Genomic DNA, 57144 nt, shown 5'->3' with positions numbered 1-57144 from the left:
CAAAACTCGACCCGACCGCGGGCCGCTGGTACTTCGGGAGCCGGTCCGTTTCCAACGCCCGATCCACCGTTCCCCGGGACACCCCGACGAGCCGGCCGATCTCCCGCTTCGAGTACTGGCCCGTGGAAAACAGTTGGCGTATCTTCGCCCAATCATCCATATTGATCACCTTCCATAATGGTCGGTGGCCCTGTTTTCAATCGGCGATACTGGCCCTATTTTCGGTCGGCGTTAACAACAATTTGCTTCTGGTCGGCACGAGCATCGCGACCTCCTTCTTGCCCGCCACCTCGAGGAGCTCCCGCTTGGCCTCCTCGCGGGCGTCCTGCGCCTGGGCGCGCAGCACCTCGGCGAGCGGGGTGCCGCGGTCGAGTGCACCGCCGATCTGGTCGACGAAGCGGGTCAACGCCGTCAGTTGCAGGGACCTGTCCAGTGACCGGAGGGCCTCGACGAGGGGGATCCCGGAGTGCACCTCCGCGACGACGCCGGCGAATTCGCGGGACAGCTCCCCCGCGCTCGTGCGGGACACCCTGGCCAACGCATCGAGGATGCCTTCCCCGGCCGACAGGGACAGGGTGAGGAACTCGAGGATGGTCGGCAGCTCGCCGCGCATCCTCGCGAGTCGGCCGAGTGCGGCTCGGCGCAGGAGCCCATCCCAGACCAAGGCACCGCCGAGCCCGACGAGCACGGGGATCGCGGCGGCCGCCAGCACCGGGAGGGCGTGCAGGGCGGGGACGAACACGACCGCGAAGAGGCCGGCGGCCAGGGACAGGAGTGCGCAGACGAGCTGCTGGGACCGGAACTCGTCGAGGCTTCGGCGGGACCCCGATTGCCGAAGCCGCCGTTCGACGGTTTCGGAACCGCCGAGGAGAGCCGCGAGACCGCTTCGCAGCCGCCCGAAGACCGGCACGAACAGGGTGCCGAGCACCGGGATCGGATCGACGGTGGTGCGCCCGACGAACGCGCGGGCCTCATGCGACACGTCCAGGATGTACGGGGCCAACCGATCGGCCAGCCGTGGCCGGCTGAGCCGGGGGAAGACGCTCACCAGCGACCAGAGCCCGATACCGAGCACCGCGCCGAAGAACACACCCCACGCGAGCGGGGCGCTCACCGGAACCACCGGCGTTCCTCGGGCAGGCGGCCGATGAGTACCATCAGGCGGTACGCGATCACCGACACCGCAAGCCCGGAGACGATCACGGCAACCCCACTGCCGGTGTTGTACGCGACCGCTCCCTCCGGCCGGGAGGACAACAGCAGGAGCACGATCCAGGGTGCAGCGACGCCGAGCCTGGCGGCGTTGACGACCCAGGACTGGCGGGCTTCGACCTCCGCCCGAATCGCGGCATCCTGCCGCAGCCAGGCCGCGAGGTCACGGAGCACGAGGGTGAGGTCACTTCCCCCGACCTCCCTGGCCATCCGGAGGGTCTCCAGAATGCGGTCGGCCACCGGATCGGCAAGGCCGGCCTTGAGCCGGTCGACGGAGTAACCGAAACTCCCGGTCGCGCGGTAGTCGCGGGCGAAGTCGGCGAAGGCGGCCCTCGTCGGCACCGGCCCGGATTCGGCGAGCGTACTGATGCTGTCGGGCAAGGCGAGGCCGGAGCGCACGCCCGAAACCAGGTGGTCGACGACGTCCGGCCAGACTGTACGGTGGGAGCGCCGTCGCTCGCGGGCCCGCCAGAGCACGATCGCTGTCGGCACCAGGGTGCAGACAACGCCGGCGACGAGGGCGAGCGCCCTGACTCCGATCAGCGCCTGGGCGAGGGCAGCGCAGGCCAGGCCCAGCAGGAGCGAAATCGCCGTGAACGCCGGGAGCGGCAGCGAGCCGAGGCCGGCAAGGGCAAGGGACCCGCGCAGGGTCGCAGGGCCGCGCGGGTGGGGCCGTCCGGTTGCGCCGTCCGCCGGGTTCGGGGGTGAATCCTGTGCGCCCGCCGTCACCCGGCGCCGCGGCCAGAGGAATGGCGCGGCCATGAGCAGCAGGCCGGCGCCGAGGAGGCAGCCCAGTAGGAGCCTCATGCGCGGTCCGCCCGCAGCACGATCGCGGGGTCGAGCCCCACCGCCCGGAACTTGGCCAGCTTGCCAGGGTGGCCACCCGTCGGCGTGAGCCCGCCCCGGTCGGCGAGGAAGATCGGGCTCGCCTCGATCACGGTGCCGGCGAGCCGTCCGCTGACCGCGAGGATCTCGGTCACCCGCCGATGCCCGTGCCGGTCGATCTCGCAGTGCACGACGATGTCGATGCACCCGGCGACGGTCGGCAGCACAAACGCGGAGTCGATATTTCGGCCCGCGAGCAACGGCAGCGTGCAGAGCTTGGCGAGGGCGTCCCTCGCGCTGTTCGCGTGGATGGAGCACATCCCCGGCAAGCCGCTGTTGAGGGCGATGAGGAGGTCGAGACTCTCGGCCTCCCGAACCTCGCCGACGACGAGGCGGTCGGGGCGCATCCGCAATGACTCCTTGATCAGTCGCCGCAGGGTGATCTCGCCACGACCCTCGAGGCTCGGCTGCCGGCACTGCATCGACACGACGTCGCGGGCGGACAGGTCGAGTTCGAAGGTCTCCTCGACCGTCACGATGCGTTCGTTGCGCCGGGTCGCCGACAGCAGGGCGTTCAGCATCGTGGTCTTCCCGGTCTGCGTGGCTCCCGACACGAGGATGTTCTGCCCGGCGAGCACGCACATCCGCAGGAACTCCGAGGCCTGCTGGGTGAGCGAGCCGAGGCCGACGAGCTGGTTCAGGTCGCGGATGCGCCGGGTGAACTTCCGGATGTTGACCGACCACTCCCGCGTGATGTCGGGAATCACGACGTGAAGCCGCGAACCGTCCGGCAGGGACGCGTCGACGAACGGTGAACTCAGGTCGACACGACGGCCGGAGGCCTGCAGCATCCGCTCGACGAGGTCGCGCACCTCCCGTGCGGTGAGCACCATGTCGGTGAGTTCGGGTACGCCGTCCCGCGCGACGAACACCAGGGAAGGCCCATTGATCCAGATCTCCTCGATCTCCGGATCGTCGAGGAGCGGCTGAAGCGCCCCGAACCCGGTCAGCGAAGCGACGACTTCCCTGGCCGCCTGATGTTCGTCGGAGATGAGCGGATGCGCCCCGCCGAGCGCCCGCTCGCTGTAGCGCTGGAGCTCGTCGCGCACGTATCGCCCGGCGAGGTTCTCGTCGGAGGCGAGGTCGACGCCGTCACGGCGCACCCGTGAGCGCACCTGCTCAGTGATGATGCGCACGGCTTCGCTCATGCCGACAGTGTGCCCGGACGGCCGGATCCCCGTTGAAGTTATCCACAGGCTGCCGCCGTCCCGGGCCGCACACCGGAATGGGCCAGTCGGATCAGCGGGCCGACCAGCCGCCGTCCATGCCGTAGCTCGAGCCGGTGACCATTGCCGCGTCCGCCGAGGCGAGCCAGGCCACGAGCGAGCCGACCTCCGCCGGCTCGACGAGGCGCTTGACCGCGCTCTCGGTGAGCATGATCCGGCTGAGCACCTCCGCCTCCGGAATACCATGCACGACGGCCTGGTCGGCGATCTGCTTCTCGACCATCGGCGTGCGCACGTAACCGGGGCTCACGCAGTTGCTCGTGACACCGTGGTGACCGCCCTCGAGGGCGGTCACCTTCGAGAGCCCCTCGAGCCCGTGCTTCGCCGAGACGTATGCGGCCTTGAACGGCGACGCACGGATGCCGTGCACCGAGGTGACGTTGACCACCCGTCCGAAACCGCGTTTGTACATCCCCGGGAGCGCCGCACGGATCAGCAGGAACGGGGCCTCGAGCATGAGGGCGAGGATCAGCCGGAAATCGGCGGGGTCGAAGTCGGGGATCGGGTTGATGCGCTGGATCCCCGCGTTGTTCACGAGGATGTCCACGTCGCCCAGAACGTCCGCGAGCCGGGCGTCCGTCAGGGCCGGAGTGTCGGCGAGGTCGACGACCCACGTCAAACCGTTCACCTCCGCGGCGAGCGCCGAAGCACTCGCCGCGTCGATGTCGGCGACCGTGACGTGGGCTCCGCGGGCAGCGAGGGAGCGCACGACGGCCTCGCCGATGCCGCTCGCCCCCCCGGTGACGAGGGCGCGCCTCCCTGCGAGGGACTGTTCCGCGGTCAACGCAGCGCCGGGGCCGGTTCGAGGCCGTGCCTGGCGGCATCCGCTGCGTCGACGTCGCGGAGCGAGATGCCGTTGGTCTCCTTGAGCGTCACAACGGCGACGACCGTGATCGCGCTGGCGATCACGAGGTAGAACGCGACCGGCAGCCAGGACTTGTACTGCTGGAGCAGCGCCGTCGCGATGATGGGCGCGAGCGAGCCGGCGAGGATCGACGTGACCTGGTAGCCGAGGGAGACGCCGGAGTATCGCATCCGGGTCGGGAACATCTCGGCCATGATCGCCGGCTGCCCGGCGTACATGAAGGCGTGGAAACACAGCCCGATCGTGATCGCGGCGACGATGACGACCGGGTTGAGGGTGTCGAACATCGGGAAGGCGAAGAACGCCCAGCTGGCCCCGAGAATTGCACCGGTGAGGTAGATCGGTTTGCGGCCGAAGCGGTCGGAGAGCCGGCCGACCTGCGGGATCACGAGGAAGTGCACAACGTGGGCGATCAGCAGGGCCAGGAGCAGCTGGCTGGTGTTGTATTTGTGCACGGTGACGAGGTACACGATCGAGAAGCTCACGATCGTGTAATAAAGGATGTTCTCGGCGAACCGCAGGCCCATCGCGCCGAGGATGCCGCGCGGATACTTGCGGACGACCTCCATCACGCCGTAACTGATGGCCTTCTCTGCCTCGACCTGGGCGCGGGCCTCGAGGAAGATAGGCGCTTCGCTGACATGGGTGCGGATGTAGTAGCCGATCACCACGATGATCGCGGACAGCCAGAAGGCGACCCGCCAGCCCCAGCCGAGGAATTGCTCCGCAGGCAGGATCCACGACATGGTGAGCAGCACGAGGGTCGCGAGCAGGTTGCCCACCGGGACGGCGGCCTGCGGCCAGCTCGCCCAGAAGCCACGGGACTTGTCCGGGCTGTGCTCGGCGACGAGCAGCACGGCCCCGCCCCATTCCCCGCCGACCGCGAAGCCCTGGATGAAGCGGAGTGCCACGAGCAGCGCGGGCGCCCAGTATCCGATCGTGTCGTAGCCGGGCAGGCAGCCCATCAGGAAGGTCGCGGCCCCGACGAGGATGATCGTGACCTGCAGGGTGTGCTTGCGGCCGAGGCGATCGCCGATCTGGCCGAAGACGATGCCTCCGAGCGGCCGGGCGATGAAGCCGACCGCGTAGGTGAGGAACGCGGCGATGATCCCGTCGAGTTCGCTGCCCGCGTTCGGGAAGAAGAACTTACCGAAGACGAGGCTCGCCGCGGTCGCATAGAGGAAGAATTCGTACCATTCGACGACCGTGCCGACCATCGAGGCGGCCACGATCTTCCTGAGGCCGGAGGTCTCTTCCCGGTTGTCGCGGGATCCCGCGCCTCCGGGGCTGTCGGCAGTGATGCGTTCGTTGACGCTCATGTCTGTCTCCTTCGGTGTCTTCGCTGACACTGTCGCTGGATGCCGGGGGCGGGTCGCCGCCCTGGCTCCACCGAGTATTGCCGCCCATCGGCTCTGCGGCCATGACCACTTCCGAACTCCGCGTGTGCATAATTGCAGATATGACCGGACCCCGCCCCACCCTGCCGCCGAACGCCAACGACCTCCTCGTGCTGCTCGCGGTCGCACGCAGCGGCCGTTTCGTGACCGCGGCGGAAAGCCTCGGCCTCAATCACACCACGGTCTCGCGCCGCATCGCGGCCCTCGAGAAGGCACTCGACGGCCGGGTGCTGTCCCGCACGGTCGGCGGCTGGGAGCTCACGGAACTCGGCGCCCGCGCGGTCAACGCCGCGGAAAACGTCGAGGCCGCCGTCTCCCTGCTCAGCGGCCCTCCCGGGCGGGCCGCTCAGCTCTCCGGCGTCGTGCGGCTCTCGGCGACGGATGGCTTCAGCGCATACATCGCAACGCCGGCGGTCGCCGCGCTGCAGCGCCGGCATCCCGGCCTGCGGGTCGAGATCGTCACGGTGACGCGGCGCGCGCTCCAGCACCGGTCGGGACTCGACATCGAGGTCGTCGTCGGAGAGCCTCAGGTGCACCGGGCGGAAGCGATCCTGCTCGGACACTATGTCCTGGGCATGTACGCGTCGCGGGACTACCTGGCCGAGAACGGCACGCCCGTGAGCGTTGCCGAGCTCACCGAGCATCCGCTCGTCTACTTCGTCGATTCGATGCTGCTCGTCGACGATCTCGATGCCCCCAGGCGGCAGGCGCCGTCGATGCGCCCCTCGCTGAGTTCGACCAACGTGTTCGTGCACGTCGAAGCGACCAGGGCGGGAGCAGGGATCGGCTTCCTGCCGTGTTTCATGGCCGACCAGCACCCGGACCTCGTGCGCCTCCTGCCGGACAGGTTCAAGGAGGAACTGCCGTACTGGATGGTGCTCCGTCCCGAGTCCCTGCACCAGCCCGCCGTCGCCGCCGTCGTCGACGCCCTCCGTGCCCGAACCGCAGCATTCACCCATGCCCTGCAGGGCCGCTGAGGGGCAGGCTGACCAGACGATCTGGCTACACTGGAACGGCACAAGCGGGAGTGGTGAAATTGGCAGACACGCAGGATTTAGGTTCCTGTGCTTTCGAGCGTGGGGGTTCAAGTCCCCTCTCCCGCACCTGATGAGCACATCGGCCCTCGACGGCCAACTGACCGATGTGCTCGCGAACACGGGCGTCATCGGGTTCTACCTGCTCGTCTGGGCCCTCGTCTTCGCAGGGACCGCGGTATTCCTCGGAGTCTTCGTCCCGTTCATCACCGGGGATTCGCTCCTGTTCGGGTCTGGGCTCGTCGCGGCATCGGCGGCGAACGTGGACATCGTCGTGCTGATGATCGGAACCGGCATCGCCGCATTCCTCGGCGACCAGGTCGGATTCCTGCTCGGGAGGCATTTCGGTCGCGGCTACCTCGATCGCCGCGGCGGCCGCCGTAGCCGCGCTGCCATCGTGAAGACCGAGGCCTTCTACCGCACGTACGGCTGGTGGTCGGTCGTGATCGCCCGGTTCATGCTCTGGGCGCGCGTCTTCGTACCCGTCATCGCAGGGGTCGGCCGGATGAACTACTACCGGTTCCTCTCCAGTAACCTCGTCGGCGCACTCGCCTGGGGCGTCGGGCTCACCCTGACGGGATACTTCGCGGCGAGCCTGCCCGGCGTGAAGATCGCCGCGTACGTCATCGCCGGGGTCTTCATCGCGGCATCCATCTTCTTCGGGGGCCGCACCTGGCTCGCCGACCGCGCCGAAGGCCGCCGAGACGCGGCCGGCGGCGGCCGACCAGGCGGCCCGGCCGATACCCCGGCCGACGACCCCGCAGCCGGGTAATTCACGGGTTTCAGCCTCCGATTAGCGCTAGCCTGTAACAGACCATCCCTGCTCATCACCGTGCGGTCGCCATGGCCACCACCGACTGGAGTCATCTTCGTGCTCAACACTGCTCTCAACCACGCCGGACTCATCCCGTGGCTTGACCCGGTAAACCTCATCGACGGGTTCGGTCCCTGGGCCCTGCTGGGAGTGTGCGCGATCATCTTCGCCGAAACCGGCCTTCTCGTCGGCTTCCTGCTGCCCGGCGACACCCTCCTCGTCATCTCCGGCCTCCTCACCTTCGCGGGCGTCATCCACATCAACATCTGGTGGGTGGCACTCGCCATCGGCTTCGCGGCGTTCCTCGGCGGCGAGGCCGGCTATCTGATCGGCCACAAACTCGGCCCGCGCGTCTTCGAACGCAAGGAATCCGGCCTGTTCAGCGTCGAGAACGTGCAGCGCACCAACGGTTTCTTCGAACGATTCGGCGGCTTCGCCGTGATCATCGCACGCTTCGTGCCGATCGTGCGAACGTTCGCACCCGTCGCCGCCGGCGTCGGCCACATGAACTACCGCAAGTATTCCCTGTACAACCTCGTCGGCGCCATGATCTGGGGCGCCGGCCTCACCTTCGCCGGGTACTTCCTGGGGTACATCCCGCCGGTCGCCGACTTCGTCACGCACTACATCGACCTGATCCTGATCGCGGCCGTGCTCGGCACGCTCATCCCCACCGCGTTCCACTACGTGCAGTCCTCACGCAAGGCGAAGAAGGCCAAGGCGCTCGCCGCGGCCGCGCCGGCGACGACCGACACCGGCAGCCTCGTTCTCGACGCGGATGTCTTCACCGGCCACCCCAAGCACGACGACTAGCCGCGGCGCCACCCTCACCTGAGCAGAACCGTTGCCGGTACGGACACGTGTTGCATGTGCAACGGGCACTCTTGTACATACCGGTGACAGTGGCGGATGCGCGGCACCCGGGTCGGGGTCAGCGGTGCGGGAAGTCCTCGTGATCGGCATGCTCGGCCGGCTCGAGCTGGAACGTGGAGTGCTCGACATCGAAGTGGGTGCTGAGGCACTCCGAGAGGGCGTCGAGCAGCGCCCCTGAGCCGCCGGACTGCAGCACGGCGGGTTCGACGACGACGTGCGCACTGAACACGTGCGCGCCGGACGTGATCGCCCAGACGTGCACGTCGTGCACCGCTGCGACCCCCGGCGTTTCGAGGAGGTGCCTGCGGATCTCTGCGACGTCGGTGTCGACGGGCACCGATTCGCTGAGCACCCGTACGACGTCCCTGAGCAGGGTGAAGCAGCGTGGCACGATCATGGCCGCGATCAGCAGGGACGCAATCGAGTCCGCCTGCTCGAAACCGGTGGTGAGGATGACCCCGGCCGCGACGATGACCGCAACGGAGCCGAGAGTGTCGCCGAGCACCTCGAGGTAGGCGCCACGCATGTTGATCGAGGAGCCGGCAGCAGGGCGCAGCAGGAACAGCGCGGCGAGGTTCGCGACGAGGCCGATCACGGCGACCCAGAGCATCGGTCCCGCCTGCACGTGGCCCTCGCCGGGCCCGAGCAGCCGGGAAACCGCGCCGATCACGACGGACACGGCGACGCCGAGAAGAATAAGCCCATTGATGAGCGCGCCGAACACTTCGGCGCGCTGGTAGCCGAACGTCTGCCGGTCGGTCGCCGGTCGGGCGGCCACGACGGTGGAGATGAGGGCGATGATCAGGCCGGCAAGGTCCGAGAACATGTGCCCGGCATCCGCGAGCAGGGCAAGCGACCCGGTCAGCCAGGCGCCTGCGACCTCGACGAGGAGCACGAGGGCGACGATCCCGATCGCGAAGGACAATCGGGTGCGATTGGTGGCGGATGCCTGCCCGTGCGCGTGATCGTGGCCCATGCCTCCACGCTAGGCGGTGCCGGGGCGCGTCGCCAGTTCAGCGCCCAGTTGGGAATGAGAGCCGTTATCAGGGCCGGAGCGGCGCCTCCGCCGGTATCGAGACCGGTGCCGGTGCCGGATCAGCCGAGCAGCTCCCGCAGCACCGGGACGAGCCCGTCGAAGGCGCGCGCCCGGTGGCTGTCGCGATTCTTGACGGATGCCGTCAGCTCCGCCGCCGAGATCGCGTAACCGTCCGGGAGGAAGATCGGGTCGTAGCCGAAGCCGCCGCCTCCCGCGGCCTCGGTCAGGATCCGGCCGGGCCACTCCCCCGTCACGACCCGTTCGGTACCGTCCGGCAGCGCCAGGGCGGCGACGCAGGTGAAGTGCGCGGTGCGATGTTCCTCCGGCACGTCCCCGAGCTGCCAGAGCAGCAGACGCAGGTTTTCGCCGGAATTCCTGGCCGCGCCCGACCAACGTGCGGAGAAGATGCCCGGCGCGCCGCCGAGGATGTCGACGCAGATACCCGAGTCGTCCGCAATAGCGGGCAGGCCGGTGTGTGCCGCGGCTGCGCGAGCTTTGATCAGGGCGTTCTCGGCGAAGGTCGTGCCGTCTTCGACGGGTTCAGGGCCGTCGTACGCGAGCACGTCGACGCCCGGGAGCTGCGGCGCGAGAATGCGACGCAACTCGTCGACCTTGTGCGCGTTGTGGGTGGCCAGTACGAGCCGCATGGTGTCAGCGCCCTTCCGTCAGCGCCCGAGGGCGGCGTTCTGCAGTTCCGTCAGGGTGACGGTCCCTGCGAGGGCGAGGTCGAGCAGCGAGTTCAGCTCCGCACGATCGAAGGGGGCGCCCTCCGCCGTGCCCTGCACCTCGACGAAGGAGCCTCGGCCGGTGACGACGACGTTCATGTCTGTCTCGGCACTCGAGTCCTCGGTATATGCGAGGTCGAGCATGGGAACGCCCTTGATGATGCCGACGGAGATCGCGGCGACGCTGTCGGTGAGGGGCTGCGCCTTCTGGCCGATGAACTTCTGCTGCCGACCCCACTCGAGCGCGTCGAAGAGTGCGACATAGGCTCCGGTAATCGCTGCGGTACGGGTACCGCCGTCGGCCTGGAGCACATCGCAGTCGATCACGATGGTGTTCTCGCCGAGCGCCTTCATGTCGACGACCGCGCGGAGGCTGCGGCCGACAAGACGGCTGATCTCGTGCGTTCGGCCGCCGATCTTGCCCTTGACCGCCTCGCGGGCCATCCGCTCGTTCGTGGAACGCGGGAGCATCGCGTATTCCGCCGTGACCCAGCCCTTGCCCTTGCCGCTCATCCAGCGCGGGACACCGTTGGTGAACGACGCGGTGCAGAGCACCTTCGTGCGCCCGCACGAGATGAGCGCGGACCCTTCGGCCTGGTCGCTCCAGCCGCGTTCGATCGTGACCGGCCGTAGTTCGTCGATGGCCCGGCCGTCTGCGCGCACGATGTCGGTCATGAGGTCTCCTTGGTGTGCCGGGCATCCCTCGGGTGGAGAAGGGACGCTGCGTGGTTGTGCTCGGAATTGGGGTGGGTTGCTGCGAACTCGACGAGCTCGCTGAGGCTGAAGACGCCGGTCTCGACGAGGTCGACGGTCGAGACCTCCGGGCCGGCCAGGCGGTGGGCTAGGTCGAGGAAGTCCTCGGCGCTGTTGCCCGTCGCCTCGTACCGGTAACTCGGCGGCGCCTTCTCGGTGCGGGCGAGGCCCTGCCCGACGAGGATCCGGTAGACATCGTTCGCGGTCTCGGTGTCGCTCGAGACAATCGAGACGGCGTCGCCCATCACGTACGAGATCGCACCGCGCAGGAACGGGTAGTGCGTGCAGCCCAGCACGAGGGTGTCGATGTCCGCAGCGCGCAGGGGGGCGAGGTATTCCTCCGCGACGGCGAGCACCTCGTCGCCGGTCGTGACGCCGGCTTCGACGAATTCCACGAATCGGGGGCAGGCCCTGGTGAAGAGCCTGATGTTCGTCGCTGCCGCGAAGGCGTCCTCGTATGCCCGTGAATTCACGGTGCCGATCGTGCCGATCACACCGACCCTGTTATTGCGGGTCGTGCCGACCGCGCGTCGCACGGCGGGCTGGATGACCTCGACGACCGGGACGCTGTAACGTTCCCGCGCATCGCGGAGCACAGCGGCCGACGCGGTGTTGCAGGCAATTACCAGCATCTTCACGTCCTGGGCCACGAGGTCGTCGAGAACCTTGAGTGCGAAGCCGCGGACGTCGGCGATCTTTTTCGGCCCGTACGGCGAATTGGCCGTGTCTCCGATGTACAGAATCGACTCGTTGGGCAGCTGGTCCTTGATCGCCCGAGCGACGGTCAAACCGCCGACGCCAGAATCGAAAATTCCTATGGGTGCATCCGTCACGACAATCGAGCTTAGTCGGCCCGGCTGACCGAGGCTCCGAGGCCGTGCGGGCGCCCGCGTGTACCACGCCGGGAATATGGCCGTAACTACACTCGAAAGAGGGTTCCCGCCAACCGACGGTCGCCGCGCAGGACGGCGTCAGATTCGCCGTCGAGGAGATGATCGTCATGATTGACCGAGTCGTAATCACCGGGTTGGGCGCTCTCACGCCCCTGGGCAACACCTGGCGGGAGACCTGGTCCGGCCTCACGAACGGTCGCAGCGGCGTCGCACGCATCACCCAGTTCGACCCCTCCGGATTGCCCACCCGCATCGCGGGCGAGGTCAAGAACTTCATCGCCTCAGAGCGGATGCCCTTCAAGCAGGCCAAGCGGGCCACACGTGCATCACAACTGGCCATTGCAGCGGCACGCGAAGCCGTCCAGGACGCCGGATTCGGCGGATCCATGGAAGGCATCGACACCGCCGTCGTCGTCAACAGCGCCGTGTCGGGATATGCAGAGATCCAGGAGGCGACGGAACTCGTCAACTCTGGCGGCTCACGCCGGATCCCGCCGCGCTTCGTACCCTCCTCCCTGCTCAACATGGCCGCATGCGAGGTCGCGATCGACCTCGGCGTGCACGGCCCGGTCAACGCGAGCGCGCTCGCCTGTGCGAGCGGCGCATACGCCCTCCTCGAGGCACGCACGATGCTCATGATGGGCGACGCGGACGTCGTCATCGCCGGTGGCGTCGAAGCGGCGATCACCCCGGTGATGTTCGCCGGCCTCAATGCGATGCACGCGGCATCCACCCACAACGACTCGCCCGCCGAGGCAAGCCGCCCCTTCGACGCCGACCGGAGCGGACTTGTCTTCGGCGAGGGCGCCGTCATCTTCGTGATGGAACTCCTCTCCCACGCCAGGGCACGCGGAGCGAAGGTCTACGCCGAGGTACTCGGCGGGGCCCTCACGAGCGACGGCTTCAGCATCGTCGCCCCTGACCCCACCGGACAGTATGCGAGCGCCGCGATGACGAAGGCACTCACGAAGGCGAAGCTCAACCCGAGCGACATCGACGTGATCTGCGCGCACGGCACCTCGACGCAGGCCAACGACCGCGCCGAGACCTCCGCAATCCGACGGGCGCTCGGGCACGCCGCCGACCGCATCGCCGTCACGGCGCCCAAGTCGATGACCGGCCACATGATCGGTGCGGCCGGGGCGCTGTCCGGACTGCTCTGTGCGCTGAGCATCAAGACGGGCATCATCCCCCCGACGATCAACTACACGACGCCGGACCCCGACTGCACGCTCGACTACGTGCCGCTCGTGGCCCGTGAGCGGCCCGTGCGCTACGCCCTCGCGAACGCCTTCGGCTTCGGCGGCCAGAACTGCATCGTCGCGTTCGGCGCGCTGTAGGGAGAGCACGACCAGGCGCAGGCCGCGGCAGGCTGGGAACGCCGGCCGCCGCCCGTCCGCTGGGGCAACCCCGCCGGAGGAATAGGCTGGCCGGGTGACTGAATCCTCCGCGTTCCGCACCGACCGATACGAGCTCACGATGGTGGACGCCGCCATCCAGAGCGGCACCGCAGACCGGGAGTGCCTCTTCGAGGCGTTCGCCAGGCGGCTGCCGGATGGGCGCCGCTACGGCATCGTCGCGGGCACGGGGCGCCTGCTCGAGCTCATCCGGGACTTCCGATTCACGACGGAAGAGCTCACCTGGCTGCGCGACAACCACGTCGTGCGCACGCCCACCCTCGACTGGCTCGCCGACTACGCCTTCCGCGGCAACATCTGGGGCTACCAGGAGGGCGAGGCGTACTTCCCCGGCTCTCCCTTGTTCTCCGTCGAGGGTAGCTTCGCCGACGCCGTCGTGCTCGAAACCCTGGTGTTGAGCGTGCTCAACTACGACAGCGCCGTCGCGAGCGCGGCCGCGCGCATGGTCTCGGTGAGCCTCGGCCGGCCGATCGCCGAGATGGGCTCTCGCCGCACGAGCGAGTACGCCGCAGTCGCCGCCGCCCGCGCGGCGTACATCGCCGGGTTCGCGTCCACGAGCAATCTCGAGGCCGGGCGCAGCTGGGGCATCCCCACGATGGGTACGGCGGCCCATTCCTTCACGCTCCTGCACGACAGCGAAGCGGATGCCTTCGAAGCCCAGGTCGCGGCGTTCGGCTCCTCGACGACCCTGCTCGTCGACACCTACAACATCCAGGCCGGAATCGACAGGGCCGTCGCGGTCGCCGGGACCGGGCTCGGGTCGATCCGGATCGACTCAGGGGACCTCCCGACCGTCGTCGCCGGCGCGCGCGCCCAGCTCGACTCGCTCGGCGCGGTCAACACCCACATCACGGTAACAAGCGACCTCGACGAGTATTCGATCGCCGCATTGTCGGCGTCTCCCGTCGACGCGTTCGGCGTCGGCACCTCCCTCGTCACGGGCTCTGGTGCCCCCGCCGCCGGGATGGTCTACAAGCTCGTCGCGCACCGCAACGACGCCGGCGAGTGGGTATCCGTCGCAAAGACATCCGCGGCCAAGGTCTCGGTCGGGGGCCTCAAGCGGGCCGTGCGACGTCTCGACGCGAGCGGAACGGCCCGCGCCGAGGTCGTCCTGCTCGGCGGCGACCCCGCAGACTCGGCGGAGCCCGCGGAGGAATCCGGGCGGGACCGGGTACTGCTCGTCCCGCTCGTCACAGACGGTGTGATCGACGAAAGCCACCTCGGGGCGGCCGGCACGGAACGCGCGAGACTGCACCATGCCTCTGTGATGCGTGAGCTGCCGATCGAGGCCTTCCGCCTCGGACGCGGGGAGCCCGTCATCCCGACGATCTACGAGCAAGGATAGACGGGAACGGGTAGACGGGAAGGGGTGGACCGGTCGGGGTGAACGCTACTTCTTCATCGTGTCGTAGATCTCTTTACAGGTCGGGCAGATCGGGAACTTCTCCGGGTCGCGACCCGGAATCCACATCTTCCCGCACAGTGCCTTGACCGGCTTGCCGGAGATGGCGCTCTCGAGGATCTTGTCTTTGGGCACGTAGTGGGAGAACCGCTCGTGGTCGCCCGGTTCGATCTGCTCGGTGTTGAGCAGTTCCTCGAGCTCGCGGTCGAGCGTGGACGTACCGCCGCCCGGCTGGCCGGGGTTGCCCGGTTCGGCGATGCTGGCGCGAATCATTCTGATCATGGGTCCCATTCTAGGCAGCGTCCGGCTTCCCTCACGAGGGCGGCGGTGCGGCGGAGCCACGGGTCCTGATCGCGCGCCCAGCGCTCGATGGCGGCATCCGCCCTGGTGCGAGGGAGTCCGGAGAGCCGTCCGATGAGGGGGCGGGTGACATCACGGGCGAGCGGATCCGCGAGCGCGGCCAGCCGGGCGTCGCGGAGGAAGCCTTCGATCCGGGTGAGGTCGGTGTTGGTCAGCAGTGCGACGTTCGACTGCAGCAGGACGACGGCGGCGAACCGGCGCTCGAAGACGGGAACGTCCCACAGCTCCGTGCTGAGCGCCGTGACCTCGTCATGCGTCAGCCCCGGGTACCGCCGTGCAGCGTCCCGGATTGTGCCCCGGATCGCCCCGACCGTCGCCCCGTAAAAGTCCAGGTCGCTTCCGAGTCTGGTCTTCTCCGCCTGGGCCCGCTGTTCGTCCCCCTCGTTGCGCAGGGTGGTATCGACGAAATCGCAGGCGGCGCTCACCGACGGGTCAGGCGCGCAGCGCCGAGGCGAGCATCTCGGGTCCGCGGGCGTCGAACGTGCGGCCCCCGAGCCAGATGCCGCCCCAGAGGGTGAGCAGGCCGACGACGACACCACTCGCGAGGGACGGCAGCAGCCAGACCGGATTGACGAAGAGGCCGAGGACCGCGAACCCGATCGCCGGGAGCGACAGGATGACCGATCCGACGAGGGTCACGGACTGGATCAGCGCTGCCGCGGTGTCTGAGGCTTGCGGCTGCGTGAACGGGCTGTCGCCTGGCTTGGATGCCGGGTAAGGGAAGCGCGCCGAGCTGTAGCTCGAGAAACCGAGTCCGGTCAGCAGGATGCATGTGCTCACGCCGAGCACGGCGGGGAACGCGCCCCAGTCGCCGTACACGGCGACGCTGATGCACGAGCCGATGCCGATCAGTGGGATTCCGACCAGGATCGCGGGAACGAGCCGGCCCATCCGGTCGGCCATGCCCCGGGTGCCGGAGACGACGTGCAGCCAGATCGCGGTGTGGTCGAATGCGACGTCGTTGTGAAGCGCCCAGCCGAGGAAGATGCACATCAGCGGCACCGGCAGGAGCGCGAGGGCCTGGACCGGAACCCCGGCGAACGCGAGCGGGAGAATGACGAGCACCGGGATCACCGGGATCATCACGAGGGACATGCCGTAGCGGGGGTCCCTGCGCCAGTAGGTCAGGCTTCGTGCGGCGATGGCGCCTGCGGCATTGTTCGGCAGGCGGTCGAACCAGCCGAGGCCGCCGTACTCCTTGGCGACGGCTTCCCTGCCGGGTGAGACGAGCATCCGGCTCACGAGCGCTTGCCAGGCGACCCAGAGGACGAGCAGGAATGCCGCGGCCTCGAGCAGCTTGAGGAGTGCAGCACCCCAGTCCCCACCTGCCGCGTCGCCGGGCGCAGACCAGGCCGCCCCGAGCGGAGTCCAGCCGAGGATACTGCTGAGGCCGCCGATGAAGCCCGTGCCGTAGAGACTCCAGTCGAGGTTGACCACGAGCACGGTGACGGGAGCGAACATGACGAGCAGGAGAACGCCGACGATTCCGGCGATCTCCCGCGCGCGGCGAGTGGCCAGCAGGAACGAAGCGATGGACGTACTGACCCGGGAGCCGAGCATGCAGGTGGCAAGGAGGAGCGCCGCGGACAGGACGGCGGACACGGTCTCACCGGGTCCGCGCGACCAGGTCACGATGGTGCCGAGCAGCACGATCGTGAGCACGATTGCGGGGACGCCGATCAGTGCTGACACGGCAAGCCCCAGAGACAGTTGCCGGTTGGGGATGCCCATGACCGCGAACTTGCGGGGGTCCATACTGTCGTCGATGCCGGTCATGAGCGGAATCAGCAGGAAGCCGAGCACGACGAGCGAGCCGGCGACCACGATGCCGTCACGGATCGAACCGAGGCCGTCGTCGACGAAGCGCAGGCCGACCAGCAGGGCGAAGATCCCGGCCGCGACCGCGAGCCCATAGAGCAGTCCGATCACGATGCCGACGACCTGCCAGGGGCTCCGCCGGAAGAGATTGCCGAAGAGCCGGAGCTTCAGTCCGAGAAACTGTGCAACCATTCCATCCCCTCCGCCACTTTGCGCCCTCCGGCGAGTTCGATGAATCGTTCTTCGAGGGTCTGCCCGCCACGCACCTCGTCGACAGTGCCGGCCGCGAGGACCTTGCCGTTGACGATGATCGCGACGTGGTCGCAGACCCGCTGGATCAGGTCCATGCTGTGGCTCGAGAGGACGACGGTGCCGCCACTTGCAACATACTTCTGCAGGATCTCGGTCACGTTGACCGCTGAGACCGGGTCGACGGATTCGAACGGTTCGTCGAGAACGAGCAGGCGCGGCGAGTGGATCATCGCGCAGGCCAGGGCGATCTTCTTGGTCATGCCCGCCGAGTAATCGGCGACCAGTCGGTTGAGGGCGTCCTCGAGTCCGAACGCAACGGCGAGGTCGGCGGATCGTTTTCGAACGGTCGCCCCGTCGAGCCCGCGGAGCACGCCGGCGTAGTAGAGCAGCTGGCCGCCGGTCAGACGGTCGAAGAGACGCAGTCGGTCTGGCAGCACCCCGATGACGCGCTTCGCGGCGACCGGGTCGCTCCAGACGTCGATGCCGTGGACCTCGATCGAACCGTCGTCCGGCCGGAGGAGGCCGGTGACCATGGAGAGAATCGTGGTCTTGCCCGCACCGTTCGGGCCGACGATGCCGTAGAACGAGCCGGTGCGGACCTCGAGGTCGATTCCGGAGACGGCGAGCGTGCTTCCGAAGGACTTACGCAGGGCCGTGACGGAGAGGACGACAGGGGCAGGTGCCGTGCGGGCACCGGGAGCGATGGCCAGGCTCGCGGCAGCCGACTCGGCAGGCTCGACCCCTGGCTCTGGTTCCGGTTCCGGCTCGGGTTCCGGTTCCGGTTCGGGTTCCAGCGCGGGTTCCGGCTCCGGTTCGAGTTCCGGCTCGGGCAAGGGCAGGGCCTGCGGCTCCGCCGAGTGCACGGTTTCGGGCTCGGTTTCGGTTTCGGTTTCGGTTTCGGTTTCGGGCTCGGGCTCGGGCTCGGGCTCGGTTTCCGGCTCGGTGACTGGCTCGCTGAGGAGTTCGGTGACGGGCTCCGCTTCAGGCTCGGTTGCGCGCTCGGTAGCAGGCTCGGTTGCGGGCTCGGTGACGGTCGCCGGCTCGTCGAGCATCGAGGACCCTGCCGCTTTCGCGACGATCGGCAGGGATGCTGCGGCGACCACGGATCCGGGCTGCGGAGCGTCGATCGGCTCCGGGACAGCCACGAGTCCCGGTTCCGGAACGGGCGGGGCAATCGGCTCAAAAGTACGAACCGGTACCGGCATGACCTTGGTCGCGGGCGGCGGTGTCTGGTCCGGACGGACCGTCGATACCTCGTCGTCCTTCGGCTGCGTGGCTGCCGGCGTGGCGGGCTTGTTCTCGACGGGGGGCAGGTGCAGGCCGAGGACGGCAGTGGCGACCCAGTCCCTGGAGGTACCGACTCCCGAGCGGATGCGTGGGGGCTTGGGAACGGCGCGAGGCGCTGCGACAACGGACGGCACCACGATCGGCGCGACGCCGGGTACGGGAAGCCGGCCGCCGCGTGCTCGCGCGTCCGGCGGCATGGGACCGAGTGAACGCCTGGCGAGGGCCTCGGTGCGGGCATGCGCCTGGGCGCGGGCAAGCGCCTCCGGGTCGGGACGCGCTTTGGTCGCGGCCAGAGCCAGGGCATCGGCCTGGGCCTTCGCGCGTGCGGCGGCATCCGCCTGGGCGCGCGCCTCGGCCGCCGCATACTCGCGAGCCTCCGCCTCCACCTGGGCCTGCGCCTGGGCGACGGCTTCCGCGGCGGCAAGGGCCTCCGCACGGACGACAGCAGCCTTCGCGGCACGCGACTTCGCCGCGCTCGCCCTCGCGGCGCGTTGACGAGCGGCAGTCTCGGCCTTCTCTGCGGTCGTGCGGGTCTTGGCTGCGGCTCCCGCCGCAGGGGCGACGTGCGTCGGGGACGGCTCCGCCGGATCAGCGGGTTTCTGCGGAGCCGCGGCAACCTTGCGAACCGGGCTGGCGCGGGGCTTCTGGGTTCGGGCGACGGGGGTTCGGGCTGCCGGAGTTCGGGCTGAAGCGGTGCGCGCCGAGGTTGCGCGGTCGGGCATCGTCTTGGCCGGACGCGCCGGAGTGGCTGCATCGTTCGACGGGGCCGAATCGGACGCGGGCACAGTTGTGGTCGGCTCGTTGGGCTCGGAGTTTGGAGGCACGTGAGTCACCTCGCCAACCCTACCAACGACCCTCCGACAAGACGGGATAGCGGGCGCGAATCCCACCGAAAACGCGCTCGACCCGGCCCATTCATTGGGGCCGATTCCACGCGGCGGCACCCGAAAGGGGCACTTCGGGTAGACTGACCCTTTCATGTTGGTGTGTCTGAACGGAAAAAACGAGGTGAACCACAGGCAAACTGGCTCGACATTTTTCGAACCGGGCGCACGTAGCCCGACAGTGTTAAGGAGACAAATATGGCCACCCAGGTAGTCATTTTGGCAGCGGGAATGGGCAGCAGACTGGGTCGTTCACTGCCCAAGCCGCTCACGGAACTCAGCGACGGCCGGTCGATCATGCGTCAGCAGTTCGACAACATCGAGCACGCATTCGGAGTCCTGGCCAGCGTCACCATCGTCGTCGGTTACAAGCTCGAGCACATCATCGAGGCGTTCCCCCAGGCATCCTTCGTCTACAACGAGGAATACGACCAGACCAACACGTCCAAGAGCCTGCTGCGCGCCCTGCATGCGTCCGGCGCGGGCGGGGTGCTCTGGATGAACGGCGACGTCGTCTTCGATCCCGCCGTCCTCGACCGGGCGCACGCCATGGTCGAACGCGACCAGTCTTTCGTGACGGTGAACACCTCGCAGGTGTCCGAAGAAGAGGTCAAGTACACGACCGACGACGAGGGATACATCAGGGAACTCTCCAAGACCGTAACCGGCGGACTCGGAGAAGCCGTTGGCATCAACTTCATCTCCAGTGCGCACAAGGCCATCCTGGTGCGCCACCTCGCCAGGGTGAATGACCAGGACTACTTCGAGCGCGGCATCGAACTCGCGATCGAGAAGAACGGCCTGCTGATCGAACCCCTCGACATCTCCGACTTCTACGCCGTCGAGGTCGATTTCGCCGAAGACCTCGAGCGCGCGAACCTGTTCGTCTGATTCGCCTTCACCCTGATTTTGTGAACATCTAAAGTGGAGTCTGTGAGTAGCTACGCAGAAGTGCGCCCTGAACAGCTCACCGCTCTTTCCCGCTACCGCCACTCGCTGTGGCTCCTGACCCAGCGCGACCTGCGAGTCCGCTACTCCACCTCATTCCTCGGCTATTTCTGGTCGATCCTCGACCCGCTCGTGATGGCCGGGATCTACTGGTTCGTATTCACCCAGGTGTTCCACCGGGGCGTCGGTCACCAGCCGTACATCATCTTCCTGCTCAGCGCGCTGCTGCCCTGGATGTGGTTCAACGGAACCGTCTCCGACTGCACGCGCGCGTTCCTGCGCGAGGCGAAGCTGATCCGGTCGACCCGGATCCCCCGCACCATCTGGGTGAACCGGCTCGTGCTCTCGAAGGGCATCGAATTCCTCGCCTCGATCCCGGTGCTCGTGCTGTTCGCCGTGTTCGCCGGCGCCCGGCCGAGCGGCGAGATCGTCTTCTTCCCACTCGCTATCGTGATCCAGGCGATCCTCACGGCGGGGGTCGGTCTCATCGTCGCGCCGCTCGTCGTGTTCTTCCGCGATCTGGAACGCGCCGTCAAACTGATCCTGCGCTTCCTGTTCTACGCATCCCCGATCATCTACAGCACCCAGGACCTGCCGCACCAGCTGCACTTCTGGGCGGCATTCAATCCTCTCAACGGCATCTTCAGCCTCTACCGGGCGGCCTTCTTCCCAGGCAACCTCGACTGGTTCACCGTCGGCGTCAGCGCGGCGATGTCCGTCGCCTTCCTCGGGCTCGGGCTGCTGGTCTTCACGCGCACCGAGCGCGCGGTCCTGAAGGAGCTGTGATGACCGGAACAGTCCGGACACCGGGGTCGGCCGCGACCGGGGCGCCTGTGATTGCCCTGGCCGGGGTCGGCATCCGTTTTCGTCGTAACCGCCGCAGCAGGCGCAGCTTCAAGGACCTGTTCGCGAGCGGGGCCCGGCGCACCAGACCAGGCGAATTCTGGGCCCTGCGCGCCGTGTCGTTCACGGTGCAGCGCGGCGAGGCCATCGGCGTTGTCGGTCGCAACGGCCAGGGAAAGTCGACCCTGCTCAAGCTCGTGACCGGGGTCGTCCTGCCCGATGAGGGCACTGTGCGGGTGACGGAGGGCGTCGCACCGCTGATCGAGATCACCGGCGGTTTCGTCGATGACCTCACCGTGCGCGACAACGTCTATCTCACGGCGGGCCTGCACGGCATGACGAAAAAACAGATTGGCGAGCGTTTCGACGAGATTCTCGAATTCGCCGAGATCGGCGACTTCGTCGACACCCCGTACAAGCACCTCTCGAGCGGCATGAAGGTACGGATCGCCTTCGCGGTCATTTCCCGGCTCGAGGAGCCGATCATCCTCGTCGACGAGGTGCTCGCGGTCGGCGACAAGGCCTTCCGGGAAAAGTGCTATCGCCGGATCGAGGAACTGCTCACCGGCGGCCGCACCCTGTTCTTCGTCTCGCACAATGAACGCGACCTGCGTCGCTTCTGCGCCAGGGGTCTCTACCTCGATAAGGGCGCGCTCGTCCTCGACGGTCCACTCGACGAGGTCCTCGCCCGGTACGACGCCGACTACGGAGTGCGGCCCGCCTGAGCCCGATCAAGGATCGACGACGGCGAGGCTGTCGCGATCGGGCGGCAGCTGCTCCTTGGTCAGGCCCGTGAGGAGTTCCCCGACCTCGAGGCTCAGCACGTCCGCAAGCCGGATCAGGGTGTGGAATGTGGGATTCCCGTTGCCGCGGTCGATCCTTGCGTAATTGGACACGTTGAGTCCGGCCCGGTGCGCGACAGACTCCTGGTTGAGCTCGAGTTCCCTTCGGCGCTGCCGCAGGCGCAGTCCCAGCAGGCGGCTCGCTTCTGACTTCGGCTCCGGCATCCTCCATCTATAGGCTTGTAGTGGGAAAACCGCCAGTGGCCGGGGAAAAGATGTGAATATCTTCCCTTGTCAGACCAACAACGTAAACTCGACGGAAATCGGAAGGACGGCATCGACATGGCACGAAAGGTGAAACCCTTCATCTCGACGACCGGGGGTCCGCCGCAGGGCGGCCAGCTTCCGACCGGCATCGTCCGGGGGTTCGACCGGGTCATGGCCATCCACCGCCCGGCTGTGCTCGCCCACATCCGCGGCATCCGCCGGCGCGCGCCGGACTCGGACCCCGCCCAAATCATCACGATCCTCGAACGCCGCTACCTCGCCATGGTCACGACCGGCGGCGCGGCCGTCGGGGCGACGGCCGTCATTCCCGGCGTCGGCACCGGGGTCACCCTGGCACTGTCCGGCGTCGAGACCGCCGGGTTCCTCGAAGCGACCGCCTTGTTCGCCCAGTCGGTGAGCGAGGTGCACGGCATTGCCGTCGACGACCCGGAGCGCGCCCGCGCCCTCGTCATGACGATGATGCTCGGCAGGGAGGGCTCCGACCTCGTCCGCCAGCTGGCCGGCCAGTTCAGCGGATCAGGTGCGGTCCGAACGAAGTACTGGGGCGAACTCGTCACCGCGAGCATTCCGCGCGCCATCATGGGTCCGCTCACCGATCGCCTGAAGAGCTCGTTCATTCGTCAGTTCGCGACCCGCGGCTCCGCCAGTTTCATCGGCAAGGCGCTCCCCTTCGGCGTCGGCGCCGTCGTCGGCGGCGCCGGCAACCATATTCTGGGCAAGCGTGTGCTGACCTCGTCCCGGCTCGCCTTCGGCCGGCCGCCCGCCGGTTTCCGTCCCGAACTCGACCCGCGTATTCGTGAGGCGATCGTGCGCGAGGGCGCTGGCCTCGAGGGCGTCGGCCGTGCCGGCGCGCTGAGGGTCGCCGCCGGACACCGCATCGCCCAGCTCGGGCAGCTCGGGCACGGCACCCTCACGGTGCTCCCCCGCATGGTCCCGCGGCTGCTGCGCCGCGGCCGATCGCTGGAGTCAGGGGCGCAAGGGACCGCAACGTCGGATCACCAGGGTTCGGATCGCCCGTCCGCCGCGCAGGACCTGCCTCCCCGCGAATCCGCCTCGTCTCAGCGGCCGTAGCAGGCCGCTCAGGGCCGAACGGCGTCGAAGCTCTCCCACTCGTCCATCAGGTGCTGCACGGCCGCGTGGAAGCGAGCGGTGGCCGCACCGGGTGCCGCGTCGCCGAAGTAGCGTTCGACCCACACACCCAACCGAGCTTCGGCCTCCGGGTCGTGCGCAAGCGCATCCACCGTGCCCACGATCAAGGAGGCCGCGGACGCGTCGAGCCATTCGCACGCCGCGAGGTACCCGCCGGTGTCGATCTCGGCCGCGGGATCGGCGGGACGGGTGACGAGGAGGGCCTTGCCGGCGGCGAGCCGGTCGTAGACCATGGCTGAGATGTCGACGATGGCGACGTCCGCCGCCGCGAGCTGCCAGCCGAGCTCCGCACCGGTGTCGTACACGTGGTGAGCGGCGGGATCGCGGGCGTTCGCCGCCTTGATCAGGGCGATGATCCTGCGGTTGGCTGCGCCGTACGTCTCGTCGGTGACCCCGCTGCGCGGGTGCGGCCGATAGATCAGGCGATGCCGCGGCGAGGCGAGGAGCGCAGTGGCGAGTGCGACGCCGTGGCTCGCGATCGAGCCGTATGCCGCGGTGGGCCGGTCTCCCTCCCAGGTCGGCGCGTAGAGCACGACCTGCCGGTCGTCGGGGACGTACGGAAGCACGCTGCTGTAGTGGTCCGCCTGCGGCCGGCCGATCGTGATCGCCCGCTTGTCGAAGTCGTAGTCCCAGAGCACCCGGTCGAGACGGGCGCGGGCGGCGTCACCGGCGACGAAGGCGTAGTCGTACGCCTTGATCTGGTTCGTGACCATGTACATCTTGTCGCTCTCGCCGTGGTTGATGAACACGTGCCAGCACCGCGGGTAGCGCATCATCTGGAAGTTCCGGGCGTTCTGGTTGACGTAGAACACGATGCGGATGTCCTGTTCCGCGACGACCCGCTCGAGGTCGGCGACCTTGCGCACGTAGGTCACCGGCACCGGGCATTCTTCGGACATCGGCAGCGCCCCGGTTCCGGTGCGGCTCAACACGATGACGGGCCAGGTCTCGGCGAGTACGGCGAGCGGCCGGTACCACTGCCGCATCTGATACAAGTTGACGGCGCCGTCGGCGAAGTAGACCGCGATCTTGAAACGGCCGAGCGGAAGCGGACCGTCCCCGAGGATCCGGCCGGCGAGCAGTTTCTGTGCCCGGCGCGACGCGGCGACATCCTTGACCAGCTTGACGGCCAGGCCGATGTCTTTTCGAATGGTCATCCCTCCAGAGTACCGAGCGCCCCCGGCTCAGACGATGGGGGGCCGGCCGGCCAGGGACATCCGCCAGACCGTACGGGCGCTGATCGGCCGACGCTCCCCCGGGTCGCTGCGCCAGCCCTCTCTGAATCCGGCGAGCCAGGCCCGGAGTGCCGGCCGGTCGCTGCGGAATCGCACCAGCTGGATCGCGAGCCAGGAACCGGCGTAGACCGGGACCAGCACGGCAGGCAGGTTGCGCCGGGCGAGCCAGACCCTGTTGCGCGCGTTCAGCCGGTAGTAGTCGGCGTGCCGGGTGGGCTGGATGACGGGGTGGTTCGCCTCGAGGTTTCCCGCATACCAGGTGCGCAGCCCCTGGTCCCAGACCCGCCACGCCAGTTCGATACCCTCGTGCGCGTAGAAGAACGGTTCGGCCCAGCCTCCGGTGGCCAGGAAGACCGCGCGGGGCATCAGCACGGCACCTTCCCAGACCGAGAAGACGGCGCCGGACTCGGTCGCGGCACCCTTGCAGATGCGCGGAATCCAGCGGGTCGGCGCCAACGCGCCCGTAGGATCGGTCACCCGGGGTTGCAGCAGGCCGATCGACGGGTCCGCGCGGAGCAGCGCGACGGCGCGACTGAGGAACCGGGGGTCCGGGATGCTCGCGTCGTCGTCGAGGAAGAACAGGTACTCGCCCGTCACGAGGGGGACACCGCGATTGCGACCGGCGGGGATGCCCAGGTTCTCCGTCAGGGCCAGCGCCTGGACGGCATCCGGCAACCCGGTCGGCACCCAGCCGTTGCCCACGCAGACCACGTCGAGGACGACCTCCTGCTGGGCGAGCACCGAGCGGATGCCGCTGGCGAGGTCATCTGGCCGGGTGCCCTGGGTGAGCACGACGACACCGACCCTCGGCAGCACAGTGTCGGTCACAGCTCAGGACCGGACTCGGCGCGACGCCATGATTGCGACGAAATGGCCGAAGAGAGCGAGGATCGACAGGGGCACGAGGGCGATGAGTACGATCCGGTCCATGAGCGGCTCGCCGACGAAACGGCCGATCACCGCGGAGGCGAAGATCAGGATCGTCAGTTCGACGGAGTGGTACAGGCGGTGGAACGGCAGGAATCGGGCGAGCCTGCGCAACTGAGCGATCCGGCCGGGAGTCGGGGTCTGTTCACCGCGCCTGTCGGCGAGCTTGGTGAGACCCGCGTTCGCCCTGGCGACGTGCACCATGTCGTTGAGCGCCTTGTTGAGCACGATCACGAGGGCGAGCAGCAACGCGAGAGTCGTCCAGAGGAAATCGTCCGGCGAGTCGAACGGATACGCGGCCACGCGGATGCCGAATGCGATCGGAATGAGCGCCTCCGTCGAGTAGTGACCGACCTTGTCGAGGAAGACCCCGGCCGGCGACGATTCGCCTCGCCAGCGCGCGACTTCGCCGTCGCAGCAGTCGACGAGCATCTGCAACTGCCCGAGGATCAGCGCGAGCAGGGCCCCCCAGACACCGGGGATGAGCAGCGCCGCAGCGGTCGACCAGCCGACGAGGATCATCAGCGCCGTGACACCGTTCGCGGTCACGCTCGTCTTCAGCAGCAGCCAGGTGAGATACGGCGACACGTCGCGCAGGTAGAGCGAGGCCGTCCAGTGCTCGGCGTTCGCCCGCAGCCGCACCTCGGGCGGCTGCGCGACGGCCCGCAACTCGGCGATCGACGTCGGCCGGGACTGGCGCACCCGACCGGTGGAATGTGAGTGGGATGTCATGGGTGTCTCCCGGTCCGTGCCGCGATATTGCTGGTTAGTTTCAGGTATCCGAGCAGGAAGCCGAAACCCCAGCAGAAGTGGATACAGGGCAAGACTAGAAGGAACCAGACGCCGGAGCGCCCGCCGTCAGGGCGAGTCACGACGACGGTGGCCCCGAGGACGACGAGCAGGTATCCGACCGGGGCGATCCAGCCCAGCAGCAGCCGCGGTACGACGAGGCCGGCGAGGCCCAGGGCCACGCCGAGGGTGACGAGGAGCACCATCACGGGAGGCACGAAATAGCGGATGCCGTTGTCGGCGGGGAAGCGCCGTGCAAGTTCCCCGCGCCACATTCCGGTGGACAGCATCTGGCGGGCGAGTCTGGACAGGCTCGGCCTGGGCCGGTAGACGACGCGCAGCCTTGGTGTGAACCAGACCGTGCCGCCCTGCTCGCGGAGGCGCCGGTTGAGTTCCCAGTCCTGGCCGCGCTTGATGGTCTCGTCGAAGAGCCCGGCACGCAGGAGACTGTCGCGGCGGAAGCAGCCGAGGTAGACCGTCTCTGCGGCGCCCTCCGGCCCACCGACGTGGAGGGGCGTTCCGCCGAGGCCGATCCGGGTGCCGTAAGCCCGGGCGACGGCGCGCTGGAACGGAGCGGTGCCCCGCGCGTCCATGACACCGCCGACGTTGTCTGCCCCGGTGCGCTCGAGGGTGTCGACGGCGACGCGCGCATAGTCGCTCGGCAGCACGGAGTGGGCGTCGACCCGGATCACGACGGGGTAGGCGGATGCACGGATCGCGGCGTTGAGGCCGGCGGGGGTCGATCCGATCTCGTTGGGCACGACACGGATGCGCGGGTCGAGTTCGGCGAGTTCCGCGACGAGTTCCTCTGTGCCGTCGATGCTCGGTGCGAGGGCCAGCGTGACGTCGAACGGACCGGTGTAATCCTGGCCCAGGAGGCTCGTGACCGCGGCCCGGACGTGCAGCACATCGTTGAGCACGGGCATCACGTAGGAGACGCCGATGAAGGGCGCTTCGCCGGTGTGTGCTGCCTGTTCGATCGGGTGTCCATTCCGTTGCGGACTGTCCAGACTACCAGCGCACCCCTTTGGGGGCCTCCTGACGGCTGGCATGCCGGAGCGGAAACACGACTGCGCCGCCGGTCGATGACCGGCGGCGCAGGGTGTGGAAGGAGGACGAGAGATGCTAGCTGGACAGTTCCCCGACCGTGACGGTCACGGTGTAGGACTTGCCGTCGCGGACGTAGACGAGCTCGGCGGTGGCGCCGGCGGCGAGTACCCGCACCTGGGCGGTGAGGTCCTTAGCGTCGGTGATCGGCACTCCGTTGAACTTTGTGACGACGTCGCCCTTCTTCAGGCCGGCCTTCTCGGCTGCGCCACCCGAGCTGACCTCGCTGACGAGGGCGCCGACCGTGCTGCTCGTGTCGCTCGTCGCGCTCGTGATGCTCGCGCCGAGCAGGCCGTGGGTGGCCTTGCCGTTGGCGATGAGCTCGTCGGAGACGCGCTTGGCGAGGTTCGACGGGATCGAGAAGCCGACGCCGATGCTTCCGGCAGCCGTTCCCGATGAGGAAGATCCGCCCGCGTTGGCGATGGCGACGTTGATGCCGATCAGTTCACCCTTGGAGTTGAGCAGGGCGCCGCCGGAGTTGCCGGGGTTGATCGCGGCATCCGTCTGGATCACAGAGAGCGAGATGCTGCTCGTCGTGCTCGGAGTGGTCGACTGCGCGCTTCCGTCCTTGTTCGGGAGGTCGAAGTTCCAGAAGTAGGGGTTGTCGGTGCTCGGGGCCGTGGTGTCCGGCGTATCCGTGGTGGGCGCCGCCGATGAGGCGATCGAGATACTCCGGTTGAGGGCGCTGACAATGCCGTCCGTGACGGTTCCGGAGAGACCGAGCGGGGCGCCGATGGCGATCGTGGTGTCGCCGATGTTGAGCTTGCTCGAGTCGGCCCAGTTGATCGGGGTGAGGCCGCTCGCGTTGGTCAGTTTGACGACCGCGAGGTCGGAGATCGGGTCGGTGCCGACGATCGTCGCCTTGTAGACCTTGCCGTCGCTGGCCGTGACTTCGAGGGTCGCGTCTGCGCTCGCGCCGTCGAGTGTCACGACGTGGGTGTTGGTCAGGACATAGCCGTCGGAGGTGAGGACGACGCCGGAACCGGTGCCGCCGGAGGTCCCGCTGGTCGCGTTGATGGTGACGACGCTCGGCATGGCCTTCGCGGTGGCTGCCGTGATCTGGTTGACGCTCTCGGTGTTGTTGACGACGACGGTGCTCGAACCCTGGGCCTGGCTGACGGGGGTGCCGTTGCCCTGGCCTCCGGAAAGGAGCGCCATCACGCCGGCGCCGGATGCGCCGCCGATGAGGGCGCCGATCGCGAGCGCCGCAACGAGGCTGAGTCCGGCACGGCGACGGGCCGGGTCCTTCGGATGGGGGGCCGATGACGGGCCGGTCGGTCCGTTCGGACCGCCACCCTGGGGAGCGTAGGAGAAAGGTGCAGCCGATGCTGCGAAGTGCGGCGGGACAGAGCCGTCGGCTCCACCGAGGGGCCGGCCGAAGGCATCCGTCGCGTAGGAAAGCGTCGGCTGGGTGACCTGGTTCGACGCGTTCGCGACGGGCTGCTGCTGGGCCTGGGCGGCCTGGACGTCGGCGGGGGCGGACGCCTGCTGGGCGACCACGCTTTGCGGCTGCTCTGCAACCGGCTGCGCGGCCTGCGGGAAGCCGACGACCTCGGTCGTGTTGTCCGCGTTCGCGGCGGGGGCCGGGTACCCGGTGGTATCGGCGGGGACGGCGGCGTTGGCCGGTTGTCCGGACGCGGCGGCCTGGCCGGCGTCGGAGGGCACGTCGTCAGCGGGACGATCTCGATTAATGTCTGGGTCCTGAGGGTGTTCGGTCATGAGGTGCTCCTTCCAAGCGATGCCAGCTTCGCGCCCGAACCTGAACGAATCCTCCGCCCAAGCTGAGAGCATTCAATGACGAAGCCGTGATGTTGCTTGGGGTGGCCGCCCATGGACCGGGGTCGGCCGGATCAGCGGAGCAATCCTCGCCTGCGAACCGGTTGCATGAGCCACCGACACGGGTGATGTCGTAGTTTGGAGTCATGCACGGCTCCCCCGAGACAGTTCCGACCGCGGCCATGTCGGGCGCCTGGCGCCGGACGGCCCGTGGTGCCGGCCTGCTGGGCGCGGACGGCACGATCGCCGCCACCATCTTCGCCGAGATGAGCGCGCTCGCCGTCCGCACCGGCGCGATCAATCTCGGCCAGGGGTTCCCGGATGAGGACGGACCCATCGAGGTTCTCGACGCCGCCCGACAGGCCATCACGGACGGGCTCAACCAGTACCCGCCGGGCCGCGGCTTCCCCGTTCTTCTCGACGCGATCGCCCGCCACCAGCAGCGTTTCTACGGCCTCAGTGTCGACCAGGAGACCGAGGTCCTCGTGACCGCGGGGGCGACAGAGGCGCTCGCTGCGACGATCCTCGCCCTGATCGAGCCCGGCGACGAGGTCGTGACGTTCGAACCGTTCTATGACGCGTACGGCGGCCTCATCGCACTCGGCGGCGGCATCCATCGCACCGTGCGCCTGCACGCGCCGGACTTCCAGCCGGATCTCGACGAGCTCAGTGCGGTGATCACCGATCGCACCCGCCTCATACTCGTGAACAACCCGCACAATCCGACCGGGACCGTGTTCTCCCGCGAGACGCTCGAGTTCATCGTGCGGCTCGCCGAACAGCACAACGCGATCATCGTCACCGACGAGGTCTACGAACACCTCACCTTCGGTGTGCAGCACCTGCCCGTCGCGACGCTTCCGGGGGCTTTCGAGCGCACCGTGACGATCTCCTCCGGCGGGAAGACCTTCAACACGACCGGATGGAAGATCGGCTGGCTGACAGCACCCGCCGCGCTCGTGACGGCGGTCCTCGCGGTCAAGCAGTTCCTGACCTACGTGAACGGTGCGCCGTTCCAGCCGGCGATCGCCAGGGGGCTCGATCTCCCGGACTCGTATTTCACCGGCATCGCGGCCTCGCTGCAGGGCAAGCGTGACGTCCTCGAGCGCGGCCTGGTCGCCGCGGGCTTTGCCGTGTCGCGCCCGCGCGGTTCGTATTTCATAGTGGCGGATGCCGCCCCGCTCGGATACGAGGACGGCGCGGACTTCTGCCGCGACCTTCCCGCCCTCGCCGGCGTCGTCGCCGTGCCGATCGGTGCGTTCTGCAGTCCGGAACACCGGCCGCAGTATGCCTCGCTCGTGCGCTTCGCCTTCTGCAAAAAGGTGGACCTGCTGGAGCAGGCTGCCGCTCGGCTCGCCGGCCTGCGCCCGGCCGCCCGGTAGCGGGAGGCCGCCCGGTAGCGGGAGGCCGCCCGGTAGCGCGGCCGGCAACGCGGTCGCCGCGGCTCCGAACCAATTCGACGGAGATTTTAGGTTTCCAGCAGGTGGGCGGGCGAAAACCGGCCCAAAAACTCAAAAAGTCCGTCGAATTGGTTCGGGGCGCTCGATGTCAAGCTGTGTGGAGTCACGTGGGCTAGCTTTTGACAGTTTCCTTGGGGATGTTGATTCCAACGGTGCCGGCTGGTGCGGGTGTAGTCGGCCGCGAGTGGAATCGTTCCGGGTGGTTCTGGTGGTAGGTCTGCAGTGCCATGTCGCGGATGCGGTGGGCCTGCTTCCAGGAGCCGTCGTGGACTTGCTGGGGCGTGAATAACGCGATGCCGGAATGCTTGTGGGTCGTGTTGTACCAAGGCACGTACTCGGCCAGGTGGTCGCGGGCGGCCTGAAGACTCTCGAACGTTCCGGGGTAGTTGGGCCGGTACTTCATTGTGCGAAATTCAGACTCGGAGAACGGGTTGTCGTTGGACACATAGGGCCGGTTGTGGGTTTTAGTCACCTTGTGCTCGGCGAGGAGATCGGCCAGAGCGCCCGAACGCATCGCGGGCCCGGAATCGGCGTGCACGAACTTGGGGGTGCCGTATTGGTCGAACGCGCTCTGGAACATCTCCACGGCGAGGTGGTCGCTCTCGCGTTCCTCGACCCGCCAGCCGACGATCGTGCGCGAGTAGATATCGATGATGGAATACGCCTTGAACGTTGTGCCCCGCCACGGGCAGCGGAGGTCGGTGATGTCCCAGGACCACACCTGCCCAGGCCCGGTCGCTACCAGCACCGGCTTCTGGCGGGGTGTTCGAGACCCACGCCCGGTGGGCACGACGGGGCGGGTGCTCTGATCGGTGAGGTCGGCGGCGATCCGCCACCAGGACCGGCGCCCGGCGAGCATCACACCCTGGTCCCAGACGCTCGCAAAGGTGTGATCGACGGAATGCCCCGCCGTCCACCCCGTCGTGATCTGTTCCGCGATCACCTTCCGATCCGTCGTGGGGATCCGGGACAAGTACGCGCGGTCTTTCTGCGCGATGGGTTCGGGCACCCGGGCGCGGGGCTTCTGCCGGTACTGCCACGTTGAGCGGGCCACGCCCGCGAGGACCAAAGCGCGGCGTTGCGACCCCGTTAAACGCGTCAGGTCACCGACGAGCGTGTTCTCGAGCTTCAGGAACCGGACGGATCGGATGTCGTCGGGGTGGGTGCGGGCTCTTCCTCGCTCATCGCGTGCAAGAGCCCGATAGCTTTTCCCAGCGTGTTGTTCGTGTCCTCCAACTCGCGCACCCGCGCGCTCAGTTTCGCAACCTCAGCCGCGTGCGCCGCGCGCTCAGCGGCCCGTGATTTCTCCAGCGCCGTGCGCTTACGAGGGGGAACAGTCATAGCCCTACCCTCTCGCGGAACCAGACCCCGGTCCAGATCACCGCCATACACCGCGGCGCTCCACCGCGTCAGCATCGCATGCGAGACCGGCTGTCCCGCTAACCAGGCACCTTTCTGACCATGCGGTTGCCGGTGATACTCATGAACAAACTCGCGGATCTCCACCACAGTGAACCCTGGACTAATCGACATTCCTCTGACTCCTACTGATCGTGAACTGACTCACAACCAGCTTGACGCAGAGGGGGGGCGGGTTACTCCGCGGCGGCGGTGGCGAGCGCCGGGTAGTCCGTGTAGCCGGCGGCTGTGCTGCCGTAGAGGGTCTGCGGGTCGAGGGCGTTGAGCGGCAGGTCGTCGCGCCAGCGGTGCACGAGGTCGGGGTTGGCGATGACGGCGCGCCCCACGACGACGGCGTCGGCAACGTCATCGGCCAGGATCGCAATGGCCTCGGCCCGGGTCGTGACGGTGCCGAAGCCGGTGTTGATCAGGAGCGGTCCGCCGAAGGGCGCGCGCAGTCCCTGGATCAGGTCGCCGGTCGGGTCCTTGTGCAGCACGCTGAGGTAGGCGAGGCCGAGCGGGGCGAGTCCGTCCACGAGGGCGGTGTAAGTCGCGAGCGTCTCAGCGGCATCCGTCTCGAGCACGTCCTGGATGTTGTGCTCCGGAGAGATGCGGATCCCGACCCGGCCGCCGCCGATCGCGGCGGCAACAGCGGTCGCGACCTCGATCACGAAGCGGGCGCGGTTCGCGGGCGAACCACCGTGGGCATCCGTGCGCTGGTTCGATGCCGGTGACAGGAACTCGTGCAGGAGGTAGCCGTTGGCACTGTGGATCTCGACGCCGTCGAGCCCTGCTGCGATGGCGTTCTGCGACGCCCGCACGAATTCCGCGACGATTCCGGGGAGTTCGGCCTCGGTCAGCGCGTGCGGAACGGGGTATGGCTTCTTGCCCTCCGGGGTGTGCGTCTCGCCCTCGATCGCGATCGCGCTCGGCGCGACGACGTCGAAGCCGCCGTTGACGAGGTCGTGCGAGACCCGGCCGGCGTGCATGACCTGGGCGACGATGAGGCCGCCGGCCTCATGCACGGCCGACGCGACGGAACGCCAGCCGTCGACCTGCTCGGCGGTGACGAGTCCCGGCTGGCCGGTGTAGCCCTGTCCGGCGTGGCTCGGGTAGACCCCCTCCGACACGATCAGGCCGAGGGACGCGCGCTGGCGATAGTGCTCGATGACCATCGGTCCGGGGATGCCGTCGAGGCCCGCCCGGGTTCGGGTCAGCGGCGCCATCACGAGTCGGTTCGGCAGGTGCAGGTCGCCGAGGGTCAGCGGGGAGAACAGGGTCACAGTCGCTCTTTTCGTAGTTCGGAAGTTCCGCCGGGCGCGGCCAAACCGGCCGGCGCAGGGAAACGCAGGGTGCCCTGCAGACAACGGGCCCGGGCACGGTCCTATTCCACACGCGGTCCACACCGTCTTCCGCCGCCGGGACACCGACGCCTGGCCGGGCCGGGCTGCGAGCGGTCTCGACCTGTTCCACGTCGGCAAACCGATCGCCCCGCGGTGACGAACACCAGACATGACCATCCTGGTGACACGAGCTTCCAACCGAAAGGCGGCGCCCGCCTCGCCGACGACTCTCGAGCCGACCGGTAAGAACGTGACCGAAACGCGGCGAGATGGGTATTGCCCGTTCCCGCTCTCGACCGACGCACGGGCCTTCGGCCTCACCACGAGTTCGATGCGCCTCGGCTCCGGTACGCATGCCGTGCGGCACGGCCGCCGCACAGGCAGCGACACGGCGACGGTTCTGCTGCACGGGGCTGCCGGCTCCTGGACGACGTGGACCCCGCTCCTTTCGGCGGCGACGAACGGCGGTTCGACGGGCTCGACGGGACGCGTTCCGTCCGGCGCACTCGCCCTGACCGACCTGATCATTCCCGACCTGCCCGGCTGGGGCGACAGCGAACCAGCGGATTCCTCCGGCCGGCACTCCATCCGGCCTGCCCAGGGCATCACAACCGTCGCGGCCTCGATCGCCGAAACTGTCCGTGCACTCGGCTACGAGCGCTGGCACGTCGTCGGGCACTCGCTCGGCGGATTCCTCGCCCTCGAACTGGCCGCACTCGAACCTGCCGCAACCGTGTCGGTCTCCCTCGTCTCTGCGACGACGTTCTCGGTGGTCGACAGCGTGCGGCATCCGCTCACCAGGTTCACCCTGTTGCCCGGGTACACGGCCCTGCTCGGCGTCATGCGCGCCCTCGCGGTCGCCGAGCCAGCCGGCCGCGGCCTTGTGCGCTGGCTCAACAGGGTGGGTGCGTTGCGCGGGCTCACCGCGCCGCTGTTCAGCCGGGTCGACGCCGTACCCGCGAGCGTGATCTCGGCTCTCGCGACGGACGTCCGCCCGCGGGCGTTCGCCGAGGCATCCGCCCTCGCCGGAGCCCATGACCCGGAACGGTCCTGGGCCCGCATCACTTGCCCGGTGCGCGCGATTCAGGGCGATGCGGACATCTTCGTCGCCGATTCGGACCGCGCCCGGCTCGCCGCCGTCATTCCCGGGTTCGTCTCGCGAACGATCACGGGCACAGGTCACTTCGCCCACATCGAGAAGCCCTTCGCCGCCCTCGAAGCCCTCGAAGCCCTCAAAGCCCTGAGCAGCCTCCGAGAGAGTGCACTTTCGGCCCTTAAACCGATGGCGGTTTAAGGGCCGAAAACGCACTCTCACGGGCACGACGGGGCGGAGCCGGGACGTAAGCGATCAGTTGTGTGGGATGCCGATCGTGAGGCCGCCGTCGATGACGAACTCTGCGCCGGTCGAGTAGCTCGACTCGTCGCTCGCGAGGTACAGCACCAGGCTCGAGACTTCCTCGGGCTTTGCGCCACGGCGCAACGGGATCTCAACCATGTCGACGTCCAGGGACTTCGTCATGGCCGTCTCGATGAAGCCCGGGTGGATCGAGTTCACGCGGATGCCGAGGGGCGCCACGTCGAGGGCGACCGACTTCGTGATGCCACGCACGCCGAACTTCGACGCGACGTAGGCGTGCAGGCCCGCACTGCCGAGGAGGCCCTCGACCGATGAGACGTTGATGATCGAGCCGCCACCGCGGCGTGAGAGCGCAGGAATGGCCGCTCGCATGCCGAGAAAGGTCCCCGTCAGGTTGATCTCGATGGTGCGGGTCCAGACGTCGATCGGGAAGCTCTCGATCGGCGCGGCGCTCGCGATTCCGGCGTTGTTGACGAGAATATCCAGCCCGCTGAAGGTTTCCACGGCGAACAGGACAGCGGCAGACCAGTCGTCTGCGTCGGTGACGTTGAGGTGCACGTAGCGCGCGGACGGGCCGAGCTCGGTCGCCATGGCCTCGCCCTCGGTGTCGAGGAGGTCTCCGATGACCACCTGCGCTCCCTCGGCGATCAGCCGACGCGCGTGGGATGCTCCCATTCCGCGGGCACCGCCACTGATCAGTGCCACTTTGCCTTGAACGCGACCCATGATGGCCACCTTTCTCTTCGGGCTCAATGAATCTGTACTTTACTCAAAAATGAGCGTACTCCGTTATGTTGGAATCAGCTGATTGAATCTACGATTGAGAAAACCCGGGTGCGCTGTGCCCCGAACGAAGCCGACCCAGAGTGAGGACTGCCGTGCGCGCACCAAATGAAGGCCGGATACCCGTCGCTGGTGCCGCCGCTGGTGCCGCCGCCGACACTGCCGCCGATACCGTCGCTCCCGGGCGCCGCGAACGCAACAAGCGTGACAAGCAGAGCCGCATCCTCGCGGCCGCCGAGAGTCTCTTCGCCGAGCGCGGCTACGCGCTCGTCACGACCCAGGACATCGCCGATCGCGCGGATGTCGCGGCGGGGACGCTCTTCCGGTACGCGACCTCGAAGCCCGAACTCCTCCTGATGGTCTTCAACAACGAGTGGCGCAGGGCCCTGACCGGAACCCGGCACGATCCAACGAAAGCGGACGCATCCCTCGCCCCGACGGACGCGATCATGGCCGTCCTCCTCCCCCTGCTGACCTCCGCCGCGCGCCACCCGGAGAACACCGCCTACTACCAGCGCGAGATCCTGTGCGGCGAGCCCACCGGCGCGTATCGCATCGAGGCACTCGAACTCGCCGACGGGCTCGAGGCCATCATCGCGACCGTACTCAGCGGATACGGAAGAAACGCCCCGGACGGATCGGAACGGCTCCGGCCCGGCGTCGACCCTTCGCTTGCGGCCCGGAGCGTCTTCTCGCTTCTGAACCTCGCCCTGATCCGGTGCGGGCTGGGACGGGAGCCGATGGAGAGCCTGCCGAACTCACTCCGGGCCGAGATCGACCTCGTGGTTCACGGCATCGTAGATGCAGGTGCCGGCCGCGACCGCCGCGGCCTGACGATTCCCTTGTATTGACCGGGAATTACGACCACACTTACAGTGCGAGCCCAGCGGATGCCCCATAAGGGCGGTCTGTTGTTCGCGCGAGAGTTCACCGACTGAAAGCGGCGCCCCATGGGTTCGTTGACGTATGACCGGGTCACCGTCGAATTCGACGACCGGATCCTCGCGCACCTGCAAATCGTCATCGTGCAGAAGTTACGCCGCGGCGAGAGTTTCCTGTTGTCCTGGCGGAATGCCGCAGAGGCCGGAGACGGTCGCAGTTCCGCCTGGCTGCACCCGGCCATCCCGCTGTACTTCAAGTTCTCCGGCGGCCAGCCGCCGACCATCAATCCGCTGTGGCTCGCCCAGCTCACCCGCTCGGCGAACAGCTCCCAGGGACTCGTCGCCACGGGAGAGGAGCGGGCGATGTCCGAGCAGGACCACGTGATGCGCAAGGAACCCGGTTTCCGTTCCCGGGCGGCAGCGGTCTCCCAGGACACGATCGCAGCCGAGGGCTGAGGCTCCCCCGTTCCCGGCGGCTAGACCTCGACGACCCCGAAGCGCCGAAGCCGGAGTGCCGGATTGACCGCACGCACCTGCCCGAGGCGAGCCGAGGTGAGCCAGGCGAGGCCGACATCCGTCGTCTCGCCGATTGTGACCAGTTCGACCCCCATCGGGTCGACGATCATGCTCGTGCCGACACCGATGGGCGGGGCGTGGTCGGCGGCGGCGACATAAACAGTGTTCTCGATCGCGCGCGCGGTCAGGAGGGTGCGCCACTGCTGCTCCTTGAGCGGGCCCCGCACCCATTCGGCGGGCACGAGCACGAGCTCGGCACCCGCGTCGACGAGCCGCCGGGTGACCTCGGGAAAGCGGATGTCGTAGCAGGTCTGCAACCCCACCCGCAGCCCTCCGACCGAGAAGGTCTGCGGCGGCTCGATCGCGCCGGGCAGCACCCAGTCGGATTCGCGCTCGCCGAAAGCATCGTAGAGGTGCAACTTGCGGTAGCGGGCGAGGAGGCCAAGCGTCGGCCCGACCGCGACGAGGGTGTTGAAGAATCGTCCGGCACCGGCGGCCTCCTCGAGCATGCCAGCGACGATGACGAGGCCCAGGCCTTCGGCGAGCGCCATGAGCGCCGTCACGAACGGCCCGTCGATCGGCTCGGCGGCCGCGACGAACGCGGGCCCGAGAGTGGGCTCGAAGAACGCGGAATACTCGGGGAACACGACGAGCTGCGCGCCGCGGGCGGCCGCGATGCTTGCCAGGCGGGTGACCTCGGCGAGGTTCGCCTCCCGGTCGGCGCCGGGAACGAACTGGGCGACGGCTACACCGACGGCAGTCGGGTCGACAGGCACCGTCCGGGCGGGCGCTGGCGTGGCAGGCGGGGTTTCGACCATGGCGTCAGCCTAGCCACGAGGGCGGCGCGATTGGAGCGGAACCTTCACACTGGTCACGATCCGCACCGGGAACGTGCCAGCATGAAGAGGTAGCGGCGTACGAGCAAAAGGGGCGGGCATGACGAAGATCCTGGTCGTGGAAGACGATGAACAAATGGGCGCGCTGATCGAACGCGGACTCGAGGCAGAGGGCTACGAGATCGTCAGGGTCGGGAACGGGATGGATGCCCTGATCGCGATCAACAACAACGAATTCGACCTTGCAGCCATCGACGTCATGTTGCCGCAGATGACCGGGTTCGAGATCTGCCGGCGCATCCGCGACTCCGGCAACACCATGCCGGTCCTGCTCCTGACCGCCAGGGACACCGTCGACGACCGGGTCTTCGGGCTCGACAGCGGCGCGGACGACTACCTCACCAAGCCCTTCGCCTTCCTCGAGCTCACCGCCCGGGTGCGCGCCCTGCTCAGACGCCAGTCGATGGCAACGCCCCTGAGCCTCGAGCTCGGCAACCTCGCCATCGATTCCCGGGACCTCAAGGTGACCGTGGCCGGCCGGTCCGTCTCGATGAGCCCCAAGGAAGTCGCGCTGCTCCGTCTCCTCTGCAGCCGGGCAGGGACGACCGTCGACCGCACGACGATCCTCGAAGAGATCTGGAACGGCACCGAACACATCGACCCGAACATCGTCGACCAGTACATCAGCTACCTGCGGCGCAAGATCGACTCTGCGGCGGCCGGGATGCGGATCGTGACCGTGCGCGGCTCAGGGTACGCCGTGGAACTCGTCGAATGAGCGGAGCACGTCCATGAGGTTACCCGGGCTGTCGATCCGGGCCCGCATCACCGTCGGCAGTCTCGTGATCGCCGCTGTCCTTTTCAGCGGTGCCGCGGTGTTCTTCCGCGGCGAGGTCCAGGCGATCCTGATCGAGACGACGACGACACTGCTGCACAGCGACGCGGCCCCGATCGTGACAGACCTGATCCGCAACCCGACCGAACCCATCGACGGCCCGAGCGAGGGCCAGCTCATCGCGATCGTCGGTCCGGACGGCCAGATCTCCAAGTCCTCGCTGCCGATGGCGCTGCGGAAACGAGTGAGTGTACTCGCGACGATCGGCGAGACGCCGCAGACGATCGACGCGGGCAACGCCCGGTACCTTGTCGCCGCGACGACGGCCGTGACCAACCAGGGCAACTGGGTCGTCATCACGGCGCGGAACGAGGAGGCGCTCGGTCTGCTGCTGGACGAACTGGGCCGGGTGCTCATCATGGGCACCGTGCTGCTGACCGTGGGTTTCGGCCTCGCCTCGTGGCTGCTCACCGGCGCGGCCCTCCGCCCTGTGAACCGGCTGCGCAAGGAGGCGGAGAGCCTGAGCACCACCGGGTCCTCCGCGCAACTGCTCGTCCCGGCAGGCCGGGACGAGGTCAGCCGCCTCGCAGTCACGCTCAATGATTTCATCTCCCGGCTGCGCCGCAGTCTCGACAGGGAGAAGCAGGTGGTGTCGGATGCGAGCCACGAGTTGCGCACTCCCCTCGCCGTGCTCAAGGCGCAGCTCGAGCTCGCGCATCTCAATTCCGGCGACGCTCCCGCCCTGGAGGCGGATATCGACGACGCCTCCCGCACCGTGGACCGCCTCTCCCGGCTTGCGACGAACCTGCTGGAACTGTCCAAGCTCGAGAGCCAGCAGGCCCCGCCGGAGTGCGGCTGGGAAAACCTGATCGCCGAGATCTCGGCCTCGGTCGACCGCGCCAGGGTGGTTCGGAACGGGGAGGATCTCGACGTCGACTACGAGATCGAGGGCGAGGACCCGACCGGCCGCTATGCGATCTCGGTGACCAACGTCGGGCAGCTCATCGACAATCTCATCTCGAACGCCATCAACGCCATGGGCGGCCGCGGCGCCGTGACCGTCACGCTCCGCAGCCTTCCTGAGTGTGCCATGCTGAGCGTCGTGGACACGGGGCCCGGCATGCCGGAATCCTTCATCCCGGTGGCCTTCGACCGGTTCTCCCGGCCGGAACAGTCCCGCGCGAGCGGATCGATCGGGTCGGGGCTCGGCCTCGCGATCGTGCACGCCATCGTGACGCGGGCGCAGGGAACCATCAGCCTGCGCAACACGGGGACGGGCCTGGCCATCGACATCCGCCTGCCGCGCAGCGCCCGCACCGGACAGGGCCCGCGGGCCTGACGACAGCGCCAAACTGAGAGCCTTCGCAGGTGCCCGCCACCGGGTCGTCGGGAAACCCCCGACCGGGTGGCATAACGTAATGGGGTGACTTATCTGCCCGTGACCCATGATCCAGAGCTGCGCCCGCAGCGGCGATCCTGGCCCACCCACCGGCAGCTGGCCCCGCTGTACGTCGGTGTTCTCGGCCTGCTGATCTCCGCCGCGGCGTCGTGGAACCCGTCCTATTGGGGCGATGAAGCCGCGAGCGTGATGTCCGCGGAGCGTTCGTTGCCCTCCCTGTTCCGGATGCTCGGCACGATCGATGCCGTTCATGGCACCTACTACCTGATGCTGCACTTCTGGATCGACCTCTTCGGTGCCTCCGAGTTCTCCACCAGGCTCCCGAGCGCGATTGCGATCGGTGTCGCGACGGCGGGAACGTTCGTCCTCGCCCGGATGCTGACCGGGGCCAGGGTCGCCTGGATCGCAGCCCTCGTCTTCGCGGTACTCCCCCGGGTGACGTACATGGGCGCAGAGGCGCGGTCGACTGCGCTCGCGACGGCTATCGCCGTGTGGCTCGTCGTGCTGCTCGTGCACCTGGTGCGCGCAGGGACGGCGAGCCGGTCGACCCAAAGCTGGCTCTGGATCGGCTTCACCGCGCTCTTCGCCCTCGGAATCTATGTCTTCCTCTACGTCGCGCTTCTGGTCCCCGTACTCGGGATCGCGGTGTTCCTGCTCGCGCCCGATCGGGCCCGGCGACGCGGACAGCTGATCGCCTGGTCGGGCGCGACCGTCGTCGGCCTCGCCATCGCTTCCCCGGTCCTGCTCGCGGGCGTCAGCCAGAAGGACCAGCTCTCGTTCATCGGGCGGCGGGCCCAGACGGGCGTCCTCGACGCGGCCGTCAACCAGTGGTTCGGCAACGTGCCCGCGGCGGTCATCGCCTGGGCGCTGATCCTGCTCGCGGTCATTCTCGCCTGGTTCGGCCGCGGAAGGGTGCCCACCCTCGAGCGGAACAGGGCTGCGTTGGGCGTGATGCTCGCCTGGATGCTCGTGCCGAGTGCGGCGCTGCTGATCGGCACGCATATCGTCACGCCGATGTACTCGCTACGGTACCTCTCCATCTGCACGCCGGCCGCCGCGATCGCGCTCGGGATCGCCGTAGCCTGGATCAGGCCCCGCTGGGCCGGGATCGCGGCGCTCGTACTGCTCGTCGCCGCCGTGGTACCGGGTTACGTCGACCAGCGCGGCCCGTACGCCAAGAACGCCGGGAGCGACTGGCGCCAGGCCGCGTCCGTCGTCAAGGCCGGTGCGCACCCCGGCGACGCGATCGTGTTCGACGAGAGCGTGCGGCCCTCACGGAAGCCGCGGCTCGCGCTGCACCTGTACCCGGCATCCTTCACCGGGCTGCGCGACGTGACCCTCGACACGGCCTATGGGGACACCGGATCCCTCTGGGACACCACCCGGCCGCTCACGAGCGTCCTGGATTCACTCGCGGGCACCGATACGGTATGGCTGGTGCAGTATTCGGGCAGCAGTGAAGAAAAAGCGGGCACCGACCTGCACACGCTGCAAGACCTGGGATTTTCCGTCGCCTCAACGGCCACGGTCGTACACACAACAATCACCGAACTGACAAGGTAGTTTTCATGGCACAGACACTGGTCATCATCCCGACCTACAACGAACGCGAGAACATCAATCCGATCGTGGCCAGGGTGCGCGCGAGCGTCCCGAACGCGGACATCCTCGTCGTCGACGACGCCTCCCCCGATGGCACCGGCCAGCTCGCCGATGCCATCGCCACAGCGGACTCCCAGGTGCACGTCCTGCACCGCACGAAGAAGAACGGCCTCGGAGCGGCCTACCTCGAGGCCTTCGGCTGGGGCCTGTCCCGCGGCTACGACGAGCTCGTGCAGCTCGACTCGGACGGTTCGCACCAGCCTGAGCAGCTCCCCGACCTGCTGGCGGCGGCGAAGACCGCCGACGTCGTGATGGGATCGCGCTGGGTTCCGGGCGGAGCCGTGCAGAACTGGCCGTGGCACCGCCGCGCGCTGTCCCGCGGTGGATCGACATACTCCCGCCTCGTGCTCCGGCTCCGCCAGCACGACGTCACAGGCGGCTACCGCGTCTACACGGCGCATGCGCTCGAACGCATGGACCTCGCGAGCGTCGAGAGCCTGGGCTATTGCTTCCAGATCGACATGCTGCTCACGAGCGTGCGGGCCGGCCTGACCGTCGTCGAAGTGCCGATCACCTTCGTCGAGCGTGTGCTCGGCTCATCCAAGATGAGCGGAAGCATCGTCGTCGAAGCGATGGCCCGCGTCACCCTGTGGGGCCTCACGGGCAAGGGCGCCCGTCGTTCCGTCGTGGCCGCTGCCAAAAACTGAGCCGCAGGGGGCGACTTCGGGTCAGAATGACTATATGATGGGTTCACCCAGTTAGAGTCATACTGACCTTTACCCAGTGGATGCCCCCATGAGCGCTCAAGCCACTGTCGCACTCGCCGTGTCGACCGTGATCTTCGCCCTGCGCTCCGACGCGGAATCCGACTTCAAGACGCTGTGGCTCCCCCTGGTCCGCCGCACCAGGGACCCATACCTCGACCAGTGGGCGTTGCCTGGCGGCGGGCTGCCCGGCGACGAGGAACTCGCGGCGGCCGCCGCCCGAACCCTGCGCGAGACGACCGGCCTCGCGCCCAGGTACCTCGAGCAGCTCTATACCTTCGGCGATCCCGGCCGCTCCGCCGGCGGCCGCGTGGTGTCCGTCGTCTACTGGGCCCTCGTCGAGTCCGGTGAGGCCGACCTCGCCGTCGTCGGCGACAACGTGCGCTGGTTCCCCGCAGACCGCCTGCCGCGGCTCGCCTTCGACCACAACCGGATCGTCGAGTACGCCCTCTGGCGGCTGCGGACCAAGGTCGAGTATTCCCGGATCGCCCACGCCTTCCTCGGCGAGACCTTTACGCTCTCCCAGTTGCGCGACGTGCACGAGGCAGTGCTGCAGAAGTCCCTCGACCCGGCCAATTTCCGTCGCACGATCGAGGCATCCGGTTCCATCGTCGACACCGGCGAACGCGTCGCAGGCACCCGGCACCGTCCGCCCCGTCTCTACCGATACAACGATTCCGGACGACAGGGCGAACCGGATCCTTTCGGGCCAGAACCCGCGCCCGCCGCCATCCCCACCACGAACTGAATCACCGTGTACAACGCTTTTTGTGAAAATCGAGGAGTTACAGCATGACCATCGCATCGGTCGACCGCACCATTCGCCTGATCAGCACGGGCACCGCGCCCGGAAGCACCTGCAGCCCGCAGCTGGCCGCAGGCCCCTGGGAATTCGACTCCGGCACCCCCGGCTACGGCCCAGGGTCCTCGATGGGCGATGTCCTCCCGACAGGGTCACCGCGCCAGGGCGCCCTGCCCGAGCGCTACCGGACCGCCTCCGCAGAGGAACTCGACGCGCGCATCCGCTCGGCCAGGGCCACCCTCGGCGACCGGGTCGTGATTCTCGGGCACTTCTACCAGCGCTCGGAGGTCCTCGAGCACGCCGACTTCGTCGGTGACTCCTTCCAGCTCGCGCAGGCGACGAAGAGCCGCCCCGACGCCGAGGCGATCGTCTTCTGCGGCGTGCACTTCATGGCCGAGACCGCAGACCTCCTCTCCGGGCCCGACCAGGCGGTCATCCTGCCCAACCTCGCCGCCGGCTGTTCGATGGCGGACATGGCCGACATCGACTCGGTCACCGACTGCTGGGAACAGCTCGAAGAACTCTACGGAACCGAGGCGGACGCCTCCGGCCGGGTCCCGGTGATCCCTGTCACCTATATGAATTCCTCGGCGGCCCTCAAAGCGTTCTGCGGCGCCAACGGCGGCATCGTCTGCACCTCCTCGAACGCCGAGACCGTGCTGAAGTGGGCATTCGAACGCGGCCAGCGGGTGCTCTTCTTCCCCGACCAGCACCTCGGCCGCAACACAGCGAAGGCGATGGGCATCCCGCTCGAGCGGATGCCGATGTGGAACCCGCGCAAGCTACTCGGCGGCAGCACCGGGACCGAACTCGAGGCGGCCCAGGTCATCCTGTGGCACGGATTCTGCAGTGTGCACAAGCGCTTCACCGTCGACCAGATCACCAGCGCCCGTGCAGAGCACCCCAGGGTGCGTGTCATCGTGCACCCGGAGTGCCCGATGGCGGTCGTCGACGCCGCCGACGAATACGGCTCCACCGACTACATCAAGAAGGCCATCGAGGCCGCCCCTGCCGGGTCGACGTTCGCGATCGGCACCGAGATCAACCTCGTGCAGCGCCTCGCGGCCGAGCACCCCGAGCACACCATCTTCTGCCTCGACCCCGTCGTCTGCCCGTGCTCAACGATGTACCGCATCCACTCCGGCTATCTCGCCTGGGTGCTGGAAGCCCTCGTCGGCGATGCCGGGCAGCCGCCCGGCGTGCTCAACCGCATCGAGGTCCCCGCGACCGACGCGACGAACGCCCGGGTCGCCCTCGAGCGGATGCTTGCCGCGCGTCCTCCCGTCGGGGCGCCGACGACCGGTACGCCGGCCGGCGCACCGGTGAGCGGAGCACGCGCGTGACGCCCGCAGCACCGATCGCACCCGTCGCACCGTCGCTCCGGATCCTCGTGATCGGGAGCGGCCTCGCCGGACTGATCGCCGCGGTGCGCGCGACCGACGCGGGTCATTCCGTCACCCTGGTCACCAAGCAGGGACTCCCGGACAGCAACACCCGCTACGCCCAGGGCGGCATCGCCGCAGCCATGTTCCCCGACGACTCGGTGGACCTGCACATCCTCGACACCCTTCGCGCCGGGGCAGGCCTCTGCGACCCGGCGGCCGTCGAGGTGCTTTGCGGCGAAGGACCGGCCAGGGTCCGCGACCTGATCCGCTTCGGCGTCGACTTCGACAGGGACGACTCCGGCGTCACCCGCGGGCTGGAGGCCGCCCACTCCCGCTCCCGGGTGCTGCACGCCGGCGGGGACGCGACCGGCGCCGCGATCGAAGCCGCACTCGTTTCGACCGTCCGCGAACGGGCCGCCCGCTCGGAGCAGACTCCGGGGATCCCGCGCGTCCAGATCCGCGAGCACACCATGCTCGTCGACCTCCTGGTCGCGGGCGACCGGGTGACCGGCGCCTCCCTCCTCGGGCCGGACGGGCTCGTGCACCGGGTCGACGCCGACGCGGTGATCCTCGCCACCGGCGGGGCGGGCTCGCTCTTCCCGCACACCACCAATCCGGCGCTCGCGACCGGCGACGGCGTCGCAGCGGCCTGGCGCGCCGGCGCGGCGATCGCCGACCTCGAGTTCTACCAGTTCCACCCGACCGCCCTCGCGGTGCCCGGAACCCCGCTCGTCTCCGAGGCGGTTCGCGGCGAGGGCGCCGTGCTCCTGAACGCTCGTGGCGAGCGCTTCATGCTCGCCATCCACCCCGGAGCCGAACTCGCCCCCCGCGACATCGTCGCCCGCAGCATCGCCCGCGAAATGTCCGCCCAGGGCGGAACACCTGTGCTCCTCGACGCGACCGGCCTCGGCAGGGAACTCCTCGAAACCCGCTTCCCCACGATCACGGCCGCGTGCCTCGCCGCCGGGATCGACTGGGCCGTCGAGCCCATCCCCGTCGCACCCGCGGCCCACTACTGGATGGGTGGCGTCAGCACCGACCTGTGGGGCCGCACCTCACTGCCCGGCCTCTACGCCGTCGGCGAGACCGCAAGAACCGGGACACACGGCGCCAACCGCCTCGCCTCGAACTCCCTGTTGGAGGCCGCGGTCTTCGCCGACCGCGCCGTGCGTGCCCTCGGCACCGGCCAGGTCGACGCCGACGGCAGGCGCCTCCCGTCGGTGCCGGCCTCCAGCGGCACGGCCGACGCGACCGTTCCCGCCAGGGCCGTCGACGGACCCGGCGCGCATGTCGACCGCGCCGAGCTCCAGCGCCTGATGTGGGACGCGGCCGGTGTGCTGCGCGACGGTGACGGGCTCGCCGCGGCATCCGCTGCCCTCGCCGGCTGGAAGCACCCGGCACCCGCCGGTCAGGACGCGACCCCGGCAGACCGGGTGCGCGCCGTCGAAGACGCCAACCTGCTCGACCTGGCGAGGGTCGCCGTGGCCTCCGCGTTCGCCCGCGAGGAATCCCGGGGCGCGCACTACCGCGCCGATTTCCCCGAGAGCCAGCCGGAGCTGGCCCACAGCCAGGAGTGGGTGCGACCCGCCGATTCCGACGATCCGTTCCTCGTCCTCGAATCCCCTGAACGCACCAGAGAGGTCGAGGAGGCCATCGCATGCTGAGCACCACCGCCATCGAAACCGTGGTGCGCGCGGCACTCGACGAGGACGCCCCCTGGGGCGACCTGACCTCCGAGGTGCTCATCCCCGCCGACGCCACGGCGACCGCGAGGCTCGTCGCCCGCGAACACGGCGTCTTCAGCGGCGGCGCCGTCTTCGAATCCGCCTTCCGGCTCACCGACCCCGCCATCACGGTCACGCTGCTCACAACCGACGGCGCCCCCTTTGCGACCGGCGACGTGCTCGCAGAAGTCACCGGCCCCGCCAGGGGCATCCTCCAGGCAGAACGCATCGGCCTGAACTTCGTGCAGCGGATGAGCGGCATAGCGACGCTCACTGCCCGGTACGTCGCCGAGACCGCCGGCACCCGCGCCCGCATCGTCGACACCCGCAAGACCACGCCGGGGCTGCGGGCCTTCGAACGCACCGCCGTCCGCGACGGCGGCGGCCACAACCACCGCTTCAGCCTCTCCGACGCGGTGATGGCAAAGGACAACCATCTCGCCGTCCTGCAGTCCGGCGGCCTGGGCCTCACCGAGGCGCTCTTGCTCGTGCGCGACCGGATCTCCCACACCACCCACCTCGAGGTCGAAGTGGACCGTATCGACCAGATCGAAGCCGTGCTCGCGGCCCGCGTCGACACGATCATGCTTGACAACTTCGACCCCGATCGGCTCGCGGAAGGCGTGCGCCTGGTCGCAGGACGCGCCATCGTCGAAGCGAGCGGCGGCGTGAACCTCGACACAGTCCGGGCCATCGCGTTATCCGGAGTCGACGTCATCTCCGTCGGTGCGCTCACCCACAGCGTGCGCTCCCTCGACCTCGGCCTCGACGTCGTCGTGCTCGCCGGCACCGAACTCGACGGCGCCGTCCGGAACTGACCGCCGACCGCTGACCGCTGACCGCTGACCACCAGCATCCACCCAAGGAGCCCGGAGTGATCTACCTCGACAACGCAGCGACGACGCCCGTGCGCCGCGAAGTCCTCGAGGCGATCTGGCCGTTGCTCACCACCGGCTTCGGCAATCCCTCGAGCCACCACCGGGTCGGCGAGGCCGCGGCGGCCACCCTCGCCGACGCGCGCGCGACGGTCGCCGCCGTTCTCGGCTGCCGACCCGCCGAGGTGCTGTTCACGAGCGGCGGCACCGAGTCCGACAACCTCGCGATCAAGGGCATCGCCCTCGCCGCGCCGCGCGGCCGGCATCTGATCATTTCGGCGATCGAGCACGAAGCGGTCCTCGAATCCTGCGACTACCTGCACCGGTTGCACGGCTTCGACGTGACCCTGCTGCCGGTGGATGCCCAGGGTCTCGTCGATCCGGCAGAGCTCGCCCGCGCGCTCACCCCCGCCACCACCCTCGTCTCGGTGCAGTACGCCAGCAACGAAGTCGGCACCGTGCAGCCGATCAAAGATCTGTCAGCGCTCGCCAGCGCCCAGGGCGTCCCGTTCCACACCGACGCCGTCCAGGCCGCCGGCTGGCTGCCACTGTCCGTCGCCGGCCTCGGAGTGGATGCACTCAGCATCTCCGGCCACAAGCTCGGGGCGCCCCAGGGAACGGGGGCACTCTTCCTGCGCCGCCGGGTGCCGCTCGAACCCGTCCAGCATGGCGGCGGCCAGGAGCGCGGCAACCGGAGCGGCACCGAGAACGTCGCCGGAGCCGTCGCCCTCGCGACAGCGTTGCGGCTCGCCGAGATCGAACGCGCATCGAATGTTCCCCGGGTCGCGGCCCTCCGCGACACCTTCATCGCAGAAGTTCTCGGCGCAGCACCGGGCGCACGCCTCACCGGGCATCCGCTGCAGCGCCTGCCGGGAACAGCGTCTTTCGTGTTCCCCGGCACGAGCGGGGAGGCTGTGCTGCTCGAGCTGGAGGGACACGGGATCGTCTGCTCGAGCGGCTCGGCGTGCGCGGCGGGCAGCGACGAACCCTCCCCCACCCTCACTGCCATGGGGCTTCCCGCGGAGGTCGCCCAGACCGCAGTCCGGTTCACCCTTGCCTCGTCGACGACCGGAGCAGAGCTCTCCGAAACGGCCCGCGCCGCCGGTCTCGCTGTCGCGACAATCCGAGGTCTCGGCCGACACTGAATCGGGCGGTGGAATCTGCGGAATTTCTACGAATCGTAGAAATCGACCAGCTGATCACGTCGGATGAGAAACAGACGGCTAATCAGCCAAAATGCTTAATTGAAACGTCCCAATGACAGCACCGTGCCCATCGTTAAAGATGCGTCCCTTGGCGCGGGGTCGTAAGCTTGCCTAAAGAGGCGAAAAGCCCAAGTTGGGCCGCCGAAGAGGGGCACCATGACCATTACGGACAAACCAGTCACTGAGTCACTTGCTAGCCAAATCGACTCACTCGTTCAGGGAGCACAGCAGGCGCTCACCGAATACGCTGACTTCACCCAAGAGCAGATCGACCACATCGTAAAAAAGGCCTCCGTCGCGGCCCTCAGCAAACATGCTGAGCTCGCCGTCCACGCAGTAGCCGAAACCGGTCGTGGCGTATTCGAGGACAAGGCCGTGAAGAACCTGTTCGCGTGCGAGCACGTCACGAACTCGATGCAGAATCTTAAGACCGTCGGCATTATCAGCCGCGACGCCATTACCGGAATTACAGAAATCGCCGAGCCGGTCGGTGTTATCGCAGGTATCACCCCGGTGACCAACCCCACCTCGACTGCAATCTTCAAATCCCTTATCGCCATTAAGACCCGCAACCCGATCATCTTCGGCTTCCACCCGGGAGCCCAGCAGTCTTCTGTCGCAGCTGCCCGCATTGTGCGCGACGCGGCGATCGCCGCCGGCGCCCCCAAGAACTGCGTGCAGTGGATCGAAGTTCCCTCCCTCGAGGCGAGCACGCTCCTGATGAACCACCCCGGTGTTGCGACCATCCTCGCGACCGGTGGCAACGCCATGGTCCGCGCCGCGTATTCCTGCGGCAAGCCGGCCCTCGGCGTCGGTGCGGGAAACGTGCCGGCATTCATCGAGAAGAGCGCCAAGCTCAAGCGTGCCGTCAACGACGTCGTGCTCTCGAAGTCCTTCGACTACGGCATGATCTGCGCTTCCGAGCAGGCCGTCATCATTGAAGAGCCGCTCTATGCAGAGGCCCTCGTCGAATTCAAGAAGCTGCACGCGTACCTCGTGACCCCGGCGGAGAAGACCCTCCTCGAAGAGTTCATCTTCGGTGTGCAGGCCCACTCGGAGAACTGTGGTGGCGCCAAGCTGAACGCTTCCGTCGTCGGCAAGTCGCCGGTGTGGATCGCACAGCAGGCCGGCTTCACCGTTCCCGAAGACACCTCGATCATCATGGTCGAGGTCGGCAGCGTCGGACCGCAGGAACCGATGACGCGCGAAAAGCTCGCCCCGGTGCTCGCCGTCCTGCACGCCAAGGACGCAGAAGAGGGCATCACGCTCTCCGAGCAGATGGTGGAATTCGACGGACTCGGCCACTCCGGCTCGATCCACAGCGAGAACCCGGCGATCATCGAGGAATTCGGTATCCGCGTCAAGGCTGTCCGGATCATCACTAACGCCCCGAGCTCGCTCGGTGGCATCGGTGACATCTACAACGCCTTCATCCCCTCGCTGACGCTCGGCTGTGGCTCGTACGGACACAACTCCGTTTCGAACAACGTGTCGGCCATCAACCTCATCAACATCAAGCGGATCGGTCGAAGGAACAACAACTTGCAGTGGTTCAAGGTCCCCGCAAAGACGTACTTCGAGCCGAACGCCATCCGCTACCTGGCGGACATGCGCCACGTCGAACGTGTCACCATCGTCACCGATGCGACCATGACGAAGCTCGGCTTCGTTGACAAGATCCTCGACGTGCTCAACCGCCGCGAAAACCGCGTGTCCCTCCAGATCATCGACAATGTGCTCCCCGAGCCGACCGTCGCCGCGGTCAAGAAGGGTGCAGAGGAAATGCGGGCCTTCAAGCCCGACACGATCATCGCCCTCGGTGGCGGTTCGCCCATGGACGCCGCGAAGGTCATGTGGCTCCTGTACGAACACCCCGAAATCGAATTCGCCGACATGAAGGAAAAGTTCTTCGACGTGCGCAAGCGCGCGTTCAAGTTCCCCGACCTCGGCGAACTGGCCCAGCTCGTCTGCATCCCGACCACCTCGGGTACCGGTTCGGAAATGACGCCGTTCGCGGTCATCACCGATGAGGTCTCCGGAGTCAAGTACCCGCTCGCGGACTACGCACTCCTGCCAAACGTCGCGATCATCGACCCCGCGCTCACCGCCGCAATGCCGTCATTCCTCGTCGCCGACTCCGGCTTCGACGCTCTGACGCACGCGACAGAGGCCTACGTATCGGTCTACGCGAACGACTTCACCGACGGCATGTGCCTGCACGCGATCAAGCTGATCTTCGAGAACATCGAGACCTCGGTCAACGGCACGCAGAACAGCACCGACGACAAGGTCATCAAGGCGCGCGAGAAGATGCACAACGCATCCTCGATCGCCGGCATGGCGTTCGGTAACGCGTTCCTCGGAATTTGTCACGCGATGGCTCACGTCACCGGCGCGCAGATGCACCTCATCCACGGACGAGTGAACGCAACCTACCTGCCGCACGTGATCCGCTACAACGGCAAGATCCCGACCAAGCTGACCAGCTGGCCCAAGTACGAGACCTACATCGCTCCCGAGCGGTTCCAGCAGATCGCGAAGCACCTGGGGCTGCCGGCCTCGACTCCTGAAGAGGGCATCGAGTCGTACGCGACCGCCGTTGAGAAGCTGCGAGACGCCGTGCACATCAAGCCGTCGTTCCAGGCCCAGGGTGTCGTGGAGGAAGACTTCATCGGTCGCCTCGACTCGCTCGCCATGGGTGCATACGGCGACCAGTGCGCACCGGCCAACCCGCGGATGCCGATGCTCGCCGACATGAAGACCATCATGGAAGCCGCGTACTACGGCACCTCGTTCGAAGAGGTTCGTGCCGGTCGTTCGGCCGCAGCGGCCGCCGCCGAGTCCAACACGGACGCCAAGAAGCCGGCCCGCAAGGCAGGCAAGTAGGTCGTCACCTGCTGAACCAGTACTGATCAGTTGGGCCCCGCACTTCGGTGCGGGGCCCTTCGTGTGTACCGGCGCTATCGGTTCTGGGGGAAGCCCAGGTTGATGCCGCCGTGGCTCGGGTCGAGCCAGCGGCTGGTGATCGCCTTGCCGCGGGTGAAGAAGTGCACGCCCTCTGCGCCGTGGGCCTTGGTGTCGCCGAAGAGCGAGTTCTTCCAGCCGCCGAACGAGAAGTACGCGACCGGGACCGGGATCGGCACGTTGATGCCGATCATGCCGACCTCGATCTCGTTCTGGAACCGGCGCGCGGCCCCGCCGTCGTTGGTGAAGATCGCGGTGCCGTTGCCGAAGGCGCCGGCGTTGATCAGCGCCACACCCTCCTCGTAGGTGCTGACCCGGACGATGCCGAGAACCGGGCCGAAGATCTCCTCGGTGTACACCTTCGAACTGACAGGGAGGTGGTCGATCAGGGTCGGGCCGAGCCAGAAACCGTTCTTGTCTCCGTCGACCTCGACGCCGCGACCGTCCACGACGATCGTCGCGCCGTCATCCGCTGCGATCCCGATATAGCTTGCGACCTTGTCGCGGTGAACTTCCGTGATGAGCGGGCCCATGTCGCAGGAGCGACGCCCGTCACCGACCGTCAGGGCCGTCATCCGGGAAACGATCTTCCCGACCAGCTCGTGGGCGACCGGCTCAACCGCGACGACGACGCTGATGGCCATGCACCGTTCCCCCGCACTGCCGAAGCCGGCATTGACCGCCGAGTCCGCGACGAGGTCGAGGTCGGCGTCCGGGAGCACGAGCATGTGGTTCTTCGCGCCACCGAGTGCCTGCACCCGTTTGCCGTGCCGGGTGCCGGTCTCATAGACGTAGCGGGCGATCGGGGTCGATCCCACGAAGGAGATCGCCTTGACGTCGGGGTGTGTCAGCAGCCCGTCAACGGCCACCTTGTCTCCGTGCAGGACCGTGAAGACCCCGTCGGGAAGACCGGACTCCTTCAGCAGCCTGGCGAGCCAGATGGCGGCGCTCGGGTCCTTCTCGCTCGGCTTGAGGATCACCGTGTTGCCGGCCGCAAGGGCGATCGGGAAGAACCACATCGGCACCATGGCCGGGAAGTTGAACGGGCTGATGACACCTACGACGCCGAGGGCCTGGCGGGTCGAGTACACGTCGACGCCGGTGGCGACGTTCTCGGAGTATTCGCCTTTGAGCAGGTGCGGGATGCCGCAGGCGAATTCGACGACCTCGAGCCCCCGCGTGATCTCGCCGAGGGCGTCGGAGATCACCTTGCCGTGTTCACTCGTGAGGATCTCGGCCAGCTCACCCTTGCGGGCGTTGAGCAGTTCGCGAAACGTGAAGATGATCGATTGCCGCTTGGCGATCGACAGGTCGCGCCAGGCCGGGAACGCGGCCTTGGCGGATGCGACGGCGGCATCGATCTCGCCGGCGTCGGCGAGGGGGACGTCTTTCGTGATGGTGCCGAGGGCCGGGTCGAAAACCGGAGAAGTACGGCCGGACACCCCGGCGCGCTCGGCGCCATCGATCCAGTGCGGGACAACGGGTACTTCGCTCATGGCACTCATCTCTCTCGGACAACGACGTCGGGGAACGCGTCGATTCTGACACAACCCGCCGCAATCCACGGGTTCAGGCAGGCCCTAGGCTGGAGCGGTGCAATTCTCCCTCTGGCTGGCCCTCGTGGGTGCGGGTGCGCTGATCAGCTTCACGCCCGGTGCTGGGGCGATCAACACCATGAGCAATGCCCTCAATTCCGGGTTCCGCCGCTCCATCTGGGGCATCCTCGGCCAACAGGCTGCACTGGTCGTGCACATCACAATCGTTGCCCTCGGCGTGGGGCTGCTCGTCGCCAATTCGCCCGTCGCATTCAACATCATCCGCTATGCGGGTGCCGCGTACCTCGTCTACCTGGGCATTCGGCAGTTCCTCGCGAAGCCGAGCCTGGACGCCGAGAGCGCCCAGGTTCTCCGTGACGAGCCCCGCTGGTCGATGTTCCGTCGCGGCCTGTGGGTGAACCTGCTCAATCCGAAGGCGATCGTCTTCTTTCTGGCCTTCCTCCCCCAGTTCATCCGGCTCGATCGCCCCGCGCTCCCGCAGTACCTGATCGCGGCAGCCACGGTGATCGTGATCGACGTGCTGGTGATGTGGCTCTTCTTCGCGGGAACGGCGCGGTCATTTCAGCGCTTCACCAGGGATGCACGGGGCCAGCGGGTGCTGAACCGCATCTTCGGAGTACTCTTCGTCGGCGTCGGTATTCTGCTCGCTGCGATCCACTGACCGATCACCGGCGGCCTACCCGGGTAGGTCTCACTCTTGAGTGAGCCGGATGGTCAGGAAGACGCTGATGGGGTCCACGGTGTACGCGGCGAACGGCGGACATTCGACGAAGCCACTGCGCAGGTAGAGCCGCCTGGCCGGGGCGAAAAAGTCCTGGGTCCCGGTCTCCAGGCTGACGCGCCCGATGCCCCGGTGGCGCGCGTCGTCGAGGATGTGCGAGAGGAGCCCGGCGGCCACTCCGCGGCCGCGCGCCTCCTGCGTTGTGCGCATGGACTTGAGCTCGGCGTGATCAGCGCTCAGTTCCTTCAGAGCGCCACAGCCGACGAGCGTGCGGCCCTCCCGCGCGGTCCAGAACCGGATCTCCGGCCCTGACAGGGCTTCGAGGTCGAGGGCGTGGACGCTCTCGGCCGGCGAGGAGGCGAACATATCCGCAAGGTGCTCGTCGAGCAACCGATGGACGTCCGGACGCGCAGGATCGTCCCTGTCGATGGTGAGCATTCAGGCATTCCCGGTCTCGGCGTAGGACAGGGGCCGGGTCGTGGGGCAGGTCATCCACCGAGAGTACCGGGTGCGGGCAATAAAAAAGCCCCCGGAACCTTGCGGTTCCGGGGGCATCTGTTGCGGGGGCAGGATTTGAACCTACGACCTCTGGGTTATGAGCCCAGCGAGCTACCGAACTGCTCCACCCCGCGCTACAAGAAGTAGCCTATCACAGCCTTGAGGCCCAGTCGAACCACGCGGCGCCGTGCATGCTGCGCGGGTCCCGTGCCGGCGCTCGTGCGTTGTGCCACACGCACGGACGGCCGGCTCCCGGAAGGGAGTCGGCCGTCGGTACCATGGATGCTGCCCGCGGCGGGTGCTGCCGCCTGCTACTGGCCCAGCAGGGCGAGCATGCTCGCGACGGTGTCGGAGAGCTTCTTGTCCGCCACACCGTAAGCCGCGAAGTCGCCGGCGGTGAGTGCCGCCTGCTTGTCCGCAATCGCCTGCTTGGCGACGGCCAGGAGCGCCTGGAGCTGGGCATCCGTTGCCGGGTTGCCCGTCGTCGTCGAGGGTGTGGTCGTGCCCCCGGTCGTCGGCGTCGTCGCTCCGGTCGTCGGCACCGAAGTATCACCGGCCTGCGCACCCGAACTGCCGCCGAAGAGCACGTCGAGCGCCTTGTTCAGGGTGTCCTCGAAGGCGATCTGGTCACCGAAGGCCACGAGAACCTTCTGCAGAAGCGGGTAGCTGGTCTCACCCGTCGACTGCACATAGACCGGCTGCACGTACAGCAGCCCGCCACCGACGGGCAGCGTCAGCAGGTTGCCGTTGAGCACCTTCGACTGGCCCTGCTTCAACAGATTGAGCTGGGTCGAGACCGTCGGGTCGGCGTTGAACTTCGCCTGTACCTGGCCGGGGCCCGGCACCGTGTTCGCCTTCGGCAGGGTGAGCAGGCGGAGCTTTCCGTATTCCGCCGATCTGACTCCGTCGGTCGCGCCGGCATCCGAGTCGACCGCGAGGTACCCGGTGAGCACGTTCCGGCTCGTGGTACCCGTCGCGTCGGGGATGAAGGTCGAGTACAGGGTGAAGGCCGGTTTCTCCGAACCGGGCACCTGCATCGTGAGGTAGTACGGGGGCTGCAGAGTCGTGTTCGTCGACGGCGACACCGGGTCGTTCGGCGTCGTCCACGCGTCGTCGTGCGAGTAGAACGAGCCGGGGTCGGTCACGTGGTACTGGCTCAGGATGTGGCGCTGCACCTTGAAGAGGTCGGCCGGGTACCGGACGTGACTCATCAGCTGACCGCTCATATCGCTCATGGGCTTGACCGTGGACGGGAAGATCTTCTGCCACGTCTTCAGGATCGGGTCCGTGGTGTCCCACGCGTAGAGGGTGACCGAGCCGTCATAGGCGTCGACCGTTGCCTTGACCGAGTTGCGCATGTAGTTGATCTTGTCGAGCGCGAACGGTTGCGCGGGCGTCTCGGTGTCCGTGATGGCGTCGCTCAGGCCGACCGGTGTCGAGTACGGGTAGTCCGCGCTCGTCGTGTAGCCGTCGACGATCCACTTGACCCGGCCGTCAACGACCGAGGGGTACGCGGAGGAGTCGAGGGTCAGGTACGGAGCGACTTTCTGCACGCGCGTGACGGGGTCGCGGTCGTAGAGAATCTGGGACTGGTCGTTCACCGCGTTGGCGAGGAAGATCTGTTCGGACTGAAACTTGAGCGCGTAGATGAGCTTGTTGAACGCGTTGTCGAGCTTCGGACCGCCGTTGCCGGTGAAGGTCGTATACGTCTGCTGGGCGCCATCGGTGCCAGACGGATAGTCGAGCTCGACGGGCTTGCTGTCCGCCGCGGCTCCGACGATCGAGTATGGCGGCGAGTTCTCACCGAAGTAGATCCGCGGCTCGTAGGTTCCGAGCGATCCGGTCGTCGGGATGCCGGACTCGAGGAACACGGGCTGGCCGTCTGCCGAGCGCTGGTTGCCGTATGCCGCGACGACCCCGTACCCGTGGGTATAGACGATCGTCGAGTTCACCCAGGTGTTGCCGGCGTTGAGCCCGGACAGCTTGAGGTCACGGACGGCGACGACGGTGTCCTGGGACTTGCCGTCGATCGTGTACCGGTCCACGTCGAGGTTCTTCGGGAACTGGTAGTACTGCTTGAACTGTTCCAGCTGCGAGAAGGCATCACTCACGAGGGCCGGGTCGAGGATCCGGATGTTGGCGGTCGTCGTCGCATCCGCCCGGAGTGCCCCGGGCTCTGCCGTCGTGGTCGCGTTGTACGGGACCTCCGTGACACCCGAGAGGTCGTATGCGCTCCGAGTGAGGTCGATGTTCCGTTGGATGTATTCGGCCTCGAGGGACTTCGCGCTCGGGTCGACCTGGAAACGCTGCACGACCCACGGGTAGAGGGAGCCGAGCAGCAGGCTCGTCACGATGAGGAGAGCCGTGCCGATGACGGGGAGGCGCCAGCGACCGAAGATCGCCGTGACAAGGAAGAGGATGGCGATGACGGCGGCAATGCCGGCGAGGATCGCCCGTCCGGGGATGGTGGCGTGGGTGTCGGTGTAGCCGGCGCCGGTGATCAGGTCGTTCGTGCTGGTGAGCGTCGAATACTGGTCGAGCCAGATGCTGAGCGCCTGAAGGACCAGGTAGAGGCTCGCCGTGACGGCGATCTGGACGCGAGCGGCCTTCGACACGAGGATTTCGCGGCCGCTGACCCGGATCGACCCGTACAGGTAGGTGGTCGCGATCGCGACGATGGCCGAGATGAGGACGACGGCGGATGCGAAGCCGAGGAATGCCTGGAAGAAGGGCAGGTCGAACAGGTAGAACGACACGTCGAGGTGGAACTGCGGATCGGTGGTGCCGGTGTCGGTGCGGTTCAGCCACATCAGCACGACCTGCCAGCGGGTGGCGGCGGCGACGCCGGCGAAAAGGCCGAGCAGAGCGGGGATGCCGTACATGGCGAGGCGGCGAAGCGGCTCGATGACCTGCTGGTAGCGGTCGAGCTGCGAGTTAAGCTTCGCGTAGACGGGACGCATCCGGTACGCGATCTCGATGCTGACGAAGACCGGGATCGCCATCGCGAGGAAGCCCACGAAGAAGAGAGCGGCCCCTGCCGCCCACTGGGTGGTCAGTACGCTCAGGAAGCCTAGCTGGTTGAACCAGAGCACATCGGCGTACAGGCCGGCGAACACAAAGAACAGGATCACCAGCCCCGCGATGATGGCGGCCGTAATGGCGAGGGGGGCACGACTCCTGCGAGGAGCGTTTCCGGTGGATTGTGACGTCACGAATGGGCCTCTTGGTCTGTAAATCGGCGGTCAGGCCTCATTCTAGACAG

Annotated in this window: 52 protein-coding genes and 2 tRNA genes (1 of these 54 only partly in view); 25 read left to right on the top strand and 29 right to left on the bottom strand. The window is 67.8% G+C overall.

Going from position 1 to position 57144, the window contains the following annotated elements:
• From RCH22_RS01810 to RCH22_RS01785, 6 genes are all read right to left on the bottom strand, one after another.
• A protein-coding gene (locus tag RCH22_RS01810; protein ID WP_327012612.1) for an IS21 family transposase crosses the window boundary here: on the bottom strand, nucleotides 1–160 show its 5' portion. It extends 1079 nt beyond the left edge of the window; the window shows 160 of its 1239 coding nt (coding positions 1–160); its start codon is at nucleotides 158–160; its stop codon lies off the left edge, out of view.
• A gap of 36 nt (nucleotides 161–196) precedes the next feature.
• A complete protein-coding gene (locus RCH22_RS01805) occupies nucleotides 197–1123 on the bottom strand; it encodes a type II secretion system F family protein (protein ID WP_327012611.1) in 927 nt (308 codons plus the stop codon).
• The gene (locus RCH22_RS01800; protein WP_327012610.1) at nucleotides 1111–2019 is read right to left on the bottom strand and encodes a type II secretion system F family protein; all 909 of its coding nucleotides are present in this window, start codon (nucleotides 2017–2019) and stop codon (nucleotides 1111–1113) included. The genes RCH22_RS01805 and RCH22_RS01800 overlap by 13 nt, the downstream gene beginning before the upstream one ends.
• Nucleotides 2016–3245, bottom strand: coding sequence for an ATPase, T2SS/T4P/T4SS family (locus RCH22_RS01795; RefSeq protein WP_327012609.1), 1230 nt, complete (start codon nucleotides 3243–3245; stop codon nucleotides 2016–2018). The genes RCH22_RS01800 and RCH22_RS01795 overlap by 4 nt, the downstream gene beginning before the upstream one ends.
• A 91-nt stretch (nucleotides 3246–3336) precedes the next feature.
• Nucleotides 3337–4107: a 3-hydroxybutyrate dehydrogenase gene (locus RCH22_RS01790; protein ID WP_327012608.1), complete on the bottom strand. Its 771-nt coding sequence runs from the start codon at nucleotides 4105–4107 to the stop codon at nucleotides 3337–3339.
• Nucleotides 4104–5507 (bottom strand): MFS transporter, encoded by a 1404-nt coding sequence (locus RCH22_RS01785; protein WP_327012607.1) that lies wholly within the window; start codon nucleotides 5505–5507, stop codon nucleotides 4104–4106. Before RCH22_RS01785 ends, RCH22_RS01790 begins: the two co-directional genes overlap by 4 nt.
• 140 nt (nucleotides 5508–5647) lie before the next feature.
• On the opposite strand from RCH22_RS01785, the gene RCH22_RS01780 reads away from it, so the two are divergent.
• The 4 genes from RCH22_RS01780 to RCH22_RS01765 all read left to right on the top strand — a co-directional run bounded on the left by RCH22_RS01780 (nucleotide 5648) and on the right by RCH22_RS01765 (nucleotide 8246).
• Entirely contained in the window at nucleotides 5648–6562 is a 915-nt protein-coding gene (locus RCH22_RS01780; RefSeq protein ID WP_327012606.1) for a LysR family transcriptional regulator, read from the top strand.
• A 44-nt stretch (nucleotides 6563–6606) separates the two neighbouring features.
• Nucleotides 6607–6688, top strand: a tRNA-Leu gene (locus RCH22_RS01775).
• 4 nt (nucleotides 6689–6692) lie between these two features.
• Nucleotides 6693–7391, top strand: a complete 699-nt coding sequence (locus tag RCH22_RS01770; protein ID WP_327012605.1) for a DedA family protein — start codon at nucleotides 6693–6695, stop codon at nucleotides 7389–7391.
• Nucleotides 7392–7490: 99 nt separating this feature from the next.
• Complete coding sequence (locus RCH22_RS01765; RefSeq protein ID WP_327012604.1) at nucleotides 7491–8246, top strand: VTT domain-containing protein; 756 nt, start codon at nucleotides 7491–7493, stop codon at nucleotides 8244–8246.
• 118 nt (nucleotides 8247–8364) lie between these two features.
• Here RCH22_RS01765 and RCH22_RS01760 read toward each other — a convergent pair whose 3' ends face one another.
• The 4 genes from RCH22_RS01760 to murI all read right to left on the bottom strand — a co-directional run bounded on the left by RCH22_RS01760 (nucleotide 8365) and on the right by murI (nucleotide 11653).
• Nucleotides 8365–9282, bottom strand: coding sequence for a cation diffusion facilitator family transporter (locus RCH22_RS01760; RefSeq protein ID WP_327012603.1), 918 nt, complete (start codon nucleotides 9280–9282; stop codon nucleotides 8365–8367).
• A 119-nt stretch (nucleotides 9283–9401) separates the two neighbouring features.
• A complete protein-coding gene (rdgB, locus tag RCH22_RS01755) occupies nucleotides 9402–9989 on the bottom strand; it encodes an RdgB/HAM1 family non-canonical purine NTP pyrophosphatase (protein ID WP_327012602.1) in 588 nt (195 codons plus the stop codon).
• Between the two features lie 18 nt (nucleotides 9990–10007).
• Nucleotides 10008–10742, bottom strand: a complete 735-nt coding sequence (gene rph / locus RCH22_RS01750; RefSeq protein ID WP_134445814.1) for a ribonuclease PH — start codon at nucleotides 10740–10742, stop codon at nucleotides 10008–10010.
• Nucleotides 10739–11653 carry a glutamate racemase gene (gene murI, locus RCH22_RS01745; protein WP_327012601.1) on the bottom strand — a complete coding sequence of 305 codons (915 nt, stop codon included), beginning with the start codon at nucleotides 11651–11653 and terminating at the stop codon, nucleotides 10739–10741. The genes rph and murI overlap by 4 nt, the downstream gene beginning before the upstream one ends.
• Before the next feature lie 167 nt (nucleotides 11654–11820).
• Between murI and RCH22_RS01740 the strand changes: the two genes are divergently transcribed.
• Nucleotides 11821–13053, top strand: a complete 1233-nt coding sequence (locus RCH22_RS01740) for a beta-ketoacyl-ACP synthase II (RefSeq protein ID WP_327012600.1) — start codon at nucleotides 11821–11823, stop codon at nucleotides 13051–13053.
• A 94-nt stretch (nucleotides 13054–13147) separates the two neighbouring features.
• Complete coding sequence (locus RCH22_RS01735; RefSeq protein ID WP_327012599.1) at nucleotides 13148–14476, top strand: nicotinate phosphoribosyltransferase; 1329 nt, start codon at nucleotides 13148–13150, stop codon at nucleotides 14474–14476.
• Nucleotides 14477–14521: 45 nt separating this feature from the next.
• Here RCH22_RS01735 and RCH22_RS01730 read toward each other — a convergent pair whose 3' ends face one another.
• From RCH22_RS01730 to RCH22_RS01715, 4 genes are read right to left on the bottom strand one after another with little or no spacing between them, the layout of a single operon-like run.
• A complete protein-coding gene (locus RCH22_RS01730) occupies nucleotides 14522–14806 on the bottom strand; it encodes a DUF3039 domain-containing protein (RefSeq protein ID WP_327015431.1) in 285 nt (94 codons plus the stop codon).
• Between the two features lie 5 nt (nucleotides 14807–14811).
• Nucleotides 14812–15318: a DNA alkylation repair protein gene (locus tag RCH22_RS01725; RefSeq protein WP_327012598.1), complete on the bottom strand. Its 507-nt coding sequence runs from the start codon at nucleotides 15316–15318 to the stop codon at nucleotides 14812–14814.
• Nucleotides 15319–15325: 7 nt separating this feature from the next.
• A complete protein-coding gene (locus RCH22_RS01720; RefSeq protein ID WP_327012597.1) occupies nucleotides 15326–16903 on the bottom strand; it encodes a hypothetical protein in 1578 nt (525 codons plus the stop codon).
• Nucleotides 16879–19074 carry an ATP-binding cassette domain-containing protein gene (locus tag RCH22_RS01715; protein WP_327012596.1) on the bottom strand — a complete coding sequence of 732 codons (2196 nt, stop codon included), beginning with the start codon at nucleotides 19072–19074 and terminating at the stop codon, nucleotides 16879–16881. Before RCH22_RS01715 ends, RCH22_RS01720 begins: the two co-directional genes overlap by 25 nt.
• Before the next feature lie 258 nt (nucleotides 19075–19332).
• Between RCH22_RS01715 and RCH22_RS01710 the strand changes: the two genes are divergently transcribed.
• From RCH22_RS01710 to RCH22_RS01700, 3 genes are read left to right on the top strand one after another with little or no spacing between them, the layout of a single operon-like run.
• On the top strand, nucleotides 19333–20025 hold the full coding sequence (locus RCH22_RS01710) for a phosphocholine cytidylyltransferase family protein (RefSeq protein ID WP_327012595.1): 693 nt from the start codon (nucleotides 19333–19335) through the stop codon (nucleotides 20023–20025).
• Between the two features lie 42 nt (nucleotides 20026–20067).
• Nucleotides 20068–20868, top strand: coding sequence for an ABC transporter permease (locus RCH22_RS01705; RefSeq protein ID WP_327012594.1), 801 nt, complete (start codon nucleotides 20068–20070; stop codon nucleotides 20866–20868).
• The gene (locus RCH22_RS01700; protein WP_327012593.1) at nucleotides 20868–21650 is read left to right on the top strand and encodes an ABC transporter ATP-binding protein; all 783 of its coding nucleotides are present in this window, start codon (nucleotides 20868–20870) and stop codon (nucleotides 21648–21650) included. Before RCH22_RS01705 ends, RCH22_RS01700 begins: the two co-directional genes overlap by 1 nt.
• 6 nt (nucleotides 21651–21656) lie before the next feature.
• Here RCH22_RS01700 and RCH22_RS01695 read toward each other — a convergent pair whose 3' ends face one another.
• Nucleotides 21657–21932 (bottom strand): helix-turn-helix transcriptional regulator, encoded by a 276-nt coding sequence (locus RCH22_RS01695; RefSeq protein WP_327012592.1) that lies wholly within the window; start codon nucleotides 21930–21932, stop codon nucleotides 21657–21659.
• Nucleotides 21933–22049: 117 nt separating this feature from the next.
• On the opposite strand from RCH22_RS01695, the gene RCH22_RS01690 reads away from it, so the two are divergent.
• Nucleotides 22050–23066, top strand: a complete 1017-nt coding sequence (locus RCH22_RS01690; RefSeq protein WP_327012591.1) for a hypothetical protein — start codon at nucleotides 22050–22052, stop codon at nucleotides 23064–23066.
• Nucleotides 23067–23074: 8 nt separating this feature from the next.
• Here the strand turns inward: RCH22_RS01690 and RCH22_RS01685 are convergent, their stop codons facing one another.
• From RCH22_RS01685 to RCH22_RS01665, 5 genes are all read right to left on the bottom strand, one after another.
• Nucleotides 23075–24301 carry a hypothetical protein gene (locus RCH22_RS01685; RefSeq protein ID WP_327012590.1) on the bottom strand — a complete coding sequence of 409 codons (1227 nt, stop codon included), beginning with the start codon at nucleotides 24299–24301 and terminating at the stop codon, nucleotides 23075–23077.
• Nucleotides 24302–24328: 27 nt separating this feature from the next.
• Nucleotides 24329–25207, bottom strand: a complete 879-nt coding sequence (locus RCH22_RS01680; protein WP_327012589.1) for a glycosyltransferase — start codon at nucleotides 25205–25207, stop codon at nucleotides 24329–24331.
• 3 nt (nucleotides 25208–25210) lie between these two features.
• A complete protein-coding gene (locus tag RCH22_RS01675) occupies nucleotides 25211–26038 on the bottom strand; it encodes a CDP-alcohol phosphatidyltransferase family protein (RefSeq protein WP_327012588.1) in 828 nt (275 codons plus the stop codon).
• The gene (locus RCH22_RS01670) at nucleotides 26035–27021 is read right to left on the bottom strand and encodes a glycosyltransferase family 2 protein (RefSeq protein ID WP_327015430.1); all 987 of its coding nucleotides are present in this window, start codon (nucleotides 27019–27021) and stop codon (nucleotides 26035–26037) included. The genes RCH22_RS01675 and RCH22_RS01670 overlap by 4 nt, the downstream gene beginning before the upstream one ends.
• Before the next feature lie 199 nt (nucleotides 27022–27220).
• Nucleotides 27221–28921 (bottom strand): trypsin-like peptidase domain-containing protein, encoded by a 1701-nt coding sequence (locus tag RCH22_RS01665; protein WP_327012587.1) that lies wholly within the window; start codon nucleotides 28919–28921, stop codon nucleotides 27221–27223.
• A 203-nt stretch (nucleotides 28922–29124) separates the two neighbouring features.
• Between RCH22_RS01665 and RCH22_RS01660 the strand changes: the two genes are divergently transcribed.
• Entirely contained in the window at nucleotides 29125–30360 is a 1236-nt protein-coding gene (locus tag RCH22_RS01660) for an aminotransferase class I/II-fold pyridoxal phosphate-dependent enzyme (protein ID WP_327012586.1), read from the top strand.
• Nucleotides 30361–30550: 190 nt separating this feature from the next.
• On the opposite strand, the gene RCH22_RS01655 is transcribed toward RCH22_RS01660, so the two are convergent.
• The 3 genes from RCH22_RS01655 to RCH22_RS01645 all read right to left on the bottom strand — a co-directional run bounded on the left by RCH22_RS01655 (nucleotide 30551) and on the right by RCH22_RS01645 (nucleotide 33119).
• Complete coding sequence (locus tag RCH22_RS01655) at nucleotides 30551–31492, bottom strand: DDE-type integrase/transposase/recombinase (protein ID WP_327012585.1); 942 nt, start codon at nucleotides 31490–31492, stop codon at nucleotides 30551–30553.
• Between the two features lie 74 nt (nucleotides 31493–31566).
• Entirely contained in the window at nucleotides 31567–31779 is a 213-nt protein-coding gene (locus RCH22_RS01650) for a hypothetical protein (RefSeq protein WP_327012584.1), read from the bottom strand.
• Nucleotides 31780–32033: 254 nt separating this feature from the next.
• A complete protein-coding gene (locus RCH22_RS01645) occupies nucleotides 32034–33119 on the bottom strand; it encodes an alkene reductase (protein WP_327012583.1) in 1086 nt (361 codons plus the stop codon).
• 229 nt (nucleotides 33120–33348) lie between these two features.
• Here RCH22_RS01645 and RCH22_RS01640 point away from each other — a divergent pair, with 229 nt between their 5' ends.
• The gene (locus RCH22_RS01640; protein ID WP_327012582.1) at nucleotides 33349–34473 is read left to right on the top strand and encodes an alpha/beta hydrolase; all 1125 of its coding nucleotides are present in this window, start codon (nucleotides 33349–33351) and stop codon (nucleotides 34471–34473) included.
• 54 nt (nucleotides 34474–34527) lie between these two features.
• Here RCH22_RS01640 and RCH22_RS01635 read toward each other — a convergent pair whose 3' ends face one another.
• Nucleotides 34528–35262 carry a glucose 1-dehydrogenase gene (locus tag RCH22_RS01635; RefSeq protein WP_327012581.1) on the bottom strand — a complete coding sequence of 245 codons (735 nt, stop codon included), beginning with the start codon at nucleotides 35260–35262 and terminating at the stop codon, nucleotides 34528–34530.
• Between the two features lie 152 nt (nucleotides 35263–35414).
• Between RCH22_RS01635 and RCH22_RS01630 the strand changes: the two genes are divergently transcribed.
• Together RCH22_RS01630 and RCH22_RS01625 are read left to right on the top strand one after the other, a co-directional pair.
• Nucleotides 35415–36170: a helix-turn-helix domain-containing protein gene (locus RCH22_RS01630; RefSeq protein ID WP_327012580.1), complete on the top strand. Its 756-nt coding sequence runs from the start codon at nucleotides 35415–35417 to the stop codon at nucleotides 36168–36170.
• A gap of 99 nt (nucleotides 36171–36269) precedes the next feature.
• Nucleotides 36270–36656, top strand: coding sequence for an ATP-dependent DNA ligase (locus RCH22_RS01625; protein ID WP_327012579.1), 387 nt, complete (start codon nucleotides 36270–36272; stop codon nucleotides 36654–36656).
• A gap of 20 nt (nucleotides 36657–36676) precedes the next feature.
• On the opposite strand, the gene RCH22_RS01620 is transcribed toward RCH22_RS01625, so the two are convergent.
• Nucleotides 36677–37534, bottom strand: a complete 858-nt coding sequence (locus RCH22_RS01620; RefSeq protein ID WP_327012578.1) for a carbon-nitrogen hydrolase family protein — start codon at nucleotides 37532–37534, stop codon at nucleotides 36677–36679.
• 118 nt (nucleotides 37535–37652) lie between these two features.
• Between RCH22_RS01620 and RCH22_RS01615 the strand changes: the two genes are divergently transcribed.
• The 10 genes from RCH22_RS01615 (at nucleotide 37653) to adhE (ending at nucleotide 51029) form a co-directional block, all read left to right on the top strand.
• Nucleotides 37653–38330 (top strand): response regulator transcription factor, encoded by a 678-nt coding sequence (locus RCH22_RS01615; protein WP_134445835.1) that lies wholly within the window; start codon nucleotides 37653–37655, stop codon nucleotides 38328–38330.
• 13 nt (nucleotides 38331–38343) lie between these two features.
• Nucleotides 38344–39726, top strand: coding sequence for a HAMP domain-containing sensor histidine kinase (locus RCH22_RS01610; protein WP_327012577.1), 1383 nt, complete (start codon nucleotides 38344–38346; stop codon nucleotides 39724–39726).
• A gap of 84 nt (nucleotides 39727–39810) precedes the next feature.
• Nucleotides 39811–41349: a glycosyltransferase family 39 protein gene (locus tag RCH22_RS01605; protein WP_327012576.1), complete on the top strand. Its 1539-nt coding sequence runs from the start codon at nucleotides 39811–39813 to the stop codon at nucleotides 41347–41349.
• A 5-nt stretch (nucleotides 41350–41354) separates the two neighbouring features.
• Nucleotides 41355–42095 carry a polyprenol monophosphomannose synthase gene (locus RCH22_RS01600; protein WP_327012575.1) on the top strand — a complete coding sequence of 247 codons (741 nt, stop codon included), beginning with the start codon at nucleotides 41355–41357 and terminating at the stop codon, nucleotides 42093–42095.
• Between the two features lie 88 nt (nucleotides 42096–42183).
• The gene (locus tag RCH22_RS01595; protein ID WP_327012574.1) at nucleotides 42184–42900 is read left to right on the top strand and encodes an NUDIX domain-containing protein; all 717 of its coding nucleotides are present in this window, start codon (nucleotides 42184–42186) and stop codon (nucleotides 42898–42900) included.
• Between the two features lie 44 nt (nucleotides 42901–42944).
• A complete protein-coding gene (nadA, locus tag RCH22_RS01590) occupies nucleotides 42945–44297 on the top strand; it encodes a quinolinate synthase NadA (RefSeq protein ID WP_327012573.1) in 1353 nt (450 codons plus the stop codon).
• The gene (gene nadB, locus RCH22_RS01585; RefSeq protein ID WP_327012572.1) at nucleotides 44294–46003 is read left to right on the top strand and encodes an L-aspartate oxidase; all 1710 of its coding nucleotides are present in this window, start codon (nucleotides 44294–44296) and stop codon (nucleotides 46001–46003) included. Before nadA ends, nadB begins: the two co-directional genes overlap by 4 nt.
• Nucleotides 45997–46881 carry a carboxylating nicotinate-nucleotide diphosphorylase gene (gene nadC, locus RCH22_RS01580; RefSeq protein ID WP_327012571.1) on the top strand — a complete coding sequence of 295 codons (885 nt, stop codon included), beginning with the start codon at nucleotides 45997–45999 and terminating at the stop codon, nucleotides 46879–46881. The genes nadB and nadC overlap by 7 nt, the downstream gene beginning before the upstream one ends.
• Before the next feature lie 56 nt (nucleotides 46882–46937).
• Nucleotides 46938–48083, top strand: a complete 1146-nt coding sequence (locus tag RCH22_RS01575; protein WP_327012570.1) for a cysteine desulfurase family protein — start codon at nucleotides 46938–46940, stop codon at nucleotides 48081–48083.
• A gap of 216 nt (nucleotides 48084–48299) precedes the next feature.
• A complete protein-coding gene (adhE, locus tag RCH22_RS01570; RefSeq protein ID WP_134445843.1) occupies nucleotides 48300–51029 on the top strand; it encodes a bifunctional acetaldehyde-CoA/alcohol dehydrogenase in 2730 nt (909 codons plus the stop codon).
• Between the two features lie 74 nt (nucleotides 51030–51103).
• On the opposite strand, the gene RCH22_RS01565 is transcribed toward adhE, so the two are convergent.
• The gene (locus tag RCH22_RS01565; protein ID WP_327012569.1) at nucleotides 51104–52612 is read right to left on the bottom strand and encodes a CoA-acylating methylmalonate-semialdehyde dehydrogenase; all 1509 of its coding nucleotides are present in this window, start codon (nucleotides 52610–52612) and stop codon (nucleotides 51104–51106) included.
• Between the two features lie 88 nt (nucleotides 52613–52700).
• On the opposite strand from RCH22_RS01565, the gene RCH22_RS01560 reads away from it, so the two are divergent.
• On the top strand, nucleotides 52701–53324 hold the full coding sequence (locus RCH22_RS01560; protein ID WP_327012568.1) for a LysE family transporter: 624 nt from the start codon (nucleotides 52701–52703) through the stop codon (nucleotides 53322–53324).
• 30 nt (nucleotides 53325–53354) lie between these two features.
• Here RCH22_RS01560 and RCH22_RS01555 read toward each other — a convergent pair whose 3' ends face one another.
• The 3 genes from RCH22_RS01555 to RCH22_RS01545 all read right to left on the bottom strand — a co-directional run bounded on the left by RCH22_RS01555 (nucleotide 53355) and on the right by RCH22_RS01545 (nucleotide 57094).
• Nucleotides 53355–53822 (bottom strand): GNAT family N-acetyltransferase, encoded by a 468-nt coding sequence (locus tag RCH22_RS01555; RefSeq protein ID WP_327012567.1) that lies wholly within the window; start codon nucleotides 53820–53822, stop codon nucleotides 53355–53357.
• Nucleotides 53823–53942: 120 nt separating this feature from the next.
• Nucleotides 53943–54016: transfer RNA gene (locus tag RCH22_RS01550), tRNA-Met, on the bottom strand.
• Between the two features lie 177 nt (nucleotides 54017–54193).
• Nucleotides 54194–57094 carry a UPF0182 family protein gene (locus RCH22_RS01545; protein WP_327012566.1) on the bottom strand — a complete coding sequence of 967 codons (2901 nt, stop codon included), beginning with the start codon at nucleotides 57092–57094 and terminating at the stop codon, nucleotides 54194–54196.
• Nucleotides 57095–57144: the final 50 nt, after the last annotated feature.

Source organism: Cryobacterium sp. GrIS_2_6 (assembly GCF_035984545.1).
In the GTDB taxonomy this organism is placed as follows: domain Bacteria; phylum Actinomycetota; class Actinomycetes; order Actinomycetales; family Microbacteriaceae; genus Cryobacterium.
Note: the sequence above shows the minus strand (reverse complement) of the source record. Positions and strands in the feature narration are given on the sequence as shown.

Excerpts from the sequence above, each read along its gene's own strand:
- RCH22_RS01660 (WP_327012586.1), top strand. The coding sequence starts at position 29,125 with ATGCACGGCTCCCCCGAGACAGTTCCGACCGCGGCCATGTCGGGCGCC.
- RCH22_RS01640 (WP_327012582.1), top strand. The coding sequence starts at position 33,349 with ATGACCATCCTGGTGACACGAGCTTCCAACCGAAAGGCGGCGCCCGCC.
- RCH22_RS01565 (WP_327012569.1), bottom strand. The coding sequence starts at position 52,612 with ATGAGTGCCATGAGCGAAGTACCCGTTGTCCCGCACTGGATCGATGGC.
- RCH22_RS01620 (WP_327012578.1), bottom strand. The coding sequence starts at position 37,534 with ATGGTCGAAACCCCGCCTGCCACGCCAGCGCCCGCCCGGACGGTGCCT.
- RCH22_RS01625 (WP_327012579.1), top strand. The coding sequence starts at position 36,270 with ATGGGTTCGTTGACGTATGACCGGGTCACCGTCGAATTCGACGACCGG.
- RCH22_RS01795 (WP_327012609.1), bottom strand. The coding sequence starts at position 3,245 with ATGAGCGAAGCCGTGCGCATCATCACTGAGCAGGTGCGCTCACGGGTG.
- adhE (WP_134445843.1), top strand. The coding sequence starts at position 48,300 with ATGACCATTACGGACAAACCAGTCACTGAGTCACTTGCTAGCCAAATC.
- RCH22_RS01555 (WP_327012567.1), bottom strand. The coding sequence starts at position 53,822 with ATGCTCACCATCGACAGGGACGATCCTGCGCGTCCGGACGTCCATCGG.
- RCH22_RS01670 (WP_327015430.1), bottom strand. The coding sequence starts at position 27,021 with ATGCCCGTGCTCAACGATGTGCTGCACGTCCGGGCCGCGGTCACGAGC.
- RCH22_RS01770 (WP_327012605.1), top strand. The coding sequence starts at position 6,693 with ATGAGCACATCGGCCCTCGACGGCCAACTGACCGATGTGCTCGCGAAC.
- RCH22_RS01700 (WP_327012593.1), top strand. The coding sequence starts at position 20,868 with ATGACCGGAACAGTCCGGACACCGGGGTCGGCCGCGACCGGGGCGCCT.
- nadA (WP_327012573.1), top strand. The coding sequence starts at position 42,945 with ATGACCATCGCATCGGTCGACCGCACCATTCGCCTGATCAGCACGGGC.
- RCH22_RS01690 (WP_327012591.1), top strand. The coding sequence starts at position 22,050 with ATGGCACGAAAGGTGAAACCCTTCATCTCGACGACCGGGGGTCCGCCG.
- RCH22_RS01760 (WP_327012603.1), bottom strand. The coding sequence starts at position 9,282 with ATGGGCCACGATCACGCGCACGGGCAGGCATCCGCCACCAATCGCACC.
- RCH22_RS01685 (WP_327012590.1), bottom strand. The coding sequence starts at position 24,301 with ATGACCATTCGAAAAGACATCGGCCTGGCCGTCAAGCTGGTCAAGGAT.
- RCH22_RS01710 (WP_327012595.1), top strand. The coding sequence starts at position 19,333 with ATGGCCACCCAGGTAGTCATTTTGGCAGCGGGAATGGGCAGCAGACTG.
- RCH22_RS01665 (WP_327012587.1), bottom strand. The coding sequence starts at position 28,921 with ATGACCGAACACCCTCAGGACCCAGACATTAATCGAGATCGTCCCGCT.
- RCH22_RS01780 (WP_327012606.1), top strand. The coding sequence starts at position 5,648 with ATGACCGGACCCCGCCCCACCCTGCCGCCGAACGCCAACGACCTCCTC.
- RCH22_RS01615 (WP_134445835.1), top strand. The coding sequence starts at position 37,653 with ATGACGAAGATCCTGGTCGTGGAAGACGATGAACAAATGGGCGCGCTG.
- RCH22_RS01800 (WP_327012610.1), bottom strand. The coding sequence starts at position 2,019 with ATGAGGCTCCTACTGGGCTGCCTCCTCGGCGCCGGCCTGCTGCTCATG.
- RCH22_RS01675 (WP_327012588.1), bottom strand. The coding sequence starts at position 26,038 with ATGACATCCCACTCACATTCCACCGGTCGGGTGCGCCAGTCCCGGCCG.
- RCH22_RS01635 (WP_327012581.1), bottom strand. The coding sequence starts at position 35,262 with ATGGGTCGCGTTCAAGGCAAAGTGGCACTGATCAGTGGCGGTGCCCGC.
- rph (WP_134445814.1), bottom strand. The coding sequence starts at position 10,742 with ATGACCGACATCGTGCGCGCAGACGGCCGGGCCATCGACGAACTACGG.
- RCH22_RS01595 (WP_327012574.1), top strand. The coding sequence starts at position 42,184 with ATGAGCGCTCAAGCCACTGTCGCACTCGCCGTGTCGACCGTGATCTTC.
- RCH22_RS01610 (WP_327012577.1), top strand. The coding sequence starts at position 38,344 with ATGAGGTTACCCGGGCTGTCGATCCGGGCCCGCATCACCGTCGGCAGT.
- RCH22_RS01785 (WP_327012607.1), bottom strand. The coding sequence starts at position 5,507 with ATGAGCGTCAACGAACGCATCACTGCCGACAGCCCCGGAGGCGCGGGA.
- RCH22_RS01740 (WP_327012600.1), top strand. The coding sequence starts at position 11,821 with ATGATTGACCGAGTCGTAATCACCGGGTTGGGCGCTCTCACGCCCCTG.
- nadC (WP_327012571.1), top strand. The coding sequence starts at position 45,997 with ATGCTGAGCACCACCGCCATCGAAACCGTGGTGCGCGCGGCACTCGAC.
- RCH22_RS01600 (WP_327012575.1), top strand. The coding sequence starts at position 41,355 with ATGGCACAGACACTGGTCATCATCCCGACCTACAACGAACGCGAGAAC.
- RCH22_RS01695 (WP_327012592.1), bottom strand. The coding sequence starts at position 21,932 with ATGCCGGAGCCGAAGTCAGAAGCGAGCCGCCTGCTGGGACTGCGCCTG.
- RCH22_RS01730 (WP_327015431.1), bottom strand. The coding sequence starts at position 14,806 with ATGATTCGCGCCAGCATCGCCGAACCGGGCAACCCCGGCCAGCCGGGC.
- RCH22_RS01650 (WP_327012584.1), bottom strand. The coding sequence starts at position 31,779 with ATGACTGTTCCCCCTCGTAAGCGCACGGCGCTGGAGAAATCACGGGCC.
- RCH22_RS01720 (WP_327012597.1), bottom strand. The coding sequence starts at position 16,903 with ATGGTTGCACAGTTTCTCGGACTGAAGCTCCGGCTCTTCGGCAATCTC.
- rdgB (WP_327012602.1), bottom strand. The coding sequence starts at position 9,989 with ATGCGGCTCGTACTGGCCACCCACAACGCGCACAAGGTCGACGAGTTG.